The sequence below is a fragment of the Chitinophaga sp. MM2321 genome (assembly GCF_964033635.1).
In the GTDB taxonomy this organism is placed as follows: domain Bacteria; phylum Bacteroidota; class Bacteroidia; order Chitinophagales; family Chitinophagaceae; genus Chitinophaga.
The window spans coordinates 4,556,037-4,613,707 of the sequence record NZ_OZ035533.1 but is presented as its reverse complement, the minus strand read 5'-3'; the positions used below and the strand labels follow the sequence as shown (position 1 = coordinate 4,613,707).

Below are 57,671 nucleotides of genomic sequence, written 5' to 3'. Positions count from 1 at the left end.
TATAGTGAGCCTGATCTGCGCATCCTTACCGGTAACGGGTTTTTACGTATGGTGGGGAAAACGGAAAAAATCAAAAAAGCAATTAGTGAAACCTATAGCGAGATTGAGTACTGTACCATTGTAAATAAAAAATAGTATGAATCCATTCGCGGGAAACGCCTGCTGGTCCTGATCTTCAAACAGTTGTGCCAGAACTTGTCAATTAAAATATTTCAGAAAGATTGAAAAAAAATTTTGTGTTTTCAGTCCGTTTCCTATCTTTGCAATCCCAACAAAAACGGTACACAGCCACGCAAGCGGAAATGTTGCTCAACTTGTCGGGAAGCTCTTTAAAAAATAACGTTCTTAACACCCTGCGGAAGTAGCTCATTTGGTAGAGCACGACCTTGCCAAGGTCGGGGTGGCCGGTTCGAGCCCGGTCTTCCGCTCATCGTTTCGAGGATGATTAGCCCGGTTTACCGGACTAATAGTAATCATTTTATAATACATAAGTTCTTAACACACCTGCGAAAGTAGCTCATTTGGTAGAGCACGACCTTGCCAAGGTCGGGGTGGCCGGTTCGAGCCCGGTCTTTCGCTCATCGTTTCAAGGATTAAAAGCCTGATTGAATCATCTTCAATCAGGCTTTTTTTATTATCAGTATTCTCCACTTGCACCGCCACCACCGCCGGTGCCGCCACCAAACGTTACATCGCTGGCAGGGCCCTGAGGACCGGGCGTAAAAGTTTGTGCAATGATCAGTGATTCTATCTTTAATTTATCTGCCAGTCCCGGTTCATCCGTTTCCAGGTAGGTGAAGCCATGCTTAGGCGCATGCAGGTATTTGATCAACGCCCATGCACCCACCGTCATGATGATACCTGCCAGTACCATCATTGTTTCCAGCGGCAATACATGATGATATTGGCGGATGGTGAATATGATGACAGCCAGCAACACCAGGCCGGTACGTAGTAATATGGCATCTTTCTTACGGATACCAAGATACAGGTACACAGGGGGGATCACGAACGTGAGGATCCAGAAGATCCATCCACCGGGGATACTTTGCCCGGGTTGCAGGTTCATGTTAAACATTTCGTTGCTCAGTTCTCTCACTACAAAATAATTACCTGCCAGGTAAAGCGATATTAATGACAGCACTTCTACTACTATCAGGCAATGTTTATAGTGGCGGAATGACTGTTTTGAAGCGGCTTTGCGGGTAATGATATATACTCCCGATGATACCAGCATGATCAGAAAGGGAAGGATCACCTGCATGAATCCGCCTATTTCCATCAATATGCAGAACAGGGAGGCAAGGAAAGCAAGATAGGTGGCCGCGGCCGTCACGATGCCACCAAAGCGTAATGTAGCCAGCAAAGTAAGGAGCAGCGCCAGGAGCGAATAAGTGGTGGCAGAGAATTCCTTGTCGAAAACGGTACTTCCCGCAAAGAAGAGCATGGCAGCCCATAAGAGGGCATCATCTATGCCCGCCTGGTAGACTTTCTTTTCTTTTATAAATAATTCCAGCGCACCATAACAAGCTATTCCAAAAAAAATGAAGATGGTGGTAAAGGCGCTGGTATGGTCGAGTGCAGCTAATGATATCAATCCCAGTGAAAAGATGATGATGATGGAGGTCAGGATAAATAAGCCTATCCTGATCATTGAATTAGGAGTATAAAAATTTACCTGGTGTGCCTGTTTAATGGCGAGGTAAGTGTCTTTATCAATACAATCTTTACGGAATGCGGTAGCCGCTTCCTCCTGGATGGTAAGGTTATCCAGGGTTTGCCGGTTATATGCTATCATTTTTAATTTTTTTATTCAGGTTAATTAACAACAGGATGATGCCAATAGCAGAGAAGATCATATAGGTAAAGCCGCCATACAGGCTTTCTTCTCCACCTGTCCTGAAAATGAATTTGAATACCATCACCGTGATGCCTACATACGCATAAAGCACGGTGATCAGTACAAAGTAAAAAGAATGTTCGCGCATGGCCTGCCGGAAGATCACATAAGCCACCACAGCAAGCAACAGGAACCAAGCCGCGTAGGCCCTTTCGGAGGATATGACAGCAGCAATGCAGGCGATGAAAAATATATGCGTACCAAAATTGTGGTAGTAAAAAGAGAAATGTTTTTTCAATGCTTTCAACCTGGTTAGTTCACCCGCACCGATGAGGGCAATACCGAGCGCCATCCCGGTGTAGATGATGGAATATTCATTAAAGTCATTGCCGGACAATACGTGCAGGGGCGTTACCGAAATGCCGAGCCATGCAGCCAGGTTAGTGATAGCCATGGACAATACGCCCATATGATCGAAGTAGTAGGCCGAAAAAAACAAGACCACCATGGGAATGAAGGTGGCCAGTCCGTATGCCGTACCAAAAGCATTATATTGAAATTGCAGGTAACCGATGAACGTAACAAAGGTGAGACAACCTAACAGCAACGCATAATCGAAAAACGAATTGGGGGAGTTTACTTTTTGCCAGGAGAAGGGATCACTCTTTTTATAGCAATAGACAAAACATCCGGCAGTGATGAGTGCAATCATCAAGAGGATGGCCTGGTGCCCGATGGTGTCAATATTTTTGTAAACGAGGATGCCCAAACCGGTGCTGAGCAGTACTACGCCCAGGTATAATAAAGATTTTATTTCCCAGTGGAGGGAGAATAAACGGTTGGTTTCAGCGGTATTTATCTTGTCTGCGGATGCGTCGGTGATCAATCCTTCGCGGTGTAGTTTTTCAAATATGCCTATGTTCATAATGGGGGTTAAGGTGCGGGAAATTATAACATTTATGTGATATAATAATGCTTTCTTGTATTGATAAAAGATAATAGCGTTGTGAAATCTTTTAAAAAGTAATACTTTAGGATTTAATAATGATGAGAACGTCTTCTTATCATCTTTACAAGAAAAGATAATTATATATTATGCAGATATTTCAGTCGGAATTATTTTCAAAAGCATCGTATGAATTGGGTGAAAGTGCATTCTGGTGGCCGGAAAGGGCTACCTGGTGCTGGGTGGACATTCTCGGTTATGCTTTGTACATGGTGGATAAAGAGGGCCATGCACAAAAATTTGATATGGGAGAGTATGTGAGCACGATTGTACCGGTGGAGGGCAGTAATGAGCTGATGCTGGGGCTGAAAGCCCGCGTAGCCAGCTTTACACCGGAGCAGGGTTTGGGAAGAACGTTAGCGGTGCTGGATAATAATCCCAGCCTGCGTTGCAATGACGGCAAGTGTGATCCCGCCGGAAGGCTGTGGATCGGTACCATGCACCTGATCACCCAGGCCGGTACCGGCAGCCTATATTGCCTGGATCAGACCCGGCCACCGGTGATCAAGGTAGCGCAGCTGGATGTTCCCAACGGGATCGTATGGCAGGATGATAAAATGTACTTTATAGATTCCCATACAGGTCGTGTGCAGGAGTTTGCGTATGATGTGCATACCGGTAATATCGACTGGCGGCGCAATGCAGTGGTTATTCCACGGGAGCTGGGCTTGCCGGATGGTATGGCAATGGACGAGGAAGGAATGTTGTGGATAGCCCAGTGGGGTGGTTGCGGCGTGTATCGCTGGAACCCTGTTACGGGCGAGTTGTTGGCGAAGATAGAAGTGCCGGCATTACATGTATCTTCCTGTAGTTTCGGAGGGGCAGACATGCAGGAGATGATCATTACAACGGCCAGAGAAGGACTTACTGCGGAACAGTTGGAACAGTATCCCCTTAGTGGTAGCGTGTTTCACGCGAAACTACCCGTTAAAGGCTTACCTGTCAATCATTTTAGATATTAATTGTTTTTATATTCTGATGTTTCACGTAATTGTCGTATATATTTAGTATATTTGCAGACGAAACGGGCTTTTTTAGGGTATTTTAATACCAAATCATGCTATCTTATCACACTTCCCTTTTTTGCATAAGATACTTCCCTTTAGTACGCTACTTTGAGAACATCAGTGTATAAACTAATTATGATCATGAAGGATTTCAAAATTATTGACAACAAGGAAGCCAGGCAGTTTGAGGCGCATATCGCCGGACAGATGGCCAAGGTTATTTATGAAAGAAATGGCAGCCGTATTTTCCTGACAGGTGCAGAAGTGCCTCCTGTATTGGAAAAGCAAGGTGTCTTACCGATGATGCTGGGTAAAGTGATGGAGGAAATTTCTGCACAGAATATCCGAATGGTTCCTTCCAGCAAAAAGGTAGCTGAATTTGTACGCAGTAATCCCCAGTGGAAAACATTACTGGCGCACGGTCTGCATATATAACATTTAGATATTTAGATATTTGGTTATTTAGGCAGCGGAGATTATATTTTTATTACTAAGATAAGAATGGCGAAAGGAGCATAATAAAAGATAATACCGATACCTAAATAACTAAATACCTAAATAACCAAATACGTAAATCACTCAATACCTCTACTTTATCCCCAGTTTCACTTTTACCGCTTTCATCAGATCGTCGGCCTCTTCCCCGATTAATACCGCATCCCTGGAGTTATCAATTACAAGCGTATAGCCTTTTTCGTTAGCTGCGGCTTTTATAGCCTTTTTTGCTTTTTCCATAATAGGCACCAGTAGTTGCTGTTCCCTGGCATTGAGCTTTTGTTCTACTCTTTCCCGGTATAACTGAATATTAGCCTGTGCGTTTTGTATATCTTTTGCCTTGACAGCTTTCATCTCGGGGCTCATCGTGGCCTGCAGACTGTCAAATGCCTGCAACTTCTCCGTGTATTCCGCTACCAGTAACTGTCCGTCTTTATTTAATTCCTGTTCATAGTGCTGAATAGTGTCGTTGGCCAGTTTGGCTTCCGGCATTTGTCCGATCAATTGCTGGAAATTGATATAGGCCGTTTTGGTTTGTGCGAAAAGGGAAGAGCTGCCAATCAGCAACAGCATAATGGTACAGATAAATTTCATGGGCATAATTTTGAACAATAATAAAGATCGAAATGTGAAATATTATTTAAGACGTGTATAATTATATGTTAAATTAGATATAGATCAGGCCCGCCTGGTCTTTTTTTCTGCCAGGATAGGGGTAACCCCTCAGCTGCGTGTCATTTAATAAAGTGTTCAATTGGCAGAAGGAATTATATTTGATTTTCGTTATCAAACCCTAAGCATGGAGTTGAATCGTCCAGGTAATACCTCATTACTGGAAAAAGACGACACATTAACATTTGAACAGGCTTTTAAAACCCATTTTAAAGGCCTGCACGCGTATGCCTGTACAATATTGAAAGATGAAGTGATGGCGGAAGAGATGGTACAGAACGTTTTTTGTAAGTTATGGGAGAAATCGGGTGATATCAAAATCAGGCAATCCGTGTCGGGATACCTGTACCGCGCTGTATACCACGAAAGCATTAATTATCTGCGGCATCAGAAGGTGAAAGCTGCCCACCAGGCACATTCCCAATACCAGATGAGTAACAACCTTAATCCCGGGAGTGCTTCCGGAAAAGTAATATTGAGAGAGCTGGAAGAGAAGCTGGACAAGGCTTTGCGGGATCTACCGGAAAAATGCCGGACCGTTTTTCAATTGAGCCGTTTCGAAGAATTGAAATACCAGGAAATAGCAGATCGCCTGGGCATCTCCATAAAAACAGTGGAAAATCAGATGGGAAAAGCGTTGCGGCTCCTTCGTCTCAACCTGATAGATTTTCTGCCCTTGTTATTATTATTGCTCAATCTCTAAACCTTGATAAGTGAAAAAGCGTACGGATCATATTAATGACGACCTCCTGGTAAAATACCTGCTGGGAATCACCACCGCCGGTGAAAAGGAAGATGTGGAAGCATGGATGGCGGAAGACGCAGAGAATCAACGCTACTATGATCACTTCCGGCTGATATGGGATGAAAGCAAAAAATTTGCCGCCGTTTCCACCGTCCGCGAAGAGGAAGCCTGGATGAGATTTCAACAACGGGTAGGCACCAACGAAAACACTGCCCGCATTATAAAACCGGACATGTCTACCTGGCGCCGCGATCTTCGTATAGCCGCCACGTTGATTGTACTTTTTGGCGCCGGTTGCTTCTGGTACCTGTCGCAGTTACGCACACCACAAACCCGTGTATTTGCTGACGCTGAAGTAAAACTGGATACCTTACCCGATGGCTCTTTTGTTACCTTAAATAAACGGTCATCCATTACCTACCCGGCCTCTTTCGGAAAAGTGCGCCGCGTGAAACTGGAAGGAGAAGCTTTTTTTAATGTAGCACAGGACGCCGGAAAACCCTTTGTGATCAAAGTAAATGATGTAACGGTACAAGTGCTGGGCACTTCTTTCAATATAAAAAGCACCCATGGTAAAACAGAAGTAATTGTAGAAACAGGCGCAGTGGAAGTTACCAAAAACAACAACAGCGTGCAGCTCAAACAACATGAAAAAGCAACGGTATCAGCAGAAGAAGCTGCACCGGTAAAGCAGGAAAATACAGATGAGCTGTACAACTATTATCGTACTGAATCATTCGTGTGTAATAACACACCGTTATGGAAACTGGTCAACATCCTCAATGAGGCATATGGTGTAAATATTGTGATTGCCAACACCGGCAAACGTGACCTGCCTATTAATGTTACTTTTCATAACAGTTCACTCGACAGCACACTGAAAGTGATCGGGCTAACATACGACATTACCATAGAACAGAAAGGAACACAAATTACCCTGAAATAATACCTGCTATACTGTATGCCATTCATTAGATTATTATTGACCCTGTTTTTAACAGGAACGCTTGCGCTGAATGTTGCCGCACAAAGTTTATTAAGCAGGGTTGTCTCTGTAGAAGTAAAGCAGCGGCCACTTTCAGAGGTATTGAATACCATCAGTAAACAGGGTAATTTTTATTTCTCCTATATCAGCAATATTCTTCCGCAGGATAGTCTGGTCAGTATTTCTGCCCGCAATAAAACAGTCAGACAGGTACTGGATCTTTTATTGGAAGGCAATTATAATTACAAGGAATCCGGCAATTATATCATCTTGCTAAAAAAATCTTCCGGGCAAACATTTTACCTGATCACCGGGGTCGTCACGGATAAAAAAACGGGGCAGCGGGTTTCGAATGCCAGTGTCTATGAACGACAGCAACTCATTTCTACATTAACAAACAACGATGGTTACTTCAGGCTGCGGTTAAAGGATAGATATCCTACCGCAGCCATTAGTGTTAGTAAGGAGCTGTATGCAGATACTTCATTGCTGCTGAATACCGGGGTGGATCAGGAAGTTGCCGTCACGATTTCGCCTACCACTTTTCAGCTGAAAACAGTGGAGATAACCGGCCGCCATCAGGTGGAGAAAACCTGGTTGGGCCGGATGGTTTTATCTTCCCGTCAGAAAGTACAAAGTTTGAATCTGAGTGCTTTCCTGGCCGATAAGCCTTACCAGGCGTCGCTTACACCGGGCCTTGGTACGCATGGAAAAATGGGTGCGCAGGTAATAAATAAATTCTCCTTCAATATTATTGGAGGCTACACCGCCGGTGTGGATGGACTGGAAGTAGGTACCGCATTCAATATTGTGAAGAATGATATGCAATATGTGCAGATTGCGGGGTTTATGAACATCGTAGGTGGTAAGGCGCGCGGTGTGCAGGTAGCTGGTTTTCATAACAATGTGCTGGACTCCATGAAAGGTGTACAGGTAGCGGGTTTCAGCAATATTGTACAGGGTAGTCAGGATGGGTTACAGATTACAGGTGGTATCGGACAGATACGTGGTAATATGAGCGGTGTGCAGATCCAGGGGCTGGCAGGTATTTCGCGTGGCTATACGGAAGGATTGCAGATAGCGGGTGGCTATGCTTACAGTGGCAAAGATATAAACGGCGTACAGGTGTCGGGGTTATACAACTATGCCAATGCTACCGCACACGGCGTACAGCTTTCCGCCGGTGGTAACATCACCAGGGGAACGATGAATGGTATACAGATCGCCAGCCTTTTTAACTATGCCCGGCGATTGAACGGGGTGCAGATAGGACTTGTTAATATCTCGGATACTTCTACCGGTTATAGTATCGGTCTTGTTAATATTGTGCGGAAAGGCTATCAGAAAGTTGCTGTTTTTTCTACTGATCTGCTGCCGCTGAACCTCGCATGGAAAACCGGCCGGAAAGAGCTGTACAGCATATTGCTATTGGGGATGAGCCCTGGTAATAATAATAAGGCTTACTCGTTCGGATATGGGGTTGGCAAGGAAATTCCTTTTAATAAACAGCTGTTTTTATCAGCAGAAGTTACAGGGCAAAGTTTGTATCTCGGTAGCTGGGAAGATAATTCACAGGTGTTCCGTTTACAACCTTCTCTTCATTTTAAACTGGCTGATAAAATCTCCATATTCGCAGGACCTTCGCTGTCCGTGCATTTGTTTGATGACCTTCAACAGGTGCCCGGTTACAAAACGGAGATTCCCGGCGGAAAATATCCTTCTTTTAATATGGGCAGTCATGCAGCCGGTTGGCTGGGATGGCAGGTGGGGATCAGTATTTTCTGATTTCCTTTTTTTTACATAGGGGTATATGTTTGTTGAGGTGTCGTTATGCTGTACGAAATAATATGCACAGCAATGAGAACATTATCATTAAACAGGAACATCCTTTTATCCCTTACTGCCTTGTGCAGTTTTACGGTATCGGTATCAGCACAATCTGCACTTACAAGTGTGGCGCATGTAGGGCTGGTATATCCGCTGAGTACCAACGGGAAAAACGCTGCCGCCTATACGAATAGCTTTTCACTGCATCTTATTGCAGGTGTATCTAAATCCGAGACCGGCGTTGCTATCGCAGGGGTATCCAATATTATTAAAGAGAATGCCAGCGGCACACAGGTGGCTGCCTTCTCCAATCATATGGGCAGCGCATCAAAAAATGCTTCGTTTGCCGGATTTATGAACCTGGTGAAGCGTGATGCCAATGGCGTGATGGTGGCGGGTTTCCTGAACCATGCAAATAGTATGAAAGGCTTTCAGATGGCAGGCTTTGCCAATATTGTAGATAGGAGTGCGGCTGGTAGTACACAACTTGCCGGGTTTATGAATAAAGCTGATTCGGCAGATGCACAGGTAACCGGTTTTTTAAATACTGCCAAAGCAGGGAAAACACAGGTAGCCGGTTTTATGAACCAGAGTGATGAAGTACACACGCAGGTAGCAGGTTTTATTAATATTGCGAAAAAAGTAAGGGGTGTACAGATAGCAGGCTTTATCAATATTGCAGATAGTAGTGAATATCCTATCGGTATTGTCAATATTATTAAATCCGGTGAACGGCAGGTGAGTGTGAGCATTGATGAAACAGCTACCGCTATCGCATCATTTAAATCAGGTGGACGAATCCTCTACGGCATCCTGGGGCTGGGATATAATTTTAAAAACAGCACATCCTTGTATGCGTTGCAGGCAGGGATAGGTGCTCATTTGCACCTCTTGTCACACTTCAGGTTAAATGCAGAGGCCACCAATATGTTTATGACCGACTTTAAAAGAGGCAGTTATAACAGGGTGGTGATCGGTGCATACCCTTCCTATCGTTTTGGTAACAGGGTGGAAGTGTTTGCCGGACCTACTTTGAATACTGTTTACAACGAAGATGGCCTGGGAGATGACTTAACCTCTCATTTTATATGGTCCCGTACCAGGAGCGATGACGAGTTCGTTGGTGTATATGTAGGAGCTACCGTAGGGGTACAGGTAAAACTATAAAACCGGATTAGGATACGGAGTCAGGGGTATTACAAATGTCTGAAATTAATTATCTGTAAGAAGTTACTTTTATGGCATTGTATTTGTCAAAATGTTTAAAAATATGTTCTGTATGAAAACATGGCTATACTTACCACTCCTGCTGCTGATGGGCTTTACCTTCTCCAGCTGTACCAAAACAACCAATGAAGTTGTCATTCCCAATAAAACAATTATCCAGGATGTTGCGGCCAATTTGTGGAAATTAGATGACCAGGGTGTGTATTACATCCAGTTTGATGTTCCTGAACTGGATCAGAACACGAACCAGCTGGATGGTGTGATTGTATCTATAGCCAGGGATAAGAATCTATATGAAATCTTACCGGAAGTATACAAGAACGAGTATTATAACGTAATACACCAGCCGGGCACCATCATCGTAGAGCTTCGCGGACCCAATGGCAGCCAGGCTGCCAAACCCGTAGATGATATGCGGTTTAAAATAGTGATCATCCCATCCAACCAGATAGATTAAGTATCAATCTTACCATTTATTCAACATATTGTGGGCTTCCGTATCATACGGAAGCCTTTTTTATGTGCTATGCTTAGCGGGCTTTACCATTCTTCACAGATTATTGTTTCCGCAAATACTTTTTATTATTTTAAGCCTGCTTTTGTTGTGTCCACCCGAAGTGGATTTCACAGCGAACATGAAAATTCTTATAACTATGGACACTAGAAGAGATTTTATCCGCAAGGCGGCGTTACTATCAGGAGCAGCAGGTGTAATAGGCACTTTACCTGGTTCTATCCAACGGGCACTTGCCATCGACCCCAACCCCGGCACTACTTTCCGCGATGCGGAACACATTGTAATCCTGATGCAGGAGAACCGGTCTTTTGACCACTGCTACGGCTCCCTGAAAGGTGTGCGTGGCTATAATGATCCACGGGCAATCCAGCTGCCCAACAAGAACCTGGTGTGGCTGCAAAGCAACAACGCGGGTGAAACCTATGCCCCTTTCCGCCTCAATATTAAAGACACCAAAGCTACCTGGATGAGTAGCCTGCCGCATTCCTGGAGCAACCAGGTAGATGCCCGCAACAACGGTAAATATGATAAATGGCTGGATGTAAAACAGTCCGGCAACAAGGACTGGGCGCCTATGCCACTATCGCTGGGCTTTTACGACCGGGAAGATATTCCTTTCTATTATTCACTGGCAGATGCCTTCACGGTTTGTGATCAGAATTTCTGCTCTTCTTTAACAGGTACCACCCCAAACCGCCTTTATCTCTGGAGCGGTACACTGCGGGACGAACAGAAAGCAACCGCCAAAGCCAATGTATGGAATAGTGATGTGGATGAAGATGCAGAAGCAAACTGGTCTACTTTCCCCGAGCGGCTGGAAGATAACGGTATCTCCTGGAAGATCTATCAGAATGAAATAAGTGCGGCCAACCTGGAAGGAGACAAGGACAATATGCTGGGCAACTTTACCGATAACCCTATTGAATGGTTTACCGCATTTAACGTACGTTTTGCCAACGGCCATACCCAATATCTGCAACGGAAGATCGCGGCTTTGACCACAGAAATCCCGGAGATGCAAAAAAAGTTGACCATTACCACCATTGATAGCGATGCAAAAAAACTGCAGGACACACTGAAGAAGAAACAGGCCGAACTGGAGAAGTGCAAGCGCGATGCGATTGAGTTTTCAACAGCTAATTTTGCGAAGCTGCCACAACGCGCCAAAAATATCCACAATAAAGCATTTACTACCAATATCGGCGATCCGGACTATCATGAACTGGAAACGCTGCAATACAAAGATGGTGATACAGAACGCACCGTGAAGATACCCAAAGGAGATGTGCTGCACCAGTTCCGTACGGATGTTAATTCAGGCAACTTACCGGCTGTTTCCTGGCTGGTAGCTCCGTGTGAATTTTCTGATCATCCAGGTGCGCCCTGGTATGGCGCCTGGTATGTGTCTGAAGTAATGGATATCCTTACACAAAAGGAAGAAGTCTGGAAGAAGACGATCTTCATCCTTTGCTATGATGAGAATGACGGTTATTTTGACCACGTGCCGCCGTTTGTAGCACCACATAAACCAGGTACAGGACTGGTTTCAAAAGGCATTGATACCGCACTGGAATATGTTACCCGTGAAGAGGAAGCTGCGAAAGGACATGTGGGTGAAAGCTCCGTTCGGGAAAGCCCTATCGGCCTGGGATTCCGGGTACCGCTGGTAATTGCCTCTCCGTGGAGCCGTGGGGGTTATGTCAACTCACAGGTATTTGACCATACCTCCATCATCCAGTTTATGGAGCAGTTCCTGGGACATAAGACAGGCAAGCCCATGAAAGAAACCAATATTTCGGCATGGCGCCGCACTGTTTGCGGTGACCTTACTTCGGTTTTCCGTCCATTCAATGGCGAGAAGATCAAAGTACCATTCCCTGACCGGAACGAGTTTATTGAAAGCGTGTACAATGCACGATTCAAAAAGCTACCGGATGAATTTAAAAAATTAACAGCCGACGAAATTGAGAAGATTAATACCGACCCGGCTAATGCTGCGTGGATGCCCCGGCAGGAAAAAGGGATCCGTTCATCTTGCGCATTACCTTACCAGTTGTATGCTGGTGGTAAGCTGAGTGCGGATAAACAAACTTTCCAGATCAGTTTTACAGCGGCCAATGAAGTATTTGGTAAACAGGCTGCCGGATCACCATTTAATGTGTATGCCCCCGGAAAATACGTGCAGGCAGATACGAAAAAAATGGAAGCCGTGAGAACCTGGTCCTATGCGGTTACTGCCGGTGATAAGCTGACAGACACCTGGCCTTTGGAGGCATTTGAGAACAATCATTACCATTTGCGTGTATATGGTCCTAATGGCTTTTACCGTGAATTTTTGGGGGATGCCAATGATCCCCAGGTGGAAGTGCAGTGTGACTACCAGCGTGCCATCAGCAGCCGTAAAAAGCTGACCGGCAATGTGGAGCTGAAGTTTATCAACAATGGCAGCAAGCCGGTTGTTATTTCTATCAAAGACCTGGGTTATAAAAAAGGAGTGGTGAAGAAAACCATTGCCGCGCGTACCCAGGGAGTGGTGATCATGGACCTGTCCAAAAGCCACGGATGGTACGACTTTAGTGTGCAGGTAGCCGGTAATGACCTGTTTGCGCAACATTATGCCGGCAGGGTGGAAACCGGGAAGCATAGTTTCAGTGATCCGGTAATGGGTGGAGAGGTATAGTGTCATTCATAAGTGGAGGAGGGAAACGGTTTATTTTTTTGTATATTAATAGTGTGAGAGCGCATTCCCTTTTAATCAATATCTATCAACCAGTAAATCACATTAAACATCCAAAATCCTCCTTTATGAAACATTTTACCCGTCACATCGCCTATGTGTTAGTAGCTACTGCTATGCTCTTTTATACCGCCTGCTCCAAGGACGGGTCACAGGGCCCTGCCGGTCCTCCGGGTGAAGCCGGAAGTGCCGGTGCTAACGGTGCCCCTGGTGCTGCCGGTGCCGCTGGTCCTAAAGGAGATACCGGCGTAGCGAATATCATTTATTCCGACTGGCTGGATGTGGGGTACCTGCCTGATACCACAACAGCAAACGGCCCTTTGGATACGCTGGGATGGTATAGCCAGGTGGCTGCGCCCAAATTGAGCAAAACCATCCTGTCAACAGGCGAAGTAAAGGTTTACTGGAACCTGAATACAGCAGCTGATCCGATAATTGTACCGCTTCCATATGTAAGTACTTATTTTGAAAATATCCAGTTTGCAGCTATGGTGCAAGGCATTCAGTTCTATTCCAACTTCAATGCAGGTACTGCCCAGGACCAGCAAGGGCTGAAATACGGTCAATACCGCTACATCCTTATTCCCGGCGGAGTGGCCGCACGTAGCGCGGGTGGAGTAGACTGGAAGGATTATAAACAGGTGAAGAAATACCTGGGGCTCAAGGACTAGCGACCAGGATTAAATAGATTTATAAGATGAATGAGATGGATGTTTTGTTGGATTTGATCCGCAAAACATCCATCTTAATTTGTAATGCTTTCAAATGGCCCTTGTTTTGCTAAGGAATTGGCATGAAAAGGATCATCACAGTTACATTGTTTGCATATGCAGTACTCGCAGGTTGCGGTTCCCCCTCCACGCCTACTACCTCTAAAGAAAACATTACCCCCCGCAACAGGACGATTACGCCTGGTAATGCCTACAATGATCTCTTCCTGGACAGCACTATTGTAGCAGATTTTATAGTGAAGCAACACCTGGATGACACCACTGCCAACAGGTTGCGGAGCTTTTATAATGCGCGCAATTTCGAGTTTGCCTGGCTGGATAGTAACGGACCTACCGAACAGGCTTCCGCCTTCCGCAGTTTATACAACTACAGCAAAGACAGTATCAGTAGCAAGGCGCTGGATGTGCAGCTGAATGCATTGATGGAGGAGGATAGTCTGCATATTTCCGCTTCAGATCCTGCCATCATTAAAACAGAGTTGCAGCTCACCTGGCGGCTGATTGCGTATTTCAGGGAAACGACTGCCAGTGTAGCGGAGATGGAGCATATGGTGCTCATGCAAAAATATCCGGTGATGCAGCTGGCAGATTCCATGTTAAAGACAGATGATAAGATGTATCCGGCTGTAGCCGTTATGAAAGGGCCGCTGAAAGCGTACCGGGACTATGTTGAAAAGGGCGGATGGCCCGCTGTAACAGCTACGCGCAAAGCAATAAAAAAAGGGATGTCATCTCCCATAATAATACCTGTAAAGAAAAGACTATTTATTACGGGTGAACTGAAAAATAATGATACCACTGATGTATTTACAGCTGAACTGGAAACAGCGGTCAATGCCTTTCGTAACAGTCATGGCTATACGCAGAATGGCGTGATCAATGATACCGTGATCAATGCCATGAATGTTCCGGCGGAAGTACGCGTTCAGCAGCTGCTTATCAATATGGAACGCATGAAATGGATGCCCGTAGCCCCGAAGGGAAAACTCATCCTGGTAAACATTCCTGCTTTTGTATTACATGTAACGGATGAAGGCAAAAAACTTTTTGATATGGATATTGTAGTGGGAAAAGAAGGACATAGTACTACTATGTTTTCAGGACAACTGAACCAGGTTGTTTTTAGTCCGTACTGGAATATTCCCCGCAGCATTGTACGCAAAGAAATTCTGCCGGGAATGCAGCGCAACAAGCATTACCTGGCCGATAAAAACATGGAAATAACCGGGGAGGCCAATGGTTTACCGGTGGTGCGCCAGCGGCCGGGCGGTAAAAATGCACTGGGCCGCGTGAAATTCCTGTTTCCCAACAGCTATCATATTTACTTTCATGATACACCGGAGAAAGGGCTGTTTAGCCGCGACAACCGTGCCTATAGTCATGGGTGTATCCGTTTGAAAGACCCGGTGAAAATGGCGCAGTTCGTGCTGGAGGACTCACCTGTATGGACGAACGAAAAAATTGATAGTGCTATGAATAGTGGTAAGGAAAAATTTGTAGGATTGAAACATCCGGTGCCGGTGATCATCACCTATTTTACGGCCTGGGTGGATGATCAGCAAGTGCTGCATTTTGCACAGGATGTGTACGGACATGATGCCGTGATGAAAACCAAAATGTTTCAGGAAGGATCAGCTGATTAAATATTCTTCACGCTGTCTTTCATCAGTATTTTAGTATGTGCGGAATAATATTTATCGGGGCTGTATAAAAACAGGCAGGTACCATTTCTGATCCGTTCAATTACTTTACGGTGTATGTTTTCGGGGATAGCAGGGCATCCCAGGCTACGGCCGATATAACCCTGGCTGCGGGCCAGACTTTCATTTACATAAGCGGCGCTGTGCATAACAATTCCTCTGCTGAGCGCATTGTCGTTGATGCCTTCTTCTTCTCCTTCCAGGCGAAGCGAGTAGCCATGTTCCCCGATATAAGTATCACCGGTTACAAAGAAACCAAGACTGCTTTTGAAACTGTTCATCTTGTTGGAAAACGTATTTGCATTTGCTGCACCGGAATTTCTGCCATGAGATACCAGTGTATTGAACAGCAGTAATTTATTTTTGAGATCAATCACAAAAAGTCTTTTCCTGGCGGAGGGGAGTGAGAAATCGATGATAGAGATCACATCTGCGTTCCTGATACGACCTTTTTCTTCCAGGTGCTCAAATCCTTGCAGGGCACTTTCAAAGGCTTCTTTTGAAAGCCCGGAAGTATCCAGCCGCATGCTGTCGTACAAACTTATCTGTTGTACGGAATCTGTTGTAATAGTGGGAGTGGCCGGTTGTGCTACAGCAGCTTTTTTATTTGTTGTTGTGAAAGTGGTGATCAGAAATGCAAATAAGCTGATGGTGAGGCCAAATATTAACGGTTTAACGAGCTGCTTCAGTTTCAATTTCACGCCGTGATATTTAGGTTAGAAGAAAAATTATAAGTCGCGAAGATACGCTTTTTATGGGGGAATAGCTACTCAAATGCGGTATGAGACCGCTTTTGCCCGTTTTTTTAACATACAATTGACATAATGGGAGAATAATAATATTAAAATCTGTTAAATAATGGGCAATTTCGGTATACAGATCCATTCCGGTCAGCCTATCTTTAAGCATTGAAAAGAACAGCCCTTTATGAGAAAACAAGTACTTATTATCCTGACCTTATTGTTGGTGACCTTCCGGGCGTTTGCTTCAACCGGAGAGCCCGTTAAAGCGTTGATACAGCAAATGGAGGCGGATGTGGATGATCTCAGTAAAGTATATATTTTCCGGGATAGCCCCGAGTATTATGGCCGTATGCGGGTGTATTACAACAACACGTTGCAGCAGCTGAAGGCTATTCCGTTTAAATCGCTGGAGGTGGGAGAGCAGGTAGACTACCTGTTGCTGAAACGCGATGTAGAACAGGAATTGCGGGATATTGACCATAACGAAAAGCTGTATAATAGTTTACAACCAGTGATCCCGTTTGCACAAAAGATTATGACGCTACAGGTAAACCGGCGCAGGGGAGATACTCCCGATGCCGCCCAGGTGGCTGCCACACTGGGTACGGTGCAACAGGAAATCATAGCTGCCCAAAAGGCATTGACGCAACAGAGCGGGCTTCCGGCGCCCGTAGCACGTAAAGCCGCTGCTATAGTGGATGGTTTGCGGAGTGGTTTGAGAAATGTATATAATTTCTATTATGGTTATGATCCTTCCTTTACCTGGTGGGTGAAGCAGCCCTATCAGCAAACGGATTCCCTGTTGAAACAATATGCGCTTTTTCTTGGTGAGGAGCTGGCAGACAAGTCGGACAAAGCCCTGGATGCTTCGGGTATCAGGGGCACACCTATCGGCAGGGATGCGCTGCTGGCCCAGTTACAGTATGAAATGATTCCTTATACACCGGAAGAGCTGGTGGATATGGCCAATAAAGAGTTTGCCTGGTGTGATGCGGAGATGGGGAAAGCCTCCAGGGCAATGGGTTTTGGTGACGACTGGAAGAAAGCACTGGAAAAGGTAAAGGAGCATCATGTGGAGCCGGGTAAACAACCGGCGCTGATCCATCAGCTGGCTGATGAAGCCGTTAAGTTTGTGGAAGACAGTAACCTTGTTACTGTTCCTGCGCTGGCTAAGGAAGCATGGCGCATGTATATGCTCACCATGGAGCAGCAGCGGTTTGCGCCTTTCTTCCTGGGTGGTGAATCTATCCTGGTGGCTTATCCCACCGCGGAAATGGATGAAGCGACCAAAGTGATGAGCATGCGTAGTAATAACTATGCATTTGCGCATGCCACTGTTTTTCATGAGCTCATACCGGGGCATAACCTGCAAGGCTATATGAATAAGCGCAATAAGCCTTACCGTCAAATGTTCAGTACGCCATTCTCCGTAGAGGGGTGGGCGTTATACTGGGAAATGCTGTTGTGGAATAAGAATTTCCACAGCACACCCGAGCAGAAGGTGGGCGCGCTTTTCTGGAGGATGCACCGTTGCGCCCGCATTATCTTCTCGCTGAATTATCACCTGGGAAAATGGACACCGCAGCAATGCATTGATTTCCTGGTAGACCGGGTTGGGCATGAACGTTTCAGTGCCTCCGCTGAAGTGCGGCGCTCTTTTGAAGGCAATTATGGTCCTTTATACCAGATTGCCTATATGATGGGAGGCCTTCAGCTGCGGGCCTTACACCATGAAATGATAGATAGCAGGAAGATGACGGAATTGCAATTTCACGACGCCTTCCTGCACGAAAATGCTATCCCAATTGAAATGTTCCGGGCCATTATTACGAAACAGTCGCTGACACCTGATTTTAAAACACAATGGCGTTTTGCAGATCAGTTGTTAAAGGGGAAATAGTTAGCAAGACAGGATTGTTTTCAATGCCTGTTCCAGTTCCTTTGTTTCATTTATATTTTTTGAAGGGGAACGCCAGGCGATAAACCCGTCGGGCCGCACCAGGAGCGCACTGCCGGCAGGTAGTGCGGTTAATGATTGCCAGTGCTCATCATTGATTATTTGTACCGGTATAGAGATGTTAAAAGTAGCAGCAGCCTGTGAAGCGGCTTCCTGCCAGTGTGTGCCGGTACTATCCGTGATGAGGGTGAAATGGGTGACTGCCAGGTCCAGTGTGGAGCGGGTGCTTCCATTTTCGTGTAGCCATACATGTGGTATCCGGGTGCCGGGTTGTCCGCCGGCATGGGGGCCTTCAACAGCAGTTGCACCGGGTACGGCACTGGAGGTATAGGTATAATCCGGTATGCCTAACATCCGGATCATCCAGGAGGTGTTGTCAAAGCCACCCGCTTTATCTTTCGTATCCAGCATTTTCCTGTAGTTGATCAAGCCTTTATCATCAGCCAGCTGACCGGAGAGGAGCGCGTTTTCCAGCCCTATGGGTTGCCGCTCTTCGGAGTAGGTTTGCAGTAAAGCTGGCGTGGCCTTGTGTTGTAATACCAGGGCGAGTTTCCAGGCCAGGTTATGCACATCCTGTACGCCGGTGGCGGCGCCTTTACCACCGTAAGGTGTCATCTGATGTGCTGCATCACCGGCCAGGAAAATGCGGCCATGCTGCATGTGGCGTACTACATTCACCGTTGGCTTCCAGGGCAGCACGCTGATGACGCGTACCGGTAGATCAGGAATACCGATACTGTCGCGCAGGATCTGCTCCACCCGTGCGGTGGTATAGTCCGCTGGCTTTTCACCGTTTTGCGCATCGTAGTGAAGATGAAATACCCATTTGTTGCTGTTGTTAATAGCGGCTATCATGCCGGTGATACCAGGTCTTTCAATAAGACTGATACTAAACTCCCGGCCTTTCACCAGTTCATACAGATCGGCTTCAAAGTAAATGTTTAGCAGGGTGCCCAGGGGGCCATCGCCTACAGTGGCGGCGTCCAATGCCTTGCGAATGGCGCTGCTGCCGCCGTCTGCCGCTATCATATAACTACAGGTAAGGGTTTCTTCCCTGCCTGTATCACTGTTACGGATATACGCCGTTACCTTGTTCTCGTCCTGTGTAAATGATAGCAGCCGGGTATTAAAGCGGATGTCAGCCCCTCTTTCAATGGCCGCCTGCAAGAGGAGTGGTTCACTCAGGTCCTGGGTACAGCGGGCGCCTGCGACAGGGCTCATGGCAGCGAGTTTTTCAAACCCGGGTATTTCAATGGGATGCTTTATTTGCTGACGGTTTGGATCCCGCTGATCCAGTATATCCGTCAGCGTTATACCAGCATAGATACCCCAGGCCGGTGCCAGGGCTTTTCCTGCTTCCCGGATACTTGTATCCAGCTGTAGCTCGCGGAACAATTCCATGGTTCTTACATCAAAGCCGCGCGCCCTTGGATGAATAGAAGTACTGGCATGACGTTCAATCAAAACAGGCCGGATTCCTTGTTGTAATAAACACAACGCAGCGGATAGCCCGGTGAGTCCGCCACCCACAATCAATACCGGTATTTGTTCTTTATTCTCTTTAAATTTGTCTGGCATGGTTCTTTTTTATTTACCCGTAAAATTCTGGAATTGCTGGTCCGCAGCAGGGCATAAAAAGGATTATTAAGTACCAAAAATGTAAATGAATAAATATTCCGGGTATGAAACAGGAACACAAGCAGCAGATGCCTGTTACCTTTGAAGAGGTCTTTTCCCCCGCCAGGGGAGTAGTACAGGAATTTCCACTACCGTTCAGTGATAAACCGGGTACGCTGAAAATTGCCCTGGTGAATGACATCGGCGTGGTAGACAGCCATTTTTGTACGGATAGGATTACACCTCCCTGGGAGCATATTAACCATAAGTCTTTTGTTGAGATGAATTTTATGGTAGAAGGAAGTATCTATCAAACCATGGATGGATTCTTTAACCGGCACCGCCACGAAAAAGGGACACATAATATCTTATTCAATCCCGGATCACTGGAAAGAAATGAACTGGTGGGATATGGCTGCTACCGCACTTTCGGGATACACATAGTCCCTGAAAAAATGATCGCGTTGCTGACTGCCTACATGCCGGAATTTGAACAATATGCCACGAAGATAGCGGCTGGTACCTCTTTTACACTGGAGTCACAGGCCCCGTTGATGACGGCCAAAATGAAATATATTTTTGATACTATCTGGCAAACACCCGACCCGGTTGGTTTAAAGAAGCTCTATATTGAATCGAAAGTGCTTGACCTGCTCTCCCTGCAATGGGCCTCTTTACTTTCTCTTACACAAACAAAACAAAAATCATTATCCTTATCTGCTTCAGAGATCGATAAATTACACATTGCACGTACTATTATAGAAAGCCGGCTTGATAATCCACCTTCTCTGGCCGTGTTGTCAAAACTGTGCCAGCTGAACGAATTTAAATTGAAGAAAGGTTTCCGCGAGCTATTTAATACCAGTGTATTTGGTTACGTAAGTGAAACAAGACTGGATCGTGCCCGGAAGATGATTGCAGAAGGAGAGAAGAATATTTCTGAAATTGCCTGGTCGCTGGGATATAGCCACCCGCAACACTTTCAGCGGGCATTTAAAAAGCATTACGGTATCACGCCGGGAAGTTTGTTGAAATAATTATCCTGTTAATTTTATAAAAAATAAATCATGCCTGAGTTACCCGATCTGCAAGTATTCCGTCATAACCTGGAGAAAGCTTTGCTGCATAAAAAACTACAATCCATTACTGTTCAAAATGACAAGAAACTGCAAAGCACTGAAAAGGAATTGCAGGCCGCCGTTGAAGGACAGCTGCTGGAAGCTATTCAACGGGTGGGTAAGGAGCTGCACTTTATATTTAAGAACGGACATGTGTTGGGGATGCATTTAATGTTGCATGGCAAACTATATCTCTTTGATAAAAAGAATGAACAAAAGTATACGATCGTTACGCTATTATTTGCAGATGGTACCGGTCTTGCATTGACAGACTTCCAGGGGCAGGCGGTACTAACACTGGACCCCGCAGCGAAGGAAGCGCCGGATGCTTTATCGGAAGCATTCAACGAGCAATATCTCAAAGTTGCATTGGCAAAGAAAAAGATCACCATCAAAAAATATCTGATTGATCAGAAAAATGTGCTGGGCATCGGCAATGCATATGCAGATGAAATTTTATGGGATGCCCGGATTTCCCCCTTTTCTATCTGCCATAAAATTCCTGAAGCAAAGATCAGCGTGTTGCTGAAATCTATTAAACATATCCTGCTGGATGCAGAAAAGAAGATTAAGAAAAGTCACCCTGATATTATCCAGGGAGAAGTCCGTGATTTTATGCTGGTACACAATTCAAAGTTGAAAGAGAGCCCCGGTGGCGCCGAAATAAAGCATGATACCGGCGGCGGCAGGAAAACGTATTACACAGCTGAACAGGAGTTGTACGCTTAGCTACCGGTTTTAGCCACGTTATGTGGTCAGTACTATTTCCGCTGTTTGCCCTACCGGCTGATAAATATTTCCTGCAATTTTTTCTACGAATGTTTTTGGGAAAAACTTTGGTAAGAAAGCATTCAGTTTGTTGATAAATCCCGGGATGATTTCAGCCTTTCCTTTAAACAGGCCATCAATGGCTATGCTGGCTACCTTTTCCGGCGTCATGTTGAAGCGGTCTGCCAGTTTCCTGGTGGCATCGCCCATACGCGCCCTGTTGACGAAATCTGTATCGGTACTGCCGGGACTCAATGCGCTGACGGATATAGGCGAGTCGCGCAATTCGTGTCGCAGCCCCCGTGTAAATGACAAGGCAAAAGCTTTGGAAGCGGCGTAGATATTCAGATAAGGAACGGTCTGATAAGCGGTTGTACTGGCAAGGTTCAGCAAATAGGCACGCTGAAATTTCCGAAGCACCGGAATATAGGCGTATGAGAGGCCCACCTGTGCTTTTATATTTACATCTATGATATTAAATTGTTCTGGCAGGGAGCTGTTTTCGAATGCACCATTCAGGCCATATCCGGCGTTATTGACTACAACATTGAGCTGATCATGCCAGGAGCTGGTCCAGGCGGTTATATGCAGCAATGCATCGGGTTCGGAAAGATCCTGGTGCAGCGTGTGTACGTTGACGTGATACTGTGCAGCCAATGCTTCCGCAGTGGCTGCCAGTGTATTCCCGTCGAAGTCAACAAGCAACAGGTGATAATTTCTTGCCGCCAGTTCGGCGGCTATCGCTTTACCAATTCCTTTGGCAGCGCCGGTTACTAATGCGTATGACATATTTCGTTTGTTTAGATGGATGAACTGTTGACGATGGCTGTTTTAGCGTTGCCCCACTGTGGCCTGTCGCTATAACGTGGTTGCTTCAGCTGCGCCAGTTTATGATAAAATGGTGTGGGACTTTGTGCGTGTTTAGGCTGATAGGCACCGGTAATGATGGGAATGTACATCACCCTTCTGCGGCTTTTTTCACCGGTGTGGGGCGATTGTTGTACACGATGCCACAGGCGGCCATCATGCACGGTGAGATCGCCTGCTTCAATATCAAAACCTACTTCTTTTTTGTCGGGGTTATTGTCAATGAAATATTTTTTTCTGAACAGCAACCGTAACAACCCCTGTTCGTGTGTACCTGCGAGTACTCTTAGTCCGCCGTTTTCCAGCGGGCAATCATCGAGATGGATGCCTACATTGAGCATAGGCATGATGCGGGTGCCGAGAAAGAGATCGCGCGGACTGTCTGTATGCCATCCGAGTTGTTTAAACTGGCTGTGAGCTGCATTCACGTAATGATTGATCACCAGCCCGTCTTTTTCATTTTCGCCGATCCTGCCTTCGTAGGGGCCGAGTAGTTTTGTTAATGACTGCAGCCGTTCTTCTTTCAGCAATGTGCGTAGCACGCTGCTGAAGTGGGAGGCAAAGGCGATGCGCTGGATCAGAGGATTGCCATTTGTATCCGTACCAAATTTGAGCGGGATGCCGTTGACCTTCTGTGTATTGTTGTTAAGTAATAGTTGCTGTACCTGTTCTACTTCCCGTAGTACAGTTGATAATGTTTCTTTGTCAAGAAAATTTTTGAACTGGATGATACCATGTTGCCGGAAATATGCGAGGTGGGTAGCCGTTACCGTCCCTTCGAGACGGAAAACAGGCAAGGTGTTAGTTTGCATGACGATGAAGATTTTAAGTAATCAGTAATTATTTAAACAGGATGGTGGGGGCGGTGGTTGGTGGGAAACCGCAGTGAGAGAGGGGTTCAGCAACAACAGGAAAACGTTACCAGCTTTTTGCTGGCATATGTGCGGTGGTAGCGCGGGTTCGGATGTTGATCATTGCTTTGCATGACGTTTATGTTTATTAGTCTACTAATTCTGTAGACAAATGTAAAGCGGAATTATTTATTTTCAAAAAAAAATATTTTTCGGAGAGATTAATATTGTTCATGCGAAGACTTTCTTTAAAGAAATTATTGCATCAGTTTTTTATAATCATCCTGGGTGTCAATATCCAGGGCGCCCTGTGCGAAAGGGATTGTGACTACATCAGCGGGATGTTGCAGCAATATTTTTTTTGCGCCTTCCTGACCGGTTAACTGGAGTAGCTGTGGGAAGAAGGATGAATCGAATAATACAGGGGTGCCGATGGTGTTATTGTAAGCACAGGCGATTATTTTTTTGCCGGTGGCGGTTTGAGTAGTCATCATTTCATGTAAGAGGGTGGAACTGATAAAAGGTTGATCGCAAAGCAGGAGGAATGTGTTATTAACGGTGTGGGATATACGAAGCATTGCCTGTATGCCGGTATGAATAGAACCTGCCATCCCTGTTTCCCAATGATCATTGATGACGATGGTGACACCGGTGGTGGGCAGGTCTGACCGGATGTCTGTGGCGAAGGCGCCTAATACCACTATAACAGGGGAGCAGCCTGTTTCCAGCGCGGTATGCACTACCCGTTGAAGCAGCGTTTTATTTTCAAATACAAGCTGCTGTTTGGGAGTGCCCATGCGCTGTGATGCGCCAGCTGCAAGGATGATGGCGCCGGTGTTATTTTTCATCAGATTTGTTGTTGGGTGATGATCTGTTGCGCACGGGAGTGGATCGCGGTTTTCTTCTCCCGGAGGGAGATGCCGGCGGCAGCCGACAAAACAGCTTTAATTTCACTGATGATAGACAACGCAATTTCTGCAGTGGTTTCCGCGCCTATGTCAAGCCCCGCAGGACCGTATAGTCGTTCCCGTTGTATGTCTGATAACTGGACACCTTTCTCATTTAATTCTTCCAGCATGCGCCGGCGTTTTTTAGCAGGGCCCAGCATACCGGTGTAAGGCAGGGAAAGCGGCAGCAGTGCTATTAATAAAGCGAGGTCGTAGTTGTAGTTGTGCGTCATCAGTATCACAGCGGTGTGTGCATCTACCGTTACGCGGGAAAGCACCTGTTCCGGTTTGGCTACTACAATATGGGTCGCTTCCGGGAAGCGGGCTTTGGTGGCGTAGGCGGGACGACCGTCTACCACGGTGGTATGCCATCCGAGGAGGTATGCCATCTTTACCAATGGCATCGCATCGTTGCCGGCGCCTGCAATCAACAGGTGAGGAACAGGTGGTAACCAGGCAGCGAGGGCTGTTATATTTTCCTGTGCGGAAACATAAGTGGTGACGAGTGATCTTTGTGTTTGCATCGCCTGCTGTGCATGGGTAATGACGGCCGTTTGCAGCGCATCATTTGTTATGCTGTGCCGGAGTTGTCCGTCACCTGTCAGTAACAGGCAGGTGCCTGGTTGGGGGGCTTTCCTGTTGTGCAATGAAAACAAGGTGACCAGTACGGCGCTTTGCCGGGAAGTGACAACTTGTTCCAGCAGCGCAACAGGGTGCAGTAGCTGGTTATCATCATTGCCTGGCAGTGGCTCCAGCAGGATGTGTATGACACCGTTGCAACCCAGTCCTACGCCCAGTTTGGCGTCATCTTCATCGGTAGTATCGTAGGTGACCAGCATGGGTTGCTGTTGCAATATAACCAGTTGTGCTTTACGGAGGGCATCTCCTTCAAGACAGCCGCCGCTGATAGCGCCGGTGAGTGCGCCGTTTTCTGTTACGAGCATGCGCGCACCGGGTTGGCGATAGGCGGAACCTTCCACATGTACCACTGTTGCCAGTGCGGTTCTTAGTCCTTCGCGGCAGGCAGCATGATATGCTTTCACAATATCTCCAGGTTCGTTCATACCGACAGCTTATTTTCTAACTTCGATTGTATATCATTCTTTACTTCCATTACTTTATCCGGTGTAATGGGCAGGTCGCGTACGCGTTTACCGGTAGCATGGTATACTGCATTGGCAACGGCGGCTGCAAAGCCGATCAGTGCTATTTCCCCCATGCCTTTGGCGCCCATAGGGTTGATATACGGATCTTTTTTATTGATGAAAAGCACATCAGTAGGTGGTGTATCCGCGTTTACGGGTACATGATAGTCGGCATAATTATGATTCACAAAACGGCCGAAACGATGATCTATGATAGCCTCTTCCGTAAGTGCCATACCAATGCCGCCTACTACGCCGCCTATCATCTGACTGGCAGCGGTTTTGCTGTTGACGATGGTGCCAGAATCTGCTACGCTCACTACGTGTACTATCCGGACTACACCCGTAGCAGGATGCACATGTACTTTGGCAAAATGCACAGAGAAAGAATACATGGAGTATTTCTTTCTTTCCTCGCCACTCTGTGAAGTAGCGGTGACCCGCAATTCGGGCAGTTGCTGCTGTTGCAATATTTCGTGATAGGCAATTTTTACGGAGCGGTCTGCAGCCAGGGAAAGTTGTCCATCTTCATAAACAAGATCTGCTGCTGTTGCATTTTTAAATGCAGGCAGCTTTGCGATAGCCAGTTCACCCAGTTGTTGCTGCAATGCTTTACATACATCGTTGACAGCACTGCCAACTGTAGACACGGTAGAGGAGCCGCCTTGTTTGGGAGCATCCGGGTAGGATGATTCACCGAGCATGAATGTTATTTTCGTAGGGTCGATACCGGTAGCATCAGCGGCAATCTGCACCATCGCGGTGGCGGTACCCGGACCAATATCGCTGGCCGCACTTTGTAACACGAATGTGCCGTCTGCTTTGAGCGTACCGGCAGCAGTGGCTTTGCCGCGATAGGCGCCGAAAGTACCGCTGCTCATACCATAGCCTACCAGCATATCATCTTCCTTCATAGAACGCGGTTCGGGATTGCGTTGAAACCAGCCAATCTTTTCAGCGCCCATCTGGTAAGCCTCTTTCAGGTATTTACTGGAGAAAGGAAGATCTTTTTCCGGATCGGTATCCGCATGATTGAGGATACGGAATGCCAATGGATCCAGTTTTAGCTTGTAGGCGAGTTCGTCTATCGCCGATTCCAGTGCGAAAGCGCCGGTGGCTTCACCGGGGCCGCGCATCCATACCGGTGTGCTCATGTTGAGCGGTACCAGCTGGTATTTTGTATATACGTTGGGACAGGCGTACATGAATTTACTCATGGCCACAATGCCTTCTGTAAAATCTTCGTAAGGAGACGTGATGGCTACTGCTTCGTGTGCGATGCCGGTAAGCTTACCATCTGCGGTAGCGCCGATACTTACCTGCTGTACAGCATTGGGTCTGTAGCCTACGAGTGTAAACATTTCCTCCCGGGTAATCACCAGTTTCACCGGTTTGCGTATCTTCTTCGCAGCCAGTATGGTGGCTACTTCCAGGGGCCATACCCGCAGCCCCATACCAAAGGCGCCTCCCACAAATTGTGAATGCACGGTGATATTTTGTTCGGGTATGTGGAAGAGACTTTTTATGGTTTGCTGTACACTTTTTACGCCTTGTGTTTTTGCGTAGAGCGTAAGTTTATCCGGTGTTTCCCAGTGTGCGATGATACCGGCAAGTTCCATGGGATTATGTACCTCCAGAGGAATGGTGTAGGTTTCATCTACAGTTACTGCCGCTTTTTTCCAGGCATCCGCTTCGCCACGGAGATAATCTTTCATACCATTGTTCTGGAAGGCCTTGTCCATGTTAGCGGACATTTCTGTATGATGTACTTCCTGGCTGTATAACACATCTACCAGCGAGGCTGCATATACGGCGCGTTCCAGGGTGTCGGCCACTACAACGGCGACAGGCTGGCCATTTGAATAGATGCGGTCATCGCTGAATATTTTGAGCCCTTGTTTAGGGTTTTTATTTTCTTCTTTATAACCTGGTACCGGCGGTGCATTGAGGTGGGATACCACGTCTACCACACCGGGTGCGCGCAGGGCTTTCTGTGCATCTATGCTTTTAATGCGGCCACAACTAACAGGGCTGCACACGAGCGCCGCGTACAACATGCCTTCCAGCTGGTGGTCGGCAAAGTACCTGGCGCCGCCGGTTACTTTCAGGCGGCCGTCTACCCGGTCCATGGATTGTCCTACTGATGGCTTTTTCATATGGCGGCTGCTTTTTGTAATGCGGTAACAATGCTGTTTTGCGCCAATGGTATTTTGAAGGCATTGTACTGATATGTTTTTGCAGATTGCAATGCAACGTTGGCGGCTGAACGAAAATTTTCTTCGGTAGGCGCTTTGCCTATGAGTGCTTTTTCTGCTTCGGCGAGCCGCCACGGTTTTGCCGCTACGCCGCCCATCACGAGCCTGATATCCCGGATAGTGTTGTTACTAATGTCCAGGGCAGCGGCTACGGATACCAGTGCAAACGCATAGGAAGCGCGGTCACGTACTTTCAGGTAGTATACATTACTGGTAAAGGGGCTGGCCGGAATTTCCACGCCGGTGATCAGATCGCCTTTAACCAGGTTGTTATCTTTTTCAGGCGTATTGCCCGGCAGCCGGTGGAAATCGGCAGCAGGGATACGGCGGTTGCCTTTTGGACTGGCTACCAGTACCGTAGCATCCAGTGCGGTGAGTGCTACGCACATATCGCTGGGATGTACAGCAATGCATTGATCGCTGGCGCCGAAGATGGCATGCATACGGTTGATGCCGCCGAGAGCACCGCAGCCGCTACCTGGCTTACGTTTGTTGCAGGGCATGGTGGTATCATAGAAATAGGTGCAGCGGGTGCGCTGCATCATATTGCCGCCTACCGTAGCCATATTGCGCAGTTGCTGTGAAGCGCCTGCCAGTAATGCCTGAGAGAGCAGTGGGAACTTTGCTTTCACTACTTCATGCGCTGCTACGTCGCTGTTGAGCGCCAGGGCGCCTATATGCAGGATGTTATTACTGAATTGCAGTTCCCTGAGTGGTAACCGGTTGATGTCCACCAGTTTTTCCGGTGTCATCACCCCGTTTTTCATGAGGTCCAGCAGGTTGGTGCCGCCTGCGATGAAGCGGGCATCCTTGTTTTTTGCCACGGCGTCTATGGCGGCTTTCAGGGTGGCAGGCCGCGTGTAGGTAAACTGGTTCATACTTTTTGTCCCCCCTGTTTTATTGCTGTGATGGCAGCTACAATATTATCGTATGCACCGCAGCGGCAGATGTTGCCGCTCATGAATTCGCGGATTTCGCCGGGTGAGCCGGCATGGCCTTCGCGCAGACAGGCTACGGCAGACATGATTTGTCCGGGCGTGCAGTAACCGCACTGAAAGCCATCGTGTTTAATGAATGCTTCCTGCACCGGATGGAGGGTGTTACCATTGGCAAGCCCTTCTATTGTGGTGATTTTTTTGCCTTCCTGCATCACCGCCAGGGTAAGACAGGCATTGATACGTTGTCCGTTTACATGTACGGTACAGGCGCCACACTGCCCGTGATCACAGCCTTTTTTAGTGCCGGTAAGCGCCAGTTGTTCACGTAGCAGATCCAGCAGGGTAACTCTTGGCTCCAATGATAAATGATAGGCTTTGCCGTTGATGTCCATGCTTACCGGTATCTTTTCAAAAATACCAGCGATGGCTTCGTCATTTTCAGCGGCTTTCATTACCAGTGGAGGAGCAAGCGCCAACGCCATTATAGCGGATGACTGCTTGAGGAAATCACGCCTGGCTGCGTGTTTGCCCTTTGGGTGTTGGTCATTTTGTGCATGTGGCATTTACACAAGATTTAATTCATTAAAAAGGTATCATTTTTTTGAGAGAACTGCAAATTGTCTTTATGGGCGGGGTGATCCGTCATTTCAACAATCATATTTGTCAGGTTTCGAAAAAATATCTACTTTTCCTGTGGTTTAACGTTTTAGTTAAATGCAATCAGCCAAAGTCAGAAGTGCCGTAAATGATCTACGAATGCGCACAGTAAAGGACGATATTTTCGATGAAGATGCTTTATGGAAGCGATTCAAAACGGGAGATAAGGCAGCATTTTCGCTTATTTACCGGGAATATACGCTATACCTGCTTCAATATGGTTTCCGCTTTTGTGATGATCGCGGGAAGTTAAAAGATATTATACAGGACCTGTTTGTGGAGTTATGGAATAGCCGTACTACCATTGCAGACGAAGTATGTATCCGGTTCTATCTGTGCAAAAGCCTGAAGTACAAACTAATCCGCGCCAACTATCAGTACCGCGCTGCCACCGACAAAAAGAATAAATACCTGCATGACAGTTACCCCGGGGAACAGGAGCGTACTGTTGAAGAACATATGATCGACGCGGAAATCAATACCTCCCGCAGCATACTGCTGGATCAGGCCATCAAAAAATTATCCCGTCGTCAACAGGAAATTATTACCCTTCGTTTTTATATGGGCTTTACCAATGCCCAGATTGCTGAGTTGATGCATATGAAATACCAGTCTGTCAGCAACCTCCTCTACAGCGCGCTGGGACGTATTAAAGAAACCCTGCAAAGTTCTTCTTTTGCCGTGCGCCTGCTGGAAACTTTCCACATTTTTTTATAGGCCGGGAAAAAACTTTCTTTTTTTTGAGTATAAAATGGAAGATGCTGTCACATATGAATGAAGGACATGTTATTGTCTGTTTAAATTCATCGCATGGAGCATCTGAACGAAGAGACCTGGGAATTTATCCGGGACGACCGTTTTATTCAATGGGTACTAGACCCTGATACCACCAATATCGCTTACTGGGAGCATTGGATGGCAGAACATCCGCATCACATAGATTCCCTGATGAAAGCCAGGGAGATCGTTATATCCATGCGGGACCTGCCGCAACCGGGTATAGATCCTGCTTTACCGGAAGAAATTTATGCGGCCATTGATCAGGGAATAGCAACGGAACAATCAACCTCCCATGTATTACTGACACCGGTAAGAAGGAGGATTCCTTACAGATGGATGAGCGTTGCTGCTGCTATAGCAGGGGGTATCGTGCTGGTATCTGTCTTCATTAATAATAATAACAAAAATAAACCTGCTGTTGTACAGATAGACAGCCAGGAGATAAATGGTGAGGTAATCCGCACGAATAAAACAACGGATAACCAGGTGGCCTATTTAACGGATGGATCAACCGTGGTGTTGCAGTCAGGTGCTTCCATTCATCATGAAACGTTTTTACAGCGTCCCCAAAGAGAAGTATATCTGAAGGGAGACGCTTTTTTTAATATTGCCAAAGATGCACAGCGGCCTTTCTTTGTATATACCCCGAAGGTTGCCATCCGTGTGCTGGGTACCAGTTTTAACGTAAAAGAAGATAAAGATGGTAACCTTACTGTGATGGTGAAAACAGGTAAAATCTCCGTGTATAACCTGGCAGACGCCGGTCATCACGGATATGTGGTGACGCCCAATCACAAGATCCGTTTTAACCCGCATACAGCGGTTTTTGTAACTGATTCCATGAATGTAGAAGAAGAGCAACATGTGCAGCCCCCGGCACAGATCATGGATTTTGCTTTTGAAGATACGCCTGTGAAGGAGATTTTTAAGTCCCTGGAGATGGCCTATAGTGTTAAGATTATTGCCGATGAAGCTACTTTCGGGAAATGCCTGGTTACCACTACTATCACCCACGAATCATTTGAAGATAAACTAAAGATCATCTGTGCGGCAGTTAATGCCACTTATAAGATCAGTGGCAACCGGGTATATATTTCCGGTAAGCCTTGCAGTTGAGAGAATGTTTCACTTGTTATGCTGTTAAAATCACGTTTATGTTTACCTGAAAAAATCAACCAAAAAAGGTAACGGTGTACTAACACCGCCACCCTGTAATTCCTTCCTGCAAAGTCTGGACCACTGTTGCAGGAAATGCTTTGTCGTACTTACTTTTTATTCTTCACAACAAAACAATTGAAGTTATGCACAAATTTGCAAACTCCAACCGTACTGTCATATTTTTTATGAGGGTTGCGCTGATACAAATATGCCTGTTGTTCTGCTTTCTTACCTGTGTGTTCGCAAAAAATGTACGCGCACAGGAAGTTTTAAGCAAAAAGATTTCACTGGACATGCCTCCCAGTGACTTACGGAACATCCTGAAAGCTATTACGGAAAAAACAGCGGTTAATTTTACCTACAGCAACAGTACACTGCCGGCAAAATACCGTGTTAACCTTGTTGCCCGCGATGAGCAACTGGGAGAAGTGTTGCAGCGCCTCCTCTCTCCGCTGCATATCACCTTTGAGGTGATCAATGAGCAGGTAGTATTGAAAAAGGAGAAAAGCAGCGAAGGCGGAATGAATATAGAAACCCTGAAGATCCTGTTTAAAAAGATCAGCGGTACGGTAACCTCTACTGACGGTACGCCTTTACCCGGCGTAGGCGTTATGCTGGCAGGTACCACTAAAGGCACCGCCACAGATGCGAACGGTCATTTTGAACTGGAAGCACAGGATGGCGATGTACTCATCTTTTCTTCCATCGGTTTCCTGCAAAAGCGCGTTACTGTGGGCGCCACTACACCGCTGGCTATTGTGCTCACCGCTTCGGCTACTTCCCTGGATGCTGTTGCAGTAACAGCACTGGGTATCAAAAGAAGTGTACGGACCCTGGGCTATTCACAGGAAGAAGTGAAAGGCGCTGAAGTAGCACGCTCCAATGCACCCAATATTATTAATGCACTGGGCGGCAAAATGGCCGGTGTAAATGTAACAAACCCGAATGGTGTGGACGGTGGTAGTACCCGCATTGTGATTGGCGGTAATAACGCTATACAAGGCGATAACCAGCCGTTGATCATAGTGGATGGTATGCCGATGGCCAATGACCTGGCTACCCCTTATGATGTGCGTAATTCGCCTACCGGCAGCGCCCTGTATGCCGGCACGAAAGCAGATGCTTCCAATACCAGCGCCCCTAAAGATTTTGGTAGCCCCATCAATATGATCAACCCGGAAGATATTGAATCTATCAGTGTGCTGAAAGGCCCCACTGCTGCTGCATTGTACGGTGGTAAAGGCGCGAATGGTGTGATCCTGATCACTACCAAGAAAGGCGTTAAACGCAGCGGTCTTGGCGTTGACTATACTTATGGTTTTAAATCCATTGAGCCTTACCGTTACCTGCAATTGCAGAATGAATATGGCGCCGGTGGTATGATATCGCTCAATACACCTACCTATCTCGATGTCAATGGCAAACCTTCACTGACCACCAACTGGGATGGGATGTTTGTAGATCCGAAAACCGGTTCAGGTCCATACGGCGTAAATACCTACAACCAGGTAGGATGGCCTGGTTCAGGCTTGTCATGGGGTCCGAAAATGGATGGCAAAATGATCACCTGGTGGGATGGTTCCCAACAGGCCGATGTACCGCAACCGGATAATATCAAGCTGTTGTACCGCAACGGGTTGCAGTCTTCACACAATGTTTCCCTTTCCGGTGGCAACGAGTGGGGTTCTATCCGCGCATCTTTTTCCCGCCTGGATAACTCGGCCGTTTTACCCAACAGCGATTACTATCGCAATACTTTCAACCTGGGTGCCAATATGAAGATCACGAAAAGAGTGAATGTACAGCTTACCTCTTCCTATATCGTGAACCAGTATCATAACCCGCCGCAGCTGGGCAACGACGATGGCAATTCCTGGCAGAAACGCCTGGTATATAATGCCGGTCGTAACTACCGGGGCGAAGATATTCCTATCTACAAGAATCCTGACGGCACACAGAACACCCTTTCCGGATTTCCCTGGGTGGGCAATGGCGGCGCCATTGTATGGAACCTGTATGAAAACAATACGGATCAGAACAGGCGTAAATTACTGGCAGGTATCCAACTGAATTATGAAGCCACGGATTTCCTGGACTTCGTATTCCGCGGTGGATTGGATAATAATACCAATGAGCTGATCACAAAAAATACCCCTACAGATGTATTGGGACTGAAAGGATATTATGGCCATGGTACAGAGCGCGACAATGCTTCCAACATGGATTTTATCGGCACCCTGCATAAAGAGAAAATGTTTGACGGCGCATTGGCGGCGAAATTCTCTGTGGGGGGAACCATTTACCAGCGCGATATGTATGGACAGTTTAACTATAACGATAACTGGTCGATACCCTATATCTATTCACTTAATAACGGTACTTTTTTGGGTAATCCCCATCCCGTAGTGGAAAGTGAATTGCGTAAAAGAATGAATTCTGTTTACAGTTTTCTGAATTTATCTTACAAAGATTTTTTATACCTCGATGTAACAGGTCGTAATGATTGGTCTTCCGCATTACCAAAAGGACAATGGTCTTATTTCTTCCCTTCTTTTGCGGGTAGTTTTGTATTTAATGATCTGTTGCATATAGATCCTTCGATACTGAGTTTTGGTAAGATAAGAGTAGCCTGGGCACAGGCGGCAGTAGATCCGGCGCCTTACCAGGTGAATTATAATTACACAGCTTCCACTTTTGCCGGCCAGGCAGCTATTCAGTTACCTACTTCCCTGCCTGCATTTAATTTCAAACCGGCTATTAATACAACGGCCGATTTCGGATTGGTATTAGGGTTTCTTAATAATAACCTGAACCTGGATCTTCGCTACTACAGTGGAAAATCAAGGAACCAGATCCTGCGGTCGCCATTGCCGCTCAGTTCCGGTGTGGATAACGTAGTGGTCAACAGCGGCGTACTGGAAAACTCAGGAATAGAAATGATCCTGCATGCTAAAGTAGTTAACCGTGATGCTTTGAAATGGGATATAGCCCTGAACCTGGCGCATAGTAATAACAAGTTGATCTCCTTGTCTGAAGGTACTGACCGTGTGGATATGGGCAGTGCATGGAATGATGGCGGTGGTCACGGACCCGTTGTTTCCGCTAAAGTAGGCGACCAGTTCGGCACTATTTACGGATATGATCATGTGTATGATCCGGTTACACACCTGCCACTGATGGTACAGGACCCTTACGACAAACCGGAAATGAACGGTACGTTGTACAGGGCTACAGACGGGCTGGTACCTATTGGTAATGCTACGCCAAAACTAACCGGCGGTATCACCAACACCTTTACTTTCAAAAACGGGATATCAGTAAGCGCCCTGGTGGATTGTAAAATAGGTGGCGATATTTGGTCAGGTACCTATGCTACCATTATGCAACAGGGACAGGCGCCTGAAACGCTGAAAGAAAGAGATGGCGGCGGCCTGGCCTACACTACACCTGATGGCACCAAAACCAACTGGGGCGTAGTATTGCCGGGTGTATTCCCTGATGGAAAAGTGAATGACAACGTAGTACATTACTACTATAAATACATGGCTTATGGTGTATGGAGCAGTACAGATCTTGGCGGTGGTATCAAGGGAAGTGACTGGATCGATAAAAGTTCCATCTTCACAAATACCTGGGTAAAAATGAGAGAAATTTCTGTCAATTACCAGGTGCCGGAAAGGATTGTACGGAAAGCAAAAATATTCCAGGCGGCGTCGCTTACACTTGTTGGAAGGGATCTGTTTTATATCTACACAACTTTACCGGATCACATTAACCCGGAAGGGGTGAATGGTGCGGGCAATGCACAGGGGCTGGAGTTTATGTCGCTCCCAAGTTTCCGTTCTCTCGGGTTCCAGGTAAGGGTTTCGTTTTAATGAAACCGGTGAAACATCTATACTCACTGTTTAAAATGTGTTAACATGAACTACGCAAAAAAAGTATGCTTGTATATATCGGGGTTGTCTTTGCTGGCGGTCGCCTGTACAAAGGATTTTCAGGAGATCAATACTACGCCTGGACTTCCTGTTACCACCGGTATCGGTCCGTTGGTAAATGGTGTGATCAGCACCTTGTTCCTGAAAGGACAGGAACAGGCAGCCATTCATAATGAATATTATTACCCGGTTACACAACTGGGTGCTATCAGCGGTAATTCCGGTTACCTGGTACAGAACGGCGCATTGGATATATGGACAGATTACTATGCTACCCTGCAGAATTTAAATATCATCCAGGACAAGATTAATAGTTATACGGGAGATAAAACTGAGATGGACAATGTGCAGGCCGTCACCTATATACTGCGTGCATATAAAACACTGCGGATAACAGATCAGTTTGGCGATATTCCTTATTCCCAGGGAGGTACGGCGTATACCAATGATGTTGCACAGTACCGGCCAAAATACGACTCACAGCAAAGCATATACGTAGATTTGCTGGAGAAGTTAAAATGGGCATCGCAGCATCTTACCACGGCGACGAATACACCCGGTGGAAAGCCTTATGAAACCATCGGTGCATCCGAAACACTTTTTAACAGCGACCTAACGATGTGGCAGAAATTCGCCAACTCACTATTATTGCGTTATGGGATGCAGATGGTTGAAAAGGACAGAACCAGTGCAGAACCCTACATCCAGTATGCGATGGGCGGTGTACCATTGATTGGCGAAGGAGAAGATGTAGGTATGTGGCCACAGAAACTGAACGGCTATGTACTGAATGACAGCCGTTTCTGGTCTTTCACTTCGCACCGGTTTGTAAGGCTGAGCACCACCTGCTGGAACCTGATGGCCGATGATACCAGCAATGCCAGCATCTTTGATCCACGCGTATATCTTTTCTTTGAAACCAACCAGGCCGGTAAGTGGGCGCCTTTAAAAATCGGCAGCAACCAGGTAGATAATAACAATCCTTACCAGGATAAAAGGGATAATGATTTTAATAATAAAGATAATGCAGCGTTTTCTCCATTCAACTACCGGTTGGTGCGTGATATTTATTATCAGCCTGAATTATTTATGACGGCTGCTGAAGTAGACTTCCTCAAAGCAGAAGCGTACGCCCGCGGCATCGGCGTAGGGCAGAATATGGCCAGCGCAGAAACGGCCTATCTTGCAGGCATCACATCGGCGGTGAACTTCTGGTATTTCATTGCGCACAATACCAATGTAACCAACGACAACTGGTCGGCGGTAGCACCGGCAAATCCTACAGCAATGCAGATGAATGCCCTGCTCACCAATCCCAAGGTAGCTTTCACCGGTACCAATGATCAGAAGCTGGACAAAATTTATGCGCAGGAATGGTTATCATTTTTCCGGCAGCCATGGCTTGCCTATAATTTGTGGAGAAGGACCAACCGTACTCCCCGTGATGGCAACCCTACCACCTACGCTACCTTCTACCGCCTGCAATATCCACAGCGCGAAGCATTGGATAATGCCAATAACTATAAAGCCCAATCAGATGCCATGGGCGGCAATTCAACGAATGTGAAAGTATGGTGGATGAAATAATAAAGATGTAGGGATTTTTTGATTTACGAATTTAGGGATTTGAAATGCAGTGGAGATCTAATTGATCATCTCCGCTGCATTTCAAATCCCTAAATTCGTAAATCAAAAAATCCCTACATCTTTAAATGGGCTAACCATTGTTGTGCAAATTCATTTTCCGGTTCCAGTTCCAGCAACCGTTCAAAGGAGGCGATGGCAGCGGGTAGCTGGTCCATATGATAAAAGAGGATGGCGCGGTTAAGATGTATGTAGGGGTTTTCAGGTGCAATGGTGAGGGCGATATCATAACTGGCCAGCGCATTTTCGTATTGTTGCAGCAGCATATATAAAGAGCCCTGGTTCATCAGCAGGCTGGTTTCTCCGGGAGAAAGTTCCAGTCCTTTACCGGCATATTCCAATCCCTGGATGAGCCGTATTTCAACGCTACGCTGTTTGTCGGCATCCGGACCATGATCTTCCATGTAGGTGATGGCATCATTGGCTTCCTGCAGGATCTTTACCACTTCCTGGTCGTACCAGGCGGCGCTTTTCTCCACTTTTTCTGTAAATGGAATGGCTTCCAGGTCAATTTCTTCTTCGGGTGTTTCGTCGGCTGTAGGCTTCATTTTATCTGCGGCAGGTGCGTACCACCATGCGCAGAATTTGCCCAGTTCCCCACCTTCGGGTAGTTCATCTGCCGGCGGTAGCCCTTCTTCTTTGATGGCATCATTTGCCAGCACCAGGTCCAGGATGGCTTCCAGTGCTTTGTAGTTGATGGCTTCCCCTTCCTGTTCGGCCTGCATAACCATATACGGAATGAGCTGGTACCAGCTGCCCAGCAGGTCTTTATCTTTTTGCCGGCCTGCTTCTTCTGCTACTTCATGTGCGAGAGAGAAGGTGTCTGTTGGTTCCGGTGCTTCGGCATCGCTGCCTTGCAGGGTGTGGTTGTTTACCAGTTCCTGCCAAAGCGGAGAACCGGCATCACAGTATAAAATATATTTTTGGGTGGGAAAGTCGAAATTGGCGTAACCTGCTACAGGATTGCTTTCTGCATCCCATTGCTCTTCGGGTTTTATGTAGATGAAGCTGAATTTTTTACTGGTTTCCAGCGCATCAAAAAAAGCTTTATGTAAAAGATAGGCCGGATGGGCAGCTATCGGGAACGTATATACGAAATGATGTTTGATCAGTGTGTCCATCACCCTGAAATGAGTGAACCCGGTATCAAACTGACCTTGTAGTTTGTATAAATTATAGAAGAGGCTCCTGCGATCGATTTCTTCGTTTGGGCTATTGTCCAGGCAATTAATGGATAACTCCACCAGTGATTCTATTTCATGCATTCCCATATTATCGGCACTTTAGTTTGAAGTGCGAAAATAAAATAATTTAGCCACCCCGTGCCGGTTAAACTGAAACGGGGTGGCTGGACAAATTATTTCAGTAATACATTCTTCAGGTAGTCATAGCTTTCCTTCACGCTTTCAAAGGGGTCGATGGTGATTTTATCCTGTTCTACAAACAGGTGTTTTACACCGGCTTCTTTGGCTTTGGTAAAGATCTTTTTGAAATCGATACTACCGGTTCCCACTTCAGCAAAGGTTACACCGGAGAGCAGGTCCATGGAGGTTTTGTTTTCTGTACCTGCGGCGGTAAGACTGGCCGTATTGTTTTTGTCCATGTCTTTCACGTGCCAGGCGACGAACCTGCCGGGTGCTTCTGCGAATAATTTTATCGGGTCCACACCTGATTTTACGGCCCAGAAGAGGTCGAGTTCAAAGGATACCAATGCCGGGTCGGTTTCTTTCAGTAATACGTCGTACCCTGTTCCGCCGGTATCTGACAGTTGTTTGAATTCCCAGTAGTGGTTATGATAGCCTATATGAAGATTTGATTTTTTGCACAGCTCGCCGGCTTTATTCAGCTGGTCCGCCATGAATTTGTAATCATCGGCCACTAGTTTTTTATCCCACAGGGAGAGGGGGAGTACGGGAACGATGAAGTATTGCTGCCCTAATGCTGTTGCGAGGTCTATTTGCGGTTGCAGGGCGTCTGCATTGCCGTTGCCCCGGGTCAGGTAGTCATTGAGCTGATAATGGCCGCTGGGAGTGCTGAGGTGATGCTCCTGTAGTAATGCTTTGAGGGCATCGGGTTTTAATCCCCAGAATGCGCCTTCATCTGCCGCGCCTTTGTAGCCATAAAATGTTTCTACCTCATCATACCCGATCTCTGCTACTTTGGCGATGGTGCCTTTCACATCTTTGTCCAGCTGATCACGGAGTGTGTATAACTGGAGCCCTATCTTTTTGGGCAATGCTCCGTTTTTTGATGTGGTAAAAGCGCAGCCGGGTAACATCATGCCGGCGGCTATCAGCCCGGCATGTTGAATAAATGAACGTCTGGAAGTCTGCATGTTGTAATAAAATTTATAACGCGGAAAATTAAAAGGGAATCCTGTATAAGGATGTCATCAGTTATGAATTTACAGAAACCATTTTATCTTGTAACGCTTTTTTATATAAAGAAACTTTACTGCGCTTATTATGCAGCACTTTACGCTTATATAATTTTTTTAATGATTTAATTTTATTTAGTTAAATTGTTCAACACTTATTTATCCTAAAGCATATTCCATGAGGTTTACATATAGGAAGAAAAGGAACGATGGTGGGGAGCAAAAGAAAAAATCCAGGCTCAGAGAATGGATAGAGGCAGCGATTTTTGCTGTTATTGCTGCCACCCTTATCCGTACTTTTCTTTTTGAAGCCTTTGTGATCCCCAGCGGCTCTATGGAGAAAACCCTGCTGGTACACGACTACCTGTTTGTAAGTAAGATCAGCTACGGCCCGCGTATTCCCATGACACCGGTCGCCTGGCCTTTTACACAACATACCCTGCCCTTCACTAAAAGAACAAATGCGTTTTCTACTATTGTAAAATGGAAGTACACCCGGCTCCCGGGATTTTCTGCTATTGCACGCAATGATGTAGTGGTGTTTAATTACCCCTGCGGAGATACTGTACTGAAGGAAGAAAACGGCGCTGATGTGGACTACTACAGCATGGTACGCACATTGGGTTATAAAGATGCCGAAAAAGTATACGGCCAACCGGTGATACGCCCGGTAGATAAAAGGGAGAACTGGATCAAACGCTGCGTAGGCGTGAGTGGCGATACTTTGCAGCTGATCAGGGGCGTACTCTATGTGAATGGTGAACCGGCACTGGTACCCCCTTATTCGATGACCTCCTACCGGGTAGTGCCAAAAGAAGGCCACGCATTTAATGATCATCGCCTGGAGGAGCTGGCACTCAATAAAAATGATGGCCACCGGCCGGGAGCCGACTCTACAGAATTTATTTATGATCTCAGCCCGGATAATGTTAAAACATTGACGCTGGAAGGAACAAAGGTAACGCCCAGGCTGAAGGAAGCATGCGATGACCGGGTGTTTCCTTATGATCTGGAGAAGTATCCCTGGAATGAAGATAATTACGGCCCGGTATATATTCCTGCAAAAGGCGCTACCATACACCTGGATACGCTCGTACTGCCTTTTTATAAACGGATCATCACCACCTATGAAAACAATACACTCGAAGTAGTGGATGGAAAAATTTACATCAACAAACGGGAAACTTCTGCCTATACTTTTAAAATGAACTACTACTGGATGATGGGTGATAACCGGCATCAGTCCACCGATTCCCGCTTCTGGGGCTATGTTCCGGAAGATCATATTGTGGGTAAAGCCTGGCTTATCTGGCTGAGCTATCATAAAAATAAGATCCGGTGGAGCCGGTTGTTTACGGCGATTAAGTAATTTCGCCTCATTATGCCGGTATTAAACCATTCAGACTATCAAGCGCCTTTTCTATTGCAGAATCGTCATATGCTCACGATCTATCCTTCTTTATTCCGTAGTATAAAGCCGGTAGATTATCAGCGAACGCGCATTACCACACCGGATGAGGACTTCCTGGATCTTGATTTCAGTGAAACAGGCAGTGACCGTATTGTAGTGATCCTGCACGGACTGGAAGGGAATTCTACCCGGAAATATGTGCTGGGTATGGTGCGTATTTTTAATGAAGCAGGGTTTGATACGGTATCGATGAATTTCCGTGGTTGCAGTGGAGAATCCAATAAAAACCTCCGCTTTTATCATAGTGGTGAAACCGGCGACCTGGATACGGTCGTGAATTATCTTATCTCACAAAAAAAATATAAAGCAATACACCTGGTAGGCTTTTCGCTGGGGGGAAATGTTACGTTGAAATATATAGGGGAAAGGGGGAGAGATATTAATGAGATGATTAAGTCGGCAGTAGCTATCTCTGTGCCTTGTGATCTGAAGAGCAGTTCAGCGGAGCTGGAAAAAAAGCACAATATCATTTATATGCAACGTTTTGTGCGCAGCCTGGGACATAAACTGGTACTGAAGAAAGCACAATTTCCCGAGGATGTGAACCTGGATGATTATGATAAGATAAAAAGCTTCCGGCAGTTTGATGACAGGTACACCGCGCCCATGCATGGTTTCAAGGATGCCCTGGAATACTGGGAGCAATGCAGCTCCCGGAAATACCTGCACCAGGTAAATATCCCTACCTTACTGATCAATGCCAAAGATGATCCGTTCCTGGGTGCTGGTTGTTTTCCATATGAAATCGCCAGTGGCAGCGAATACTTCTACCTGGAAACACCGCATTATGGTGGTCATGTGGGTTTTGTAAGATTTGGAGAAGATTATTACTGGTCGGAACAACGGGCGTTGGGGTTTATTCAGACAGTATAATGGCTTAACTTTGGAGAAGGAACAGGACACCATCATTGAGCTGATTTTTCTTAAAAACATGTATCATGAAACAACTCTTATATATCGCAGCCCTCCTATTAGGCTCCGCAAACGTAGTTAGTTGCAATGGAAACAAAGCGCCTGACCAGCAGACGCCCGTTACACCTGATACAACCGTTGCAAAAACAGATGTGAGCTTTTGGTTAACAACACCTGATAAATCAGCGGCGCTGCAAAAACAGAATGTCAGCCTCCTGTTTACAAACAACGATAATGGTTCTCCTACCATTGATGTGGATGCTACCAAAACTTTTCAAACCATCGACGGCTTCGGGTTTACACTCACCGGTGGCAGTGCAACACTGATCAATAAACTACCCGCAGCAGCACAGGATGCGTTGTTGAAAGAATTGTTTTTAACAGCTGATAATGGTATCGGCATCAACTACCTGCGCCTTAGCATCGGCGCATCTGATCTGAGCGCCTCCGTATTCACATATGATGATATGCCGACCGGACAAACAGATCCGGACCTGAAATCTTTCAGTATTGATAAAGAAAAAGAAGACCTGATACCGGTGTTGAAAAAGATCCTGGTATTGAATCCGGCAATTAAAATATTAGGCTCTCCGTGGACCGCCCCCGCCTGGATGAAAGACAATGAATCCTTTATCGGTGGTAGTTTAAAGCCCTCTTATTTTCAGACCTATGCCAATTATTTCGTGAAATATATACAGGCGATGAAAGCGGAGGGGATTACGATAGATGCCATCACGCCACAGAATGAACCCCTGCACCCCGGCAATAATCCCAGTATGCTGATGCTGGCGCCTGACCAGGGTAGCTTCGTGAAAAATAACCTGGGACCAGCTTTCAAAGCAGCCGGTATCTCCACAAAGATTATCCTGTATGATCATAACTGTGACAAGCCCGAATACCCGATTTCCATTTTGCAGGACCCTGCTGCTTATGCATTTGTAGACGGGTCGGCCTTTCATCTGTATGGCGGCGCGATCACTGCACTGACTACCGTACATGATATGTTTCCTGATAAAAATGTTTACTTCACAGAACAATGGTCTGATGGAAAAGGTAGCTTTTCAAATGAGCTGAAGAATAATACCACTAACCTGACCATCGGCGCTACCCGCAACTGGAGCCGCAACGTATTGCAATGGAACCTGGCTGCTGATGCCCAATGGAACCCGCATACCGATAAAGGTGGCTGCACACAATGCCTGGGAGGTGTTACTATAGATGGTACCACCATCACCCGCAATTCCTCTTACTACGTCATAGGACATGCATCTAAATTTGTTCCTGACGGTTCTGTAAGGATTGCTTCCAATATCACCAACCAGCTGGATAATGTAGCCTTTAAAACGCCCGCCGGCAAAAAGGTGTTGATTGTGGTGAATAATAATAATCAGCCGCAACAGTTTCAAATCAGGGTGGATGGTAAACTGGTAGGCACCTCTCTGAATAGCGGTGCAGTAGGAACGTATGTTTGGTAGAAAAGGATTTACGAATTTTTTGATTTATGAATTTTGGGATTTAACATGCAGCGAAGACCAAAGTATATGCTTAAATCTCTTGCATGTTAAATCCCAAAATTCATAAATCAAAAAATTCGTAAATTCGTAAATCCTTTCACGGGTTGTCTTCGTCTTCTTCTGCTTCGGAATTTTCATCTAGCTCTTCATCATATTCCAGTTCTTCCTGGTCTTCCTCATCTATATTTTCTGTCCCCTGGAAGGTGTTGTCGCTTTCTGTCTGCTGGAATTCGCCGGTTTCTTCCCGCTTGCTGGTAGTAGGGCGTCCTTTAGGATCGGGTTGGGTTGCCTGATTACGTTTTTCCATAAAATAAGATTTAGTTTAGTGATGTGTCTATAGAAGGAGGCGCAAAGACTAAGCCATGTCAGGAGGTATTCATTTACAACGAAATAGGGGAAAGCTGCGAAAATAAATACACAACCAGGTGGTGAATTTGTGGAACGCAACGGGAAAAATGCCTGTTATTCTTCTATTATGTGATTTACTAAACGTTCCGTTGAAAGGAAATAAGGAGATACCCCGGATGGCTGTTTCTTTCAGAGAGATTTTAATTTGTGGTATTTTTTTCTATTTTTATACGTGTTAAACTAACAATTATTAATTCCACGTATGAAACACTTCCCTTTTATTTGGGCGCTTTTGCCTTTGATAATCAGTGCATGCCAGTCGCCTACGAAGCCCGCCGAAAAGCCTCAACCGCTCACAGAGGCGGAGTTGCGTATGCCGGAGAATGCTGTGAAAGGACTGAAAACAAGGGAGGGCCTGACCACTTCCCTGTTTGCCAGCGAGCCTACTATCACCAATCCCACCAACATGGATATAGATGAGAAAGGAAGGGTGTGGATCACAGAAGCCTATAATTACCGCAACCAGATCAATCCAAGCCATCCTTATAAAAAGGAGGGCGACCGGATCATGATCCTGGAGGACCTGGACGGTGACGGCAAAGCAGATACAGCCAAAGTTTTTTACCAGGATACTACGATCAACGCAGCACTGGGCATTTGTGTACTGGGAAATAAGGTAATCGTATCATGTAGCCCTAATGTATTTATTTTTACAGATACCGATGGAGATGATAAGGCAGATAAGAAAGAGCTGTTGTTCCGCGGTATTGGTGGTGAACAGCATGATCACGCCATCCACGCATTTACGTTTGGCCCTGATGGTAAGCTCTACTTTAACTTTGGTAATGCAGGCGACAGCATTCTCGATAAGAATGGAAAGGTGATCAAAGATGTGGACGGGAATGTGATTGCCAACAAAGGCAAGCCTTACCGGCAGGGCATGATCTTCCGTTGTAATATGGATGGCAGTGAGCTGGAAGTGATGGGACATAATTTCCGTAATAACTATGAAGTGGCGGTAGATGCCTTTGGCAGTATGTGGCAGAGTGATAATGATGATGATGGCAATCGTGGTGTGCGTATTAACTATATCCTGGAACATGGTAACTATGGCTATACTGATGAGATGACCGGCGCCGGCTGGCCATCGCGGCGTATGAACATGGAAGACTCTATTCCTTACCGGCACTGGCATCTCAACGATCCGGGAGTGGTACCCAACCTGTTGCAAACAGGATCGGGTTCTCCTACCGGCATGGTGGTATATGAAGGCGATCTGCTGCCGGAGATATTCCGGAATCAGATGATCCACAGTGAACCGGGACATAATGTAGTAAGATCTTACCCGGTAAAAAAGCACGGTGCCGGCTATACGGCTACAATTGAAAATATCCTGGAAGGTGATCAGGACCAGTGGTTCCGGCCTTCAGATGTATGTGTGGCGCCGGATGGCTCCCTGTTTGTGGCCGACTGGTACGACCCCGGCGTTGGTGGTCACCAGGTAGGTGACCTGAACCGTGGCCGTGTTTTTCGTATAGCCCCCACCGGGAGTACCTATAAAATTAAAGCGCCGGCATTGAATACGACGGAAGATGCTATTGCAGCGTTAAAAAATCCGAACCTCAGCACCCGTTACCTTGCCTGGACGAAACTGCATCAGCTGGGAGCAGCGGCAGAAAAGCAATTGCAGGAAATGTATGCCGATAAAAACCCGCGCTATCGCGCCCGTGCTTTGTGGCTGCTCAGCGCCTTACCTAACGGTGCTACCTACGTAGAGCAGGCGATGAAAGACAAGGACGAAGATATCAGGATCACCGGTATCCGTGCGGCCAACGAATTGAAGCTGGCCTATGGCGGCCAGTTTTCAGCAGATCCTTCGCCACAGGTGCGGCGGCAGGCGCTGATAGGCATGCGTCATAGCAAAGCGGCAGATATGGCCACTAACTGGGCAGCACTGGCCAATCAATATGATGGCAAAGATCGCTGGTACCTCGAAGCCCTGGGCATTGCCGCCGATGGCAACTGGGACGCCTGCTTCGATGCCTGGATGCAACTAAACGGTAACAACTGGAACACCCCGGCCGGCCGCGATATTGTATGGCGCTCCAGGGCTGCTGCCGCATTGCCACTGCTGGCACAGCTGATCCTGGAACCGAAAAATGATCCGCTGCATAACCTGCGTTACTTCCGTGCATTCGACTTCTTCCCGAAATCACAAAGCACGCCTGTGTTACTGGGCTTATTAAACGGTCAGCATCCGGCGCAGAAAATGATCAATGCACTCACCTTTATAGAACTGGACCCGGTGTCATTGCCCCAGACTCCCGGCATGAAATCCCTGCTGCACAGCAGCCTGGACACCATGAAAGGAAGCATGGAATTTGTAGACCTGGCGCTTAAATACAAACTCAACGATCAGAATAAAGTGCTGCTGCAAATGGTATTGCAAGGCACCAATGATGAGCTGAAAGGCTATGCCATGAAAACATTGCTGGGCTTCGGTGGCCGCGCGATGGTGGAAAGCGAGATGAAGAAGGATACTGCAACGGCTTTTACATTGCTGAATGCCGTTGGCCGTGCGCAGGATCAGGCAGGCCGCCAGGTGTTGATCGCTACTATTCAGAACAACGTATATTCCTTACCGTTACGCATGGCCGCTACCCGTAAAATGGGCGGCAGCTGGGATGGCTATGGCGCTCTTTGGGACATGATTGAGCATAAAAAACTGCCGGCAGACCTGGATACAGTCGCTAAAAGCATCGTGATGCATTCCTGGCGTCAGGATGTGAAAACGAAGGCCATCGCATATTACGAGCCGGCGGCTGTGAACAAAGACCTGCCTTCCATCGACAAACTGGTGGCCATGAAAGGAGAAGCCGGCAACGGTAAGAAAGTATTTATGAGCTATTGCGCCACCTGCCATGTGGCAGGTAATGAGGGAGTGAATTTCGGACCTGCCTTATCTGAAATAGGTGGCAAACTCACACCGGGCGCGTTGTATGATGCTGTCATCCATCCTGATGCCGGTATCAGCTTTGGCTTTGAAGGATACCTGTTTAACCTGAAAGACGGCTCGCAGCTGCTTGGCTACATCGCCGGGGAAACCAAAGACGAAGTGGAAGTAAAGATGGCCGGTGGTGCCGGCGCAAAGTTGAAAAAGAACACCATCGTATCCCGCAAACCATATGAACATTCGCTGATGCCAACAGGGCTGGCTACAGCAATGCAGCAACAGGAACTGGTGGATCTGATAACATATTTATCTTCCTTAAAGAAAGCAAAATAATTATCAGGCTACTATAAAGAAGTAACCTGATTCGGTAATGCCATGTCATTCATAGCGGCAACAATATTCTTTGCTGCTATCACTGACATGGCATTTCTCGTTTCTATAGTAGCCGAGCCAATATGCGGTAATACGGCTACCGTGGGCATTTCCAGCAATGGATTGCCGGGAGCCATTGGTTCGGGGTTAGTAACGTCCAGTCCGGCGCCCCAGATAGTGCCCGCCTCTAATGCGGCTATAAGGTCTTTTTCTTTGTGAATACCTCCTCTGGCTGTGTTGATAAAGATAGCCGACGGCTTCATTTTTCCGAAGGCGGCATGATCAAATTTGCCGGTTGTTTCAACGGTTAATGCAGTATGTACAGAAAGTACATCACTTTGCGCCAGCAGCTCTTCAAAAGATACCCGTATGGCGCCCAGTTCTTTTTCTGCTGCTTCATTGCGGCCCCGGTTACAATAAATCACTTTCATATTGAAGGCGCTGATACACCTTTGCGCCATTACATAACCGATGTTGCCCAGTCCCCAGATACCAAGGGTTTTCCCTTGTACTTCCATACCGAGGTTGGCAGTGGGTTCTGTAAAGCCCCAGTCTCCTTTTATAATTCTTTTATGTTGATAAAAAGCTTTGCGGGAAACAGACAGCATCAGCAGGAATGCAGTATCAGCAGTAGCCGCGCTCACTACACCCGGTGTGTTGGTGATGGGTACGCCCAGTTCGTTGGCAGCAGCAACATCTACCTTGTCGTATCCTACAGATAATAAACTCACCACTTTCAGGTGGCGGCATTGCTCCAGGAAGGGGCGGTCTATTTTATTATCACTTGCCAGCAGCAAGGCGTCGTATTGCTGGCAATGCGCCACCAGCTCTTCCTGTGTAAGGTTACGCTTTTCTGTCCATTGGGTAACGCTTACGCCTGCACGTTGCAGTAATGTCATGCCATTTTCCGGTATTATCCGTGTTGTAAAAACCCGCATAGTAATTTTGATATTTTATTATTTTGATATTTTTCTGACTGCAATCAATTTCCAGATTTCGAACCACAGCACAGATACCGCGCCAATTCCGGCACAAAGCAATAGTTCGCGGACGTTGAGCGGGGCAATACTGAAGAAATCTGATACCGGCGGTACATACAACATTACTGCCAACAGGAAGAGTGTAATGCAGATAATACCGACCAGTAATTTGTTATTATTATTACGCATACTACTGATGAAAGAATAATAGAAAGAACGGTTCACCAGCGTAAGCAATATGTTTGCCATAATCAGCGTAGTAAATACCATACTGCGGGTATTTACTTCGGCATATCCCTGCGCTACACTCCACTGATAGGCGGATAATACGCCTGCGGTGATCATCAATCCCTGGAGGATACTGATATTCATTTCCCGGAAGGAGAGGAATGTTTGTGTAATAGGGCGGGGTGGTACCAGCATCGCGTTTTTTTCCATGGGTTCATTTTCATACACGATGGAGCAGGTAGGCCCCATGATCAGCTCCAGGAAGATAACATGCACGGGGCTGAAGATATCGGGGTAAACCCATCCCAGGAATAAAGGCAATGACACCGTCAGTATAATAGGAATGTGAATAGAGATGATATATTGTATCGCCTTTTTGATGTTGGTATAGATTCGTCTTCCCATGGCTACGGCATCCACCATACCGGAGAGATCATCATTTACGAGGATCAGCGCCGCGGCCTGTTTGGCTATTTCCGTACCTTTTTTGCCCATGGCGATGCCTATATGTGCTGCTTTCAATGCCGGTCCGTCATTTACACCATCGCCGGTCATGGCTACCACTTCGTTGTCTGCCTTTAATGCATTGATGGCGGCCAGTTTTGCTTCGGGAAACATACGGGTGAAAATATTTACGTCCCGCAGTTGTTGCTGCATCTCCGGCATATCCAGCTGCATCAGTGCTGCGCCGTCTGTTGCCTGATCGGGTTGCCGTAGTCCTGCCTGCCTGGCAATGGCTTTGGTGGTGGTGCTGTTATCTCCCGTAATAATTTTTATAGCAATACCTGCGTTGTAAAAGTGTTGGAACACCTCGTTGATATTGGCTTTGGGCGGATCGTAAAAAGCAACCAGCCCGATGAAGGTAAATGGTAATTCCTGTTGCGCAGCCGGGAAATCGTTGCCGGTAAAGGAAGAGGAAGCAACACCCAATATCCGGTAGCCTTTTTCTGCCAGTGATTTTATTTGTCCGTTTATTTGTGCTGCAGCTTCGCCGGTCAGTGCGCATACTGCTAAAATGGCTTCCGGCGCACCTTTGGCGGCAATGATACGATGCCCTTCCTTATTTTCAAAGATATGGGTCATCATAGGCGGCTTGCCTTCCAGTGGATATTCGTGGATCATGCTGTACTGCGGGCGCTCGTCCGCTTGTGTGATGGCTGTGTACAGGTTGTGCAGGGTTTTCTCCATCGGATCAAACGGCACGGGTTCACTTGCCCACATCGCCACGTTAATCACTTCCTGCGGCCAGTTATCTGTTTCGTATAAAGTATGATCTGCTGCGTTGTAGACGGCTTGCAGGCTCATCTTGTTTTCTGTGATGGTGCCTGTTTTATCGGTACAGATAACCGTTGCGCTACCCAGTGCTTCTACGGTCCGGATCTTTTTTACGATGATACCTAGTTGCATGAGCCGCCTGGAACCCAGCGCCATAAAGGTGGTGAAGGCTACGGGGATTTCTTCCGGAAGGATAGACATTGCCAGGGTGAGTCCTTTCAACAGGCTGTCCATAATACTGCCGCTGCGGATATAATTGACCAGCCATACGGCCAGGAAAACGGCAATACCTATGAAGGCCATCCATTTCACGAAGTTCCGGATCTGTAGTTGTAGAGGGGTGGCTTCTTCCCGGATGTTGAGAATGGCGGTGCCCAGTTGTCCTATTTTAGTGTGGCTGCCTGTTTTTTCCACCCGGCAGATAGCCAGGCCAGACACTACCACAGTGCCGCTATACACCTGGTTATCTTCACTATCCGCCTGCTTAAACACCGTATAGGCTTCACCGGTAAGGGTGGATTCATTCACAGAAAAATCGTTGCTGTGTATAATCACGCCATCTGCATTGATGGTGCTGCCTTCCTCGATCAGGAGCATATCGCCGGTGACGATATCAGCAGTAGGAACGGACTGCAATACACCGTTGCGGATTACTTTACTGAGTGGTTCATTCATTTTCTCCAGCGCCTCCAGTGCTTTCCTGCTGCGGCTGTCCTGGTAAACAGAGATGCCGGATACCACTACAATGGCTGCCAGCATGAAGTAGGCTTCTCCCCATTCCCCCATGATGAAGTATATAACGGTAACGGCTATCAGTAGTAACAGCATCGGTTCTGCCAGCAGCTCTTTCAGCAACCCGAGGAGGGGATTGCCATCCGGTAAAGGAGGAACATTTCGGCCATACTGCTGCCGGGAGTCCGCTACTTCAGCGTCATTCAGTCCTTTTATATTTTCTGGGAGATTAAGTTTACCGGTCATGCAAGGAGGTTTTTAGCAGGATGATCTGATAAAGATAGAAAATTAGGTAAGTTGTAAGTAGATATTTGAGAAGATCTGACTGATAGGCAGATTTAGCCGGCTTGCCACCGTAACTCATTCGGCATGGGTATTGCTAAGGTGCGTATATTGCATTATAACTGTCGCACTTAATCATGGGGAAAACTGCCCGGGGGGTTAGCTTTATTGGATATATCACCGCAAATAAGCAGCTGCTTGCGGCCATTTGCATCATCGCCGTATTGAGATTTTCATTTATAGGCATAATGGGGTTGATGCCACAGGATGCCTATTATTATTTTTACGGGCAACACTTTGCACTTTCTTATTTTGATCATCCACCGGCTATAGCGTGGATCCTGCGTGCATTTACGGATCTATTCGGCAGGCATGCCTTCGTCATTAAAATGGCGGATACACTGGTAACGCTGTGTACTGTTTTTGCTTTTTACCGGCTGTCCGGGTATTTCCTTTCCAGGCGCCGCGCCTGGAATGCTTTGCTATTGCTGTATTCCACGCTGATGGTGACGTTATTGTCCTTGGTATCCACACCGGATGTGCCGTTGCTGTTGTTCTGGAGCTTATCGCTGATTGCTTTGTACAAGGCGGTATTTGAAGGTAGTAAAGCCGCGTGGATATGGACAGGTATAGCCATGGGGCTGGCATTCGACAGCAAGTACACGGGTATCTTTTTACCGGTTGGTACGGTACTGTTTTTATTGTTGTCCGGTACACACCGGAAATATTTGTTGTCGCCGTGGTTCGGGTTGAGCGTCGTGTTTTTCTTCCTGACAATTTCGCCGGTCGTGATCTGGAATGCGGATAACCAGTTTGCGTCTTTCCGTTTTCAGTCATCCGGCAGGGTGAGTGGTGCGGAGCTGCATCCGTTGGACTTCTTCGGTGTTTTAGGGCACCAGGCGGCTATCCTGATGCCGGTATTGTTAGTGGCATTGTTTTATTATCTCTATAAAGCAGCGCGTAAATATGGCTGGCGGATCATGCAGATCCCGGCGGATAAATTATTTCTGTTGAGCTTTTTTTTACCGGTATTCCTGGGCTTTCTGCTGTTGTCACCTGTGTATTGGGTAAAGCTCAACTGGATGATGCCGGCTTATATAACCGGGATCATCTGGGTAAGTACCTGGTTAGGGATGAAATACATCCGCTGGCAATGGATTGTTTCTCTGGTGATTCACCTGGCGCTGGCAGTGGAGATTATTTTTTATCCGGTGCCTATTCACTCTGACGATACGATGATCGGCTGGAGTGGATTGGGAACAGGCGTCAAAGCATTACGTGCCGAATATCCGGATGATTTTATTTTTGCCGCCGATGATTATAAGACGAGCGCCATGCTGAATTTTTACCTGGGAGAGATGGTGTATTCGCGGAATATCATCGGGGAGAATGCTTTGCAGTTTGATTATATAGGCACGGATGTACAGGCGCTCAAAGGCAGGAATGCGATCTTTATCAATTCTCTGACAGATGTAAATGACGATATCGATGAAGAAGCCTTTGTAAAACAAGTCCGGCCTTTCTTCGATACTGTGGAACCTTTGCCACCAATTGTGGTAAAACAGCATGGTCGCGTAGTACGCAAGTTCCTGGTATTCCGTTGCCGGGATTATCATCCGCCGGTAATGTTGCCATAATTACAGATATCAATCATCCCGTTGACGAGTATCATCTCCCATCCTGATCATCGTCATTGTTCAGGAAAAAGAGCAGTGCTACTTTTGTAGTGACGGAAATGATTTATACTTATTAATAATATGTTTTTGATATGTTTGCCGGTATTTTTTCTTCCTCTCTACAACGGAAATTTTGCGAAGGGTTTCTCTTTTATCCATTTAAACAATTGCGGCGGTATGGTAATGCCATCTATAAGCAGTACAACAATAAATCAGGTATAAAAATTTTGCTGGATGTACAGCGGGATATATTTGACTTCAGTAGTTATTATGCCGGTGAAGTGGCCCGCACTATACAGAAGATGGCGCACCCCCAGGTGGAAAAAGTGATGAAGCAGCTGGAAAGCCTGTATGTGGTGAGCCGGGAGGACAAACACCATGGCCTGATTATATTACCGGAGTTTAACGAACGGATCATACACTTCTATGGTGAGCTGAATACTTTTCAGTCGGTAGTACTGGCCAACCTGGAAGTGGAAGTAAGGATGGCACTCAATCGCAATATGGATGAACGGGTAACCGTTTATTTCAATGCAGACCATCACCATAATGTGCAGAAGCTCTTGAAAGGGTTAATTAAGGAGAGTAATAAAACTGTCAAATATATACAAATATGTATGTTAGATGATAGTATTTATACTGATATTTGTGTGGATGGAATCATGGACAAACTGATAGCTGCTATCAAGGAACTGACATTGACACAGGAGCACCTGGTGGGGCTTTTGCAACACTGGAAAGGACAGCAGCTATTGAATGGGCGACAGATTTATTATAACTAGTATGTATTATGATGGAGAATCCGGAAAACAGGAAGAGAACGTACCTGGATGATCAACAGCTGTGCAGGTCATGGATCAAAACACTGGAAGGGTTAAGGAAGGAAAACGGACTGCTGTTGAACAGGTTGGCGGAAGCTCTGCGTGATGTGGATGATCCTGCATTCCTGGTGCAAGCAGAAGAATTTCAAACGAGGATGCTGGAGAAGGAAGAAGCCCTGGTACTGTTACGGCATGAAGTGCTGGAGCAACTGGACTTCCTGGATATTCTGCCGCAACCGCTACCCGAATCACCACATCAATATACGGTGCTGGATAGTGATGTACAGAAAATGGTGCTGGACTTTAACCAGATGAAAGATGCGTTTGCCCGGTTTATTATGGCCTGGTAATCTGTATTCCGGTATTAATGCATATCCAGTTTTTCCCGTCCCTTCAATATAATCTGTCCTTCTTTCAGCCCTATCAGTTCTTCGTCACGGAAGTCGCCCAGGGTGCGGATCAGCGATTCTTTTGCCACACCAGCTATTGCCGCCAGGTTTTCGCGGCTGATATCTATAGAGAAATTTTTATTCCCGCTGCTATTGTATTTTTTGTCAAGCGTAAGCAACGCTGCCGCTACTTTTTTGCGCAGTGAATTATAAGCAAGTCCTATCAGCTGCTGTTCTTTTTCCGTAATATTTTTTGCGAGCAATTGTACAAATTTATGCAACACTTCAGGGTTGTTGTTGACCAGTTGCTGAAAGTCTTCGTGCGGGATCGCTGCGAGCGAAGTTTCTTCCATCGCCTCCGCACTTTCTTTGTAGGAGCTGCTTTCCAGGAGGGCTGTGTAGCCGAGAAAATCGCCTTCATTATACAACCCCGTAATCAGTTCTTTCCCTTCATCATTCCGGTGATAGGTTTTTACTTTTCCCTGCAGGATATAATACAGGCATTCGGGGCGGTTGCCGGCTGTGTATACCTGTTGTTTCTTTTTGTAGTGATTGGTGTTGCGGTCTTCTTTCAGGGATGACAGCAAATCCTTGCCGGTAGTAACCGCCAGTAGTGCATGCAATCCGTTCAGCCCACCGGTCATGGTTTGTTTTATTTCAGCACATCTTTTCAGGCGGCTTTCAATGGCCTTTAGTAGTTCTGTTCCTTCAAAAGGTTTTGTGATGTAATCATCGGCGCCCATTTCCATTCCTTTTCGTATATCCGTGCGTTCTGCTTTAGCCGTGAGGAAGATGAATGGAATAGGACGGAGGGTCTGGTTTTTATGCAACATATGCAATACGCCAAAGCCATCCAGTGCAGGCATCATAATATCGCATATGATGAGGTCGGGGTGGTGTTCCAGCGCCATTGTCACGCCTTCAATACCATTCACCGCTGTCAGCACTTCGTAATCGGCCAGTTCGAGGATTTCGGACAGGTTATCGAGAATGTCTTCATTATCTTCTATTAACAGTATCTTTTCCAAGGGCTTTAATTTTGAGGGGATGGAATAGTGACGATAAATTCTGTGCCTTTATCCTTTTCGCTGTTGCAAATAACATCGCCTTTCATCAGTTCGGCATATTTGGCTACAATGTGGAGTCCCAGGCCGGTGCCCTGGATAGCCTCTGCATTGCTGCCCCGGAAAAATCTTTCAAAAAGATGTTGCCGGTCTTCTTCCGCAATACCAATACCTTCATCTTTTACAGAGAGGATAAATTTCTCCGGATGTGATATGGTGTGAATACGGATAATACCTGTTTCCGGAGAAAATTTAATAGCATTTGAAATGAGGTTCATTAAAATATGTTTGAGGAGGTTGTGATCCAGGTAAGCATCCGGTAAACCGTCGTGTGAATACCGCAGCTGTTGTGATCCTCTTCTCAGTCCCTCCAGTTCCCGGACGATTACAGCAACGAATTTGTGCGTTTCTTCGGTGCTGTTGCGTACATGTATTTTCTTTTCCTCTATTTTTTCCACAGACAGGAAAACGTTCAGGGTTTCTCTCAGCATCGTTACGGTGCGGGCGATGCGCAGGATATGTTTATCCCGTTTAGGCTGATCTGCTGTTGTTTGATATTTTGAAAGCAGATAATTAGAAGACAGGATGGTACTGAGTGGCGTGCGGAATTCGTGGGAGGTGAGCGCAATAAACCGCGACTTCAACATATTGAGTTCCCGTTCATTTTCCAGGGTTTTTAGTATTTCCTCTTCGGCCTTTTTCCGGTCAGTAATGTCTATAGCAATAATTATATAGCTATCAATGTTGCCTTCCCGGTAGATGGGGGAAACAGAGATAGATACCGGCAGGCGGCTGCCGTCTTTCCGGATATACACCCATTCAGACTCGTTCAGCAGGCTCTTTTGCGCCTTGATGGTAAGCGTGTTTATGCCGGGTTCAACGACTTCCTGTAATTGTTGGGAAAATTCATCTGCCCGAAGGGCTATCTCTTCCGGATCATGAAAGATAAGGACAGACTGTTTTTCCAGTAAATCTGCTTTGTCATAACCCAGAATTTTTTCCCCTGCGGGATTAATTCCCATCAGGAGCCCGTCAGGTCTGATGAAGGTGAGGGGGGTATTTATATTCAACCATATATTGTTCAGTGTTTTGTTTAGCTGGCGGAGAACATCATTTTTGATCCGGAGATCCTTTATGTTCTGCGTTAGTTCAGCAGCAGCTTCGGGGAGCGACAGCGTTACAGGGACTTCTTTTTTTTCAATGGCTGTTTCGAGGGCCCGTAATGTTTCTTTTGCGATATGTTGATCGGAGATGTCTGTCACAAATATGATCACAGATCCTTCATCGGATTTGAGGCTAACGGATACGGGAAACCTGGTACCATTTTTCCGGATGCCATAGTATTCCATGGCCGCAGTATCTGTGATATGCCGGAGTAAGGGAATCAGCCATGTTACGCATTTTCCGGTTACCTCTTCGCTGGTATAGCCAAACTGGTTGAGCAGGAAGGAGTTGGCCATCAGGATACTACTGCCTGCGCTTTCTGCCAGCAGTATTCCCATTGGGGTATGGTTGAAAAGCACTTCAAAATCTGTATGGTGTTGGATACTATGGATGGTCCTGTATTTTGATGATACTAAATTTAAGCATTTTATTTTTGGTTCACCGGGGTTTCAATTACGAGGAATTCCGTGTTTTCGCCATACTGCAAACTTATTTCACTGGCCTCCCAGATACCGATGGCATCCCGCTCCTGTAATACCTGGTTATGTGTTTTTAAGGAACCGGCGATGAGGAAGATAAACAGGCATTTGTTGACCGGGTGCAGGTTGTATTGAATAGAACCCGGTTGTTCGTAATATCCCAGGGATAATTTGCTGTTCTGATTGATCCAGCAATGTTCGGGGCCTTCTTCGCTGGATACGATGGTTACGAGCTTGTTTTTTCTTTTCTCACGGGGGAAGCTGCGCTGTTGATAACGGGGACTGATATTTTGCAGTTTGGGTGCAATCCAGATCTGGAGGAAGTTGACATCTCCCTCACCGATATTATATTCTTCATGTCTTAATCCTTCGCCGGCACTCATGATCTGTACGGCACCGGCTTCAATTTTTGTACTGTAGCCTAAAGTATCCTTGTGGTTCATTTTACCAGCCAGCAGTACTGATATAATTTCCATATTTACATGAGGATGGATACCAAATCCTTTGCCAGCCTGAACATAATCGTCATTAAAGGCGATCAGTGTACCGAAGGCGCTGCGCATCGGGTTGTAATAATCGCTGAAGCTGAAGGAGAAATTACTTTTCAGCCAGCCGATGTCTTTGAGTCCTCTCTCACTTGCAGGGAAGTGTTGTGTTTTCATATTTTAAGGAACAGCGCAAGGTTGAAATTGTTCAAAACCCCCATGCCCTATCTCCGGCTGGATACCTTAAACACCCGCTTTGTTGGGGAGAAAGTATGCTGTTAAAAAAAATATAAAAAGTTGTTATCGCCTTTCTTATATTGTGCATACCAGAATCTATAAATTGCTATGGAGGATTTGTTGCGCCGTATTCAATACGATAGTGATCAGGCTGCATTCCGTGAGTTTTATTTATCCCAGGCTCCGCAACTGCTCAACTTCGCCTTTGTATACATTAAAAGCAAATTTATTGCAGAAGAGGTGGTGAACGACGTATTTATGAATCTTTGGCGTTCGCGTCAACGGCTTCATGAAATAGCAAACCCCCGCGTTTATCTGTATGTAGGTGTAAAGAACGGCATCTCCAGTTATTTCAGCAGAAATAAGGAGTGGCAGCATGTGGATATTGATACTATCTCTGAGGTTTCGCTGGAATTTACCACCGATCCGGAGCAACTGCTTATCACAGCGGAGCTACGGAAAAGGATAGAGACTGCTGTCAATAGTCTTCCGCCTAAATGCAGGGTCATTTTTAAGATGATCAAGGAAGATGGGCTTAAATACCGGGAGGTAGCAGAAATCCTGCACCTGTCGGTTAAAACGGTTGAAAACCAGATGACAATCGCTATCCGGAAGATCAGTGCAGAGATTTACCTGGTTACCGGTGATGAGCAGCTGGTGAATGAATACTCAAAATTATAGCGCCATTTGGGGGTATCTGAACAAAAGAGTGTCCTAGTGGTAATTATAGTATTTTTAATTTAATGAAGGAAGACAGAATCAGCTTATTATTGGCAAGACGCATGTCGGGTGAAGCTACAGAAACCGAGCTGGAAGAATTGCAGCAGTGGATGAAGGAGCATCCTGATACCGCGTTTGTGATGGAGGTAGTGGATTCAACACAACCCAGTACTACTACCGATACCCGGCAGTGGGCGGAAAGTGGCTGGGCAAACCTGGAAGCGGCTATGAACGCACCGGAAGAAGAGACACCGGTGGTTATCAGCGAAAAAAAGGTGCGCCGTATCCCCATACGGGCAATGGCCGCAGCGGTGCTGATCCTG

General features: G+C 46.5%; 47 protein-coding genes and 2 tRNA genes (2 of these 49 cut by a window edge). 29 read left to right on the top strand and 20 right to left on the bottom strand.

What is annotated here, in order from left to right; all coding sequences use genetic code 11:
• From ABQ275_RS17705 to ABQ275_RS17695, 3 genes are all read left to right on the top strand, one after another.
• Window positions 1-124 carry the 3' portion of a PepSY-associated TM helix domain-containing protein gene (locus ABQ275_RS17705; RefSeq protein WP_349314485.1) on the top strand. It extends 1,145 nt beyond the left edge of the window, so only the last 124 of its 1,269 coding nucleotides appear in the window; its start codon lies beyond the left edge, outside the window; it ends in the stop codon at window positions 122-124.
• A 231-nt stretch (window positions 125-355) separates the two neighbouring features.
• Window positions 356-428 (top strand) — tRNA-Gly (locus ABQ275_RS17700).
• A gap of 78 nt (window positions 429-506) precedes the next feature.
• Window positions 507-579: transfer RNA gene (locus ABQ275_RS17695), tRNA-Gly, on the top strand.
• Between the two features lie 58 nt (window positions 580-637).
• On the opposite strand, the gene ABQ275_RS17690 is transcribed toward ABQ275_RS17695, so the two are convergent.
• Both ABQ275_RS17690 and ABQ275_RS17685 read right to left on the bottom strand, forming a co-directional pair.
• Window positions 638-1,798, bottom strand: a complete 1,161-nt coding sequence (locus ABQ275_RS17690) for a hypothetical protein (RefSeq protein WP_349314484.1) — start codon at window positions 1,796-1,798, stop codon at window positions 638-640.
• Window positions 1,785-2,765, bottom strand: a complete 981-nt coding sequence (locus ABQ275_RS17685; RefSeq protein WP_349314483.1) for a DUF2157 domain-containing protein — start codon at window positions 2,763-2,765, stop codon at window positions 1,785-1,787. Before ABQ275_RS17685 ends, ABQ275_RS17690 begins: the two co-directional genes overlap by 14 nt.
• 170 nt (window positions 2,766-2,935) lie before the next feature.
• On the opposite strand from ABQ275_RS17685, the gene ABQ275_RS17680 reads away from it, so the two are divergent.
• Both ABQ275_RS17680 and ABQ275_RS17675 read left to right on the top strand, forming a co-directional pair.
• Window positions 2,936-3,808: an SMP-30/gluconolactonase/LRE family protein gene (locus ABQ275_RS17680; protein WP_349314482.1), complete on the top strand. Its 873-nt coding sequence runs from the start codon at window positions 2,936-2,938 to the stop codon at window positions 3,806-3,808.
• A gap of 186 nt (window positions 3,809-3,994) precedes the next feature.
• A complete protein-coding gene (locus tag ABQ275_RS17675; RefSeq protein ID WP_159454320.1) occupies window positions 3,995-4,288 on the top strand; it encodes a GNAT family N-acetyltransferase in 294 nt (97 codons plus the stop codon).
• A 153-nt stretch (window positions 4,289-4,441) separates the two neighbouring features.
• Here ABQ275_RS17675 and ABQ275_RS17670 read toward each other — a convergent pair whose 3' ends face one another.
• The gene (locus ABQ275_RS17670; RefSeq protein WP_349314481.1) at window positions 4,442-4,942 is read right to left on the bottom strand and encodes an OmpH family outer membrane protein; all 501 of its coding nucleotides are present in this window, start codon (window positions 4,940-4,942) and stop codon (window positions 4,442-4,444) included.
• 205 nt (window positions 4,943-5,147) lie between these two features.
• Here ABQ275_RS17670 and ABQ275_RS17665 point away from each other — a divergent pair, with 205 nt between their 5' ends.
• The 8 genes from ABQ275_RS17665 (at window position 5,148) to ABQ275_RS17630 (ending at window position 15,432) form a co-directional block, all read left to right on the top strand.
• Window positions 5,148-5,723, top strand: coding sequence for an RNA polymerase sigma-70 factor (locus ABQ275_RS17665; protein ID WP_349314480.1), 576 nt, complete (start codon window positions 5,148-5,150; stop codon window positions 5,721-5,723).
• A 10-nt stretch (window positions 5,724-5,733) separates the two neighbouring features.
• The gene (locus ABQ275_RS17660; protein ID WP_349314479.1) at window positions 5,734-6,711 is read left to right on the top strand and encodes a FecR domain-containing protein; all 978 of its coding nucleotides are present in this window, start codon (window positions 5,734-5,736) and stop codon (window positions 6,709-6,711) included.
• Between the two features lie 15 nt (window positions 6,712-6,726).
• The gene (locus ABQ275_RS17655) at window positions 6,727-8,535 is read left to right on the top strand and encodes an STN and carboxypeptidase regulatory-like domain-containing protein (RefSeq protein WP_349314478.1); all 1,809 of its coding nucleotides are present in this window, start codon (window positions 6,727-6,729) and stop codon (window positions 8,533-8,535) included.
• 72 nt (window positions 8,536-8,607) lie between these two features.
• Window positions 8,608-9,744, top strand: a complete 1,137-nt coding sequence (locus ABQ275_RS17650; RefSeq protein ID WP_349314477.1) for a hypothetical protein — start codon at window positions 8,608-8,610, stop codon at window positions 9,742-9,744.
• Between the two features lie 112 nt (window positions 9,745-9,856).
• Entirely contained in the window at window positions 9,857-10,261 is a 405-nt protein-coding gene (locus ABQ275_RS17645; protein ID WP_349314476.1) for a hypothetical protein, read from the top strand.
• A gap of 196 nt (window positions 10,262-10,457) precedes the next feature.
• On the top strand, window positions 10,458-13,001 hold the full coding sequence (locus ABQ275_RS17640; RefSeq protein WP_349314475.1) for a phosphocholine-specific phospholipase C: 2,544 nt from the start codon (window positions 10,458-10,460) through the stop codon (window positions 12,999-13,001).
• Window positions 13,002-13,126: 125 nt separating this feature from the next.
• Complete coding sequence (locus tag ABQ275_RS17635) at window positions 13,127-13,729, top strand: hypothetical protein (protein WP_349314474.1); 603 nt, start codon at window positions 13,127-13,129, stop codon at window positions 13,727-13,729.
• 122 nt (window positions 13,730-13,851) lie between these two features.
• A complete protein-coding gene (locus tag ABQ275_RS17630) occupies window positions 13,852-15,432 on the top strand; it encodes a L,D-transpeptidase family protein (protein ID WP_349314473.1) in 1,581 nt (526 codons plus the stop codon).
• Here ABQ275_RS17630 and ABQ275_RS17625 read toward each other — a convergent pair.
• Window positions 15,429-16,190 carry a murein L,D-transpeptidase catalytic domain family protein gene (locus ABQ275_RS17625; RefSeq protein WP_349314472.1) on the bottom strand — a complete coding sequence of 254 codons (762 nt, stop codon included), beginning with the start codon at window positions 16,188-16,190 and terminating at the stop codon, window positions 15,429-15,431. The two genes, ABQ275_RS17630 and ABQ275_RS17625, sit on opposite strands and share 4 nt — an antisense overlap.
• Before the next feature lie 226 nt (window positions 16,191-16,416).
• Between ABQ275_RS17625 and ABQ275_RS17620 the strand changes: the two genes are divergently transcribed.
• Window positions 16,417-18,132, top strand: coding sequence for a DUF885 family protein (locus tag ABQ275_RS17620; RefSeq protein ID WP_349314471.1), 1,716 nt, complete (start codon window positions 16,417-16,419; stop codon window positions 18,130-18,132).
• On the opposite strand, the gene ABQ275_RS17615 is transcribed toward ABQ275_RS17620, so the two are convergent.
• A complete protein-coding gene (locus ABQ275_RS17615) occupies window positions 18,133-19,767 on the bottom strand; it encodes an FAD-dependent monooxygenase (protein ID WP_349314470.1) in 1,635 nt (544 codons plus the stop codon).
• A gap of 104 nt (window positions 19,768-19,871) precedes the next feature.
• On the opposite strand from ABQ275_RS17615, the gene ABQ275_RS17610 reads away from it, so the two are divergent.
• Together ABQ275_RS17610 and ABQ275_RS17605 are read left to right on the top strand one after the other, a co-directional pair.
• A complete protein-coding gene (locus ABQ275_RS17610) occupies window positions 19,872-20,843 on the top strand; it encodes an AraC family transcriptional regulator (protein WP_349314469.1) in 972 nt (323 codons plus the stop codon).
• Between the two features lie 30 nt (window positions 20,844-20,873).
• On the top strand, window positions 20,874-21,653 hold the full coding sequence (locus tag ABQ275_RS17605) for a DNA-formamidopyrimidine glycosylase family protein (RefSeq protein ID WP_349314468.1): 780 nt from the start codon (window positions 20,874-20,876) through the stop codon (window positions 21,651-21,653).
• 18 nt (window positions 21,654-21,671) lie between these two features.
• Here ABQ275_RS17605 and ABQ275_RS17600 read toward each other — a convergent pair whose 3' ends face one another.
• From ABQ275_RS17600 to ABQ275_RS17570, 7 genes are all read right to left on the bottom strand, one after another.
• The gene (locus tag ABQ275_RS17600; protein WP_349314467.1) at window positions 21,672-22,481 is read right to left on the bottom strand and encodes an SDR family NAD(P)-dependent oxidoreductase; all 810 of its coding nucleotides are present in this window, start codon (window positions 22,479-22,481) and stop codon (window positions 21,672-21,674) included.
• An 11-nt stretch (window positions 22,482-22,492) separates the two neighbouring features.
• Window positions 22,493-23,371 (bottom strand): phytanoyl-CoA dioxygenase family protein, encoded by an 879-nt coding sequence (locus tag ABQ275_RS17595; RefSeq protein ID WP_349314466.1) that lies wholly within the window; start codon window positions 23,369-23,371, stop codon window positions 22,493-22,495.
• 296 nt (window positions 23,372-23,667) lie between these two features.
• Entirely contained in the window at window positions 23,668-24,258 is a 591-nt protein-coding gene (locus tag ABQ275_RS17590; RefSeq protein WP_349314465.1) for a nucleotidyltransferase family protein, read from the bottom strand.
• The gene (locus ABQ275_RS17585) at window positions 24,258-25,421 is read right to left on the bottom strand and encodes an XdhC family protein (protein WP_349314464.1); all 1,164 of its coding nucleotides are present in this window, start codon (window positions 25,419-25,421) and stop codon (window positions 24,258-24,260) included. Before ABQ275_RS17585 ends, ABQ275_RS17590 begins: the two co-directional genes overlap by 1 nt.
• The gene (locus ABQ275_RS17580) at window positions 25,418-27,658 is read right to left on the bottom strand and encodes a xanthine dehydrogenase family protein molybdopterin-binding subunit (protein ID WP_349314463.1); all 2,241 of its coding nucleotides are present in this window, start codon (window positions 27,656-27,658) and stop codon (window positions 25,418-25,420) included. Before ABQ275_RS17580 ends, ABQ275_RS17585 begins: the two co-directional genes overlap by 4 nt.
• Window positions 27,655-28,635, bottom strand: coding sequence for a xanthine dehydrogenase family protein subunit M (locus ABQ275_RS17575; protein WP_349314462.1), 981 nt, complete (start codon window positions 28,633-28,635; stop codon window positions 27,655-27,657). Before ABQ275_RS17575 ends, ABQ275_RS17580 begins: the two co-directional genes overlap by 4 nt.
• Window positions 28,632-29,258 (bottom strand): 2Fe-2S iron-sulfur cluster-binding protein, encoded by a 627-nt coding sequence (locus ABQ275_RS17570; RefSeq protein ID WP_349314461.1) that lies wholly within the window; start codon window positions 29,256-29,258, stop codon window positions 28,632-28,634. The genes ABQ275_RS17575 and ABQ275_RS17570 overlap by 4 nt, the downstream gene beginning before the upstream one ends.
• 193 nt (window positions 29,259-29,451) lie before the next feature.
• On the opposite strand from ABQ275_RS17570, the gene ABQ275_RS17565 reads away from it, so the two are divergent.
• The 4 genes from ABQ275_RS17565 to ABQ275_RS17550 all read left to right on the top strand — a co-directional run bounded on the left by ABQ275_RS17565 (window position 29,452) and on the right by ABQ275_RS17550 (window position 36,812).
• Window positions 29,452-30,069: a sigma-70 family RNA polymerase sigma factor gene (locus tag ABQ275_RS17565; RefSeq protein ID WP_349314460.1), complete on the top strand. Its 618-nt coding sequence runs from the start codon at window positions 29,452-29,454 to the stop codon at window positions 30,067-30,069.
• Between the two features lie 93 nt (window positions 30,070-30,162).
• Window positions 30,163-31,248 carry a FecR family protein gene (locus ABQ275_RS17560; RefSeq protein ID WP_349314459.1) on the top strand — a complete coding sequence of 362 codons (1,086 nt, stop codon included), beginning with the start codon at window positions 30,163-30,165 and terminating at the stop codon, window positions 31,246-31,248.
• Window positions 31,249-31,433: 185 nt separating this feature from the next.
• Complete coding sequence (locus tag ABQ275_RS17555) at window positions 31,434-35,165, top strand: SusC/RagA family TonB-linked outer membrane protein (RefSeq protein WP_349314458.1); 3,732 nt, start codon at window positions 31,434-31,436, stop codon at window positions 35,163-35,165.
• Window positions 35,166-35,210: 45 nt separating this feature from the next.
• A complete protein-coding gene (locus ABQ275_RS17550; RefSeq protein ID WP_349314457.1) occupies window positions 35,211-36,812 on the top strand; it encodes a SusD/RagB family nutrient-binding outer membrane lipoprotein in 1,602 nt (533 codons plus the stop codon).
• Between the two features lie 113 nt (window positions 36,813-36,925).
• Here the strand turns inward: ABQ275_RS17550 and ABQ275_RS17545 are convergent, their stop codons facing one another.
• Together ABQ275_RS17545 and ABQ275_RS17540 are read right to left on the bottom strand one after the other, a co-directional pair.
• Window positions 36,926-38,140: a tetratricopeptide repeat protein gene (locus ABQ275_RS17545; RefSeq protein WP_349314456.1), complete on the bottom strand. Its 1,215-nt coding sequence runs from the start codon at window positions 38,138-38,140 to the stop codon at window positions 36,926-36,928.
• A gap of 86 nt (window positions 38,141-38,226) precedes the next feature.
• The gene (locus tag ABQ275_RS17540) at window positions 38,227-39,204 is read right to left on the bottom strand and encodes a sugar phosphate isomerase/epimerase (protein ID WP_349314455.1); all 978 of its coding nucleotides are present in this window, start codon (window positions 39,202-39,204) and stop codon (window positions 38,227-38,229) included.
• A 220-nt stretch (window positions 39,205-39,424) separates the two neighbouring features.
• Between ABQ275_RS17540 and lepB the strand changes: the two genes are divergently transcribed.
• The 3 genes from lepB to ABQ275_RS17525 all read left to right on the top strand — a co-directional run bounded on the left by lepB (window position 39,425) and on the right by ABQ275_RS17525 (window position 43,104).
• A complete protein-coding gene (lepB, locus tag ABQ275_RS17535) occupies window positions 39,425-40,615 on the top strand; it encodes a signal peptidase I (protein WP_349314454.1) in 1,191 nt (396 codons plus the stop codon).
• A 12-nt stretch (window positions 40,616-40,627) separates the two neighbouring features.
• Window positions 40,628-41,590, top strand: coding sequence for an alpha/beta fold hydrolase (locus tag ABQ275_RS17530; RefSeq protein ID WP_349314453.1), 963 nt, complete (start codon window positions 40,628-40,630; stop codon window positions 41,588-41,590).
• Window positions 41,591-41,655: 65 nt separating this feature from the next.
• Complete coding sequence (locus tag ABQ275_RS17525; RefSeq protein WP_349314452.1) at window positions 41,656-43,104, top strand: glycoside hydrolase family 30 beta sandwich domain-containing protein; 1,449 nt, start codon at window positions 41,656-41,658, stop codon at window positions 43,102-43,104.
• A gap of 136 nt (window positions 43,105-43,240) precedes the next feature.
• On the opposite strand, the gene ABQ275_RS17520 is transcribed toward ABQ275_RS17525, so the two are convergent.
• Window positions 43,241-43,450, bottom strand: a complete 210-nt coding sequence (locus ABQ275_RS17520; protein WP_349314451.1) for a hypothetical protein — start codon at window positions 43,448-43,450, stop codon at window positions 43,241-43,243.
• A gap of 303 nt (window positions 43,451-43,753) precedes the next feature.
• Between ABQ275_RS17520 and ABQ275_RS17515 the strand changes: the two genes are divergently transcribed.
• Window positions 43,754-46,777: a PVC-type heme-binding CxxCH protein gene (locus tag ABQ275_RS17515; protein ID WP_349314450.1), complete on the top strand. Its 3,024-nt coding sequence runs from the start codon at window positions 43,754-43,756 to the stop codon at window positions 46,775-46,777.
• Window positions 46,778-46,788: 11 nt separating this feature from the next.
• Here ABQ275_RS17515 and ABQ275_RS17510 read toward each other — a convergent pair whose 3' ends face one another.
• Together ABQ275_RS17510 and ABQ275_RS17505 are read right to left on the bottom strand one after the other, a co-directional pair.
• A complete protein-coding gene (locus ABQ275_RS17510) occupies window positions 46,789-47,715 on the bottom strand; it encodes a D-glycerate dehydrogenase (protein WP_349314449.1) in 927 nt (308 codons plus the stop codon).
• A 57-nt stretch (window positions 47,716-47,772) separates the two neighbouring features.
• A complete protein-coding gene (locus ABQ275_RS17505; RefSeq protein ID WP_349314448.1) occupies window positions 47,773-50,277 on the bottom strand; it encodes a cation-translocating P-type ATPase in 2,505 nt (834 codons plus the stop codon).
• 173 nt (window positions 50,278-50,450) lie between these two features.
• Here ABQ275_RS17505 and ABQ275_RS17500 point away from each other — a divergent pair, with 173 nt between their 5' ends.
• The 3 genes from ABQ275_RS17500 (at window position 50,451) to ABQ275_RS17490 (ending at window position 53,160) form a co-directional block, all read left to right on the top strand.
• Window positions 50,451-51,950: a glycosyltransferase family 39 protein gene (locus ABQ275_RS17500; RefSeq protein WP_349314447.1), complete on the top strand. Its 1,500-nt coding sequence runs from the start codon at window positions 50,451-50,453 to the stop codon at window positions 51,948-51,950.
• Between the two features lie 131 nt (window positions 51,951-52,081).
• A complete protein-coding gene (locus ABQ275_RS17495; protein WP_349314446.1) occupies window positions 52,082-52,771 on the top strand; it encodes a hypothetical protein in 690 nt (229 codons plus the stop codon).
• Between the two features lie 8 nt (window positions 52,772-52,779).
• Window positions 52,780-53,160 carry a hypothetical protein gene (locus ABQ275_RS17490; protein WP_349314445.1) on the top strand — a complete coding sequence of 127 codons (381 nt, stop codon included), beginning with the start codon at window positions 52,780-52,782 and terminating at the stop codon, window positions 53,158-53,160.
• Window positions 53,161-53,174: 14 nt separating this feature from the next.
• Here ABQ275_RS17490 and ABQ275_RS17485 read toward each other — a convergent pair whose 3' ends face one another.
• The 3 genes from ABQ275_RS17485 to ABQ275_RS17475 all read right to left on the bottom strand — a co-directional run bounded on the left by ABQ275_RS17485 (window position 53,175) and on the right by ABQ275_RS17475 (window position 56,568).
• A complete protein-coding gene (locus ABQ275_RS17485) occupies window positions 53,175-54,227 on the bottom strand; it encodes a response regulator (protein WP_349314444.1) in 1,053 nt (350 codons plus the stop codon).
• Window positions 54,228-54,232: 5 nt separating this feature from the next.
• A complete protein-coding gene (locus ABQ275_RS17480) occupies window positions 54,233-55,765 on the bottom strand; it encodes an ATP-binding protein (RefSeq protein ID WP_349314443.1) in 1,533 nt (510 codons plus the stop codon).
• A gap of 89 nt (window positions 55,766-55,854) precedes the next feature.
• Window positions 55,855-56,568: a pirin family protein gene (locus tag ABQ275_RS17475; protein WP_349314442.1), complete on the bottom strand. Its 714-nt coding sequence runs from the start codon at window positions 56,566-56,568 to the stop codon at window positions 55,855-55,857.
• Window positions 56,569-56,736: 168 nt separating this feature from the next.
• Here ABQ275_RS17475 and ABQ275_RS17470 point away from each other — a divergent pair, with 168 nt between their 5' ends.
• Window positions 56,737-57,309: an RNA polymerase sigma-70 factor gene (locus ABQ275_RS17470; protein WP_349314441.1), complete on the top strand. Its 573-nt coding sequence runs from the start codon at window positions 56,737-56,739 to the stop codon at window positions 57,307-57,309.
• A 62-nt stretch (window positions 57,310-57,371) separates the two neighbouring features.
• Window positions 57,372-57,671, top strand: partial view of a FecR domain-containing protein gene (locus ABQ275_RS17465; protein ID WP_349314440.1) — the 5' end (the start) only. Its footprint extends 741 nt past the window's final position; 300 of the gene's 1,041 nt are visible here — the first part of the coding sequence; its start codon is at window positions 57,372-57,374; the stop codon falls past the right edge of the window.

Coding starts and splice junctions, on each gene's coding strand:
- ABQ275_RS17645 (WP_349314476.1), top strand. CDS start 9,857: ATGAAAACATGGCTATACTTACCACTCCTGCTGCTGATGGGCTTTACC.
- ABQ275_RS17540 (WP_349314455.1), bottom strand. CDS start 39,204: ATGCAGACTTCCAGACGTTCATTTATTCAACATGCCGGGCTGATAGCC.
- ABQ275_RS17615 (WP_349314470.1), bottom strand. CDS start 19,767: ATGCCAGACAAATTTAAAGAGAATAAAGAACAAATACCGGTATTGATT.
- ABQ275_RS17595 (WP_349314466.1), bottom strand. CDS start 23,371: ATGCAAACTAACACCTTGCCTGTTTTCCGTCTCGAAGGGACGGTAACG.
- ABQ275_RS17570 (WP_349314461.1), bottom strand. CDS start 29,258: ATGCCACATGCACAAAATGACCAACACCCAAAGGGCAAACACGCAGCC.
- lepB (WP_349314454.1), top strand. CDS start 39,425: ATGAGGTTTACATATAGGAAGAAAAGGAACGATGGTGGGGAGCAAAAG.
- ABQ275_RS17515 (WP_349314450.1), top strand. CDS start 43,754: ATGAAACACTTCCCTTTTATTTGGGCGCTTTTGCCTTTGATAATCAGT.
- ABQ275_RS17605 (WP_349314468.1), top strand. CDS start 20,874: ATGCCTGAGTTACCCGATCTGCAAGTATTCCGTCATAACCTGGAGAAA.
- ABQ275_RS17555 (WP_349314458.1), top strand. CDS start 31,434: ATGCACAAATTTGCAAACTCCAACCGTACTGTCATATTTTTTATGAGG.
- ABQ275_RS17585 (WP_349314464.1), bottom strand. CDS start 25,421: ATGAACGAACCTGGAGATATTGTGAAAGCATATCATGCTGCCTGCCGC.
- ABQ275_RS17600 (WP_349314467.1), bottom strand. CDS start 22,481: ATGTCATACGCATTAGTAACCGGCGCTGCCAAAGGAATTGGTAAAGCG.
- ABQ275_RS17690 (WP_349314484.1), bottom strand. CDS start 1,798: ATGATAGCATATAACCGGCAAACCCTGGATAACCTTACCATCCAGGAG.
- ABQ275_RS17495 (WP_349314446.1), top strand. CDS start 52,082: ATGTTTGCCGGTATTTTTTCTTCCTCTCTACAACGGAAATTTTGCGAA.
- ABQ275_RS17620 (WP_349314471.1), top strand. CDS start 16,417: ATGAGAAAACAAGTACTTATTATCCTGACCTTATTGTTGGTGACCTTC.
- ABQ275_RS17650 (WP_349314477.1), top strand. CDS start 8,608: ATGAGAACATTATCATTAAACAGGAACATCCTTTTATCCCTTACTGCC.
- ABQ275_RS17675 (WP_159454320.1), top strand. CDS start 3,995: ATGAAGGATTTCAAAATTATTGACAACAAGGAAGCCAGGCAGTTTGAG.
- ABQ275_RS17640 (WP_349314475.1), top strand. CDS start 10,458: ATGGACACTAGAAGAGATTTTATCCGCAAGGCGGCGTTACTATCAGGA.
- ABQ275_RS17635 (WP_349314474.1), top strand. CDS start 13,127: ATGAAACATTTTACCCGTCACATCGCCTATGTGTTAGTAGCTACTGCT.
- ABQ275_RS17575 (WP_349314462.1), bottom strand. CDS start 28,635: ATGAACCAGTTTACCTACACGCGGCCTGCCACCCTGAAAGCCGCCATA.
- ABQ275_RS17665 (WP_349314480.1), top strand. CDS start 5,148: ATGGAGTTGAATCGTCCAGGTAATACCTCATTACTGGAAAAAGACGAC.
- ABQ275_RS17480 (WP_349314443.1), bottom strand. CDS start 55,765: ATGGGAATACTGCTGGCAGAAAGCGCAGGCAGTAGTATCCTGATGGCC.
- ABQ275_RS17530 (WP_349314453.1), top strand. CDS start 40,628: ATGCCGGTATTAAACCATTCAGACTATCAAGCGCCTTTTCTATTGCAG.
- ABQ275_RS17510 (WP_349314449.1), bottom strand. CDS start 47,715: ATGACATTACTGCAACGTGCAGGCGTAAGCGTTACCCAATGGACAGAA.
- ABQ275_RS17490 (WP_349314445.1), top strand. CDS start 52,780: ATGATGGAGAATCCGGAAAACAGGAAGAGAACGTACCTGGATGATCAA.
- ABQ275_RS17545 (WP_349314456.1), bottom strand. CDS start 38,140: ATGGGAATGCATGAAATAGAATCACTGGTGGAGTTATCCATTAATTGC.
- ABQ275_RS17500 (WP_349314447.1), top strand. CDS start 50,451: ATGGGGAAAACTGCCCGGGGGGTTAGCTTTATTGGATATATCACCGCA.
- ABQ275_RS17610 (WP_349314469.1), top strand. CDS start 19,872: ATGAAACAGGAACACAAGCAGCAGATGCCTGTTACCTTTGAAGAGGTC.
- ABQ275_RS17505 (WP_349314448.1), bottom strand. CDS start 50,277: ATGACCGGTAAACTTAATCTCCCAGAAAATATAAAAGGACTGAATGAC.
- ABQ275_RS17655 (WP_349314478.1), top strand. CDS start 6,727: ATGCCATTCATTAGATTATTATTGACCCTGTTTTTAACAGGAACGCTT.
- ABQ275_RS17525 (WP_349314452.1), top strand. CDS start 41,656: ATGAAACAACTCTTATATATCGCAGCCCTCCTATTAGGCTCCGCAAAC.
- ABQ275_RS17475 (WP_349314442.1), bottom strand. CDS start 56,568: ATGAAAACACAACACTTCCCTGCAAGTGAGAGAGGACTCAAAGACATC.
- ABQ275_RS17590 (WP_349314465.1), bottom strand. CDS start 24,258: ATGAAAAATAACACCGGCGCCATCATCCTTGCAGCTGGCGCATCACAG.
- ABQ275_RS17520 (WP_349314451.1), bottom strand. CDS start 43,450: ATGGAAAAACGTAATCAGGCAACCCAACCCGATCCTAAAGGACGCCCT.
- ABQ275_RS17565 (WP_349314460.1), top strand. CDS start 29,452: ATGCGCACAGTAAAGGACGATATTTTCGATGAAGATGCTTTATGGAAG.
- ABQ275_RS17685 (WP_349314483.1), bottom strand. CDS start 2,765: ATGAACATAGGCATATTTGAAAAACTACACCGCGAAGGATTGATCACC.
- ABQ275_RS17580 (WP_349314463.1), bottom strand. CDS start 27,658: ATGAAAAAGCCATCAGTAGGACAATCCATGGACCGGGTAGACGGCCGC.
- ABQ275_RS17680 (WP_349314482.1), top strand. CDS start 2,936: ATGCAGATATTTCAGTCGGAATTATTTTCAAAAGCATCGTATGAATTG.
- ABQ275_RS17560 (WP_349314459.1), top strand. CDS start 30,163: ATGGAGCATCTGAACGAAGAGACCTGGGAATTTATCCGGGACGACCGT.
- ABQ275_RS17670 (WP_349314481.1), bottom strand. CDS start 4,942: ATGAAATTTATCTGTACCATTATGCTGTTGCTGATTGGCAGCTCTTCC.
- ABQ275_RS17550 (WP_349314457.1), top strand. CDS start 35,211: ATGAACTACGCAAAAAAAGTATGCTTGTATATATCGGGGTTGTCTTTG.
- ABQ275_RS17630 (WP_349314473.1), top strand. CDS start 13,852: ATGAAAAGGATCATCACAGTTACATTGTTTGCATATGCAGTACTCGCA.
- ABQ275_RS17470 (WP_349314441.1), top strand. CDS start 56,737: ATGGAGGATTTGTTGCGCCGTATTCAATACGATAGTGATCAGGCTGCA.